At 62.1% G+C, this 57,671-nt stretch carries 47 protein-coding genes (2 of these 47 only partly in view); 17 read left to right on the top strand and 30 right to left on the bottom strand.

What is annotated here, in order from left to right:
* From VES88_16230 to VES88_16220, 3 genes are all read left to right on the top strand, one after another.
* A protein-coding gene (locus VES88_16230) for a hypothetical protein (protein ID HYN83035.1) crosses the window boundary here: on the top strand, positions 1-935 show its 3' portion. It extends 568 nt beyond the left edge of the window; only the last 935 of its 1,503 coding nucleotides appear in the window; its start codon lies off the left edge, out of view; it ends in the stop codon at positions 933-935.
* 197 nt (positions 936-1,132) lie between these two features.
* The gene (locus tag VES88_16225) at positions 1,133-1,531 is read left to right on the top strand and encodes a response regulator (protein ID HYN83034.1); all 399 of its coding nucleotides are present in this window, start codon (positions 1,133-1,135) and stop codon (positions 1,529-1,531) included.
* A gap of 2 nt (positions 1,532-1,533) precedes the next feature.
* A complete protein-coding gene (locus VES88_16220; protein ID HYN83033.1) occupies positions 1,534-2,802 on the top strand; it encodes an EAL domain-containing protein in 1,269 nt (422 codons plus the stop codon).
* Between the two features lie 39 nt (positions 2,803-2,841).
* On the opposite strand, the gene VES88_16215 is transcribed toward VES88_16220, so the two are convergent.
* Positions 2,842-4,128, bottom strand: a complete 1,287-nt coding sequence (locus tag VES88_16215; GenBank protein ID HYN83032.1) for a glycosyltransferase N-terminal domain-containing protein — start codon at positions 4,126-4,128, stop codon at positions 2,842-2,844.
* Positions 4,129-4,161: 33 nt separating this feature from the next.
* A complete protein-coding gene (locus VES88_16210) occupies positions 4,162-4,857 on the bottom strand; it encodes a thioredoxin domain-containing protein (GenBank protein ID HYN83031.1) in 696 nt (231 codons plus the stop codon).
* 112 nt (positions 4,858-4,969) lie between these two features.
* Between VES88_16210 and VES88_16205 the strand changes: the two genes are divergently transcribed.
* The 7 genes from VES88_16205 to VES88_16175 all read left to right on the top strand — a co-directional run bounded on the left by VES88_16205 (position 4,970) and on the right by VES88_16175 (position 15,635).
* Entirely contained in the window at positions 4,970-5,827 is an 858-nt protein-coding gene (locus tag VES88_16205) for a TPM domain-containing protein (GenBank protein ID HYN83030.1), read from the top strand.
* A 60-nt stretch (positions 5,828-5,887) separates the two neighbouring features.
* The gene (locus tag VES88_16200) at positions 5,888-6,598 is read left to right on the top strand and encodes a hypothetical protein (protein HYN83029.1); all 711 of its coding nucleotides are present in this window, start codon (positions 5,888-5,890) and stop codon (positions 6,596-6,598) included.
* Positions 6,599-6,655: 57 nt separating this feature from the next.
* Positions 6,656-7,249 carry a LemA family protein gene (locus VES88_16195; protein HYN83028.1) on the top strand — a complete coding sequence of 198 codons (594 nt, stop codon included), beginning with the start codon at positions 6,656-6,658 and terminating at the stop codon, positions 7,247-7,249.
* Positions 7,250-7,646: 397 nt separating this feature from the next.
* Positions 7,647-11,003, top strand: coding sequence for a SusC/RagA family TonB-linked outer membrane protein (locus VES88_16190; GenBank protein ID HYN83027.1), 3,357 nt, complete (start codon positions 7,647-7,649; stop codon positions 11,001-11,003).
* Between the two features lie 17 nt (positions 11,004-11,020).
* On the top strand, positions 11,021-12,376 hold the full coding sequence (locus VES88_16185; protein HYN83026.1) for a SusD/RagB family nutrient-binding outer membrane lipoprotein: 1,356 nt from the start codon (positions 11,021-11,023) through the stop codon (positions 12,374-12,376).
* A gap of 135 nt (positions 12,377-12,511) precedes the next feature.
* Positions 12,512-12,949 (top strand): hypothetical protein, encoded by a 438-nt coding sequence (locus VES88_16180; protein ID HYN83025.1) that lies wholly within the window; start codon positions 12,512-12,514, stop codon positions 12,947-12,949.
* A gap of 124 nt (positions 12,950-13,073) precedes the next feature.
* Positions 13,074-15,635, top strand: a complete 2,562-nt coding sequence (locus VES88_16175) for a carboxypeptidase regulatory-like domain-containing protein (protein ID HYN83024.1) — start codon at positions 13,074-13,076, stop codon at positions 15,633-15,635.
* 21 nt (positions 15,636-15,656) lie between these two features.
* Here VES88_16175 and metG read toward each other — a convergent pair whose 3' ends face one another.
* From metG to dnaE, 4 genes are read right to left on the bottom strand one after another with little or no spacing between them, the layout of a single operon-like run.
* Positions 15,657-17,180: a methionine--tRNA ligase gene (gene metG / locus VES88_16170; protein HYN83023.1), complete on the bottom strand. Its 1,524-nt coding sequence runs from the start codon at positions 17,178-17,180 to the stop codon at positions 15,657-15,659.
* Positions 17,181-18,317 (bottom strand): regulatory iron-sulfur-containing complex subunit RicT, encoded by a 1,137-nt coding sequence (ricT, locus tag VES88_16165; GenBank protein ID HYN83022.1) that lies wholly within the window; start codon positions 18,315-18,317, stop codon positions 17,181-17,183.
* Between the two features lie 10 nt (positions 18,318-18,327).
* Entirely contained in the window at positions 18,328-19,299 is a 972-nt protein-coding gene (locus tag VES88_16160; protein HYN83021.1) for an acetyl-CoA carboxylase carboxyltransferase subunit alpha, read from the bottom strand.
* Positions 19,299-22,778 carry a DNA polymerase III subunit alpha gene (gene dnaE / locus VES88_16155; GenBank protein HYN83020.1) on the bottom strand — a complete coding sequence of 1,160 codons (3,480 nt, stop codon included), beginning with the start codon at positions 22,776-22,778 and terminating at the stop codon, positions 19,299-19,301. Before dnaE ends, VES88_16160 begins: the two co-directional genes overlap by 1 nt.
* Positions 22,779-22,873: 95 nt before the next feature.
* Here dnaE and VES88_16150 point away from each other — a divergent pair, with 95 nt between their 5' ends.
* Complete coding sequence (locus VES88_16150) at positions 22,874-23,953, top strand: aminopeptidase (GenBank protein ID HYN83019.1); 1,080 nt, start codon at positions 22,874-22,876, stop codon at positions 23,951-23,953.
* Between the two features lie 254 nt (positions 23,954-24,207).
* Here the strand turns inward: VES88_16150 and VES88_16145 are convergent, their stop codons facing one another.
* On the bottom strand, positions 24,208-26,298 hold the full coding sequence (locus tag VES88_16145) for an ATP-dependent helicase (GenBank protein HYN83018.1): 2,091 nt from the start codon (positions 26,296-26,298) through the stop codon (positions 24,208-24,210).
* Positions 26,299-26,428: 130 nt separating this feature from the next.
* On the opposite strand from VES88_16145, the gene VES88_16140 reads away from it, so the two are divergent.
* Both VES88_16140 and VES88_16135 read left to right on the top strand, forming a co-directional pair.
* On the top strand, positions 26,429-28,939 hold the full coding sequence (locus VES88_16140) for a protein kinase (protein HYN83017.1): 2,511 nt from the start codon (positions 26,429-26,431) through the stop codon (positions 28,937-28,939).
* A gap of 59 nt (positions 28,940-28,998) precedes the next feature.
* Positions 28,999-29,856 (top strand): proline iminopeptidase-family hydrolase, encoded by an 858-nt coding sequence (locus VES88_16135; protein HYN83016.1) that lies wholly within the window; start codon positions 28,999-29,001, stop codon positions 29,854-29,856.
* 51 nt (positions 29,857-29,907) lie between these two features.
* Here VES88_16135 and lipB read toward each other — a convergent pair whose 3' ends face one another.
* Genes lipB through VES88_16100 form a run of 7 tightly spaced genes read right to left on the bottom strand, consistent with a single transcriptional unit; the run spans position 29,908 to position 37,477 of the window.
* A complete protein-coding gene (gene lipB / locus VES88_16130) occupies positions 29,908-30,624 on the bottom strand; it encodes a lipoyl(octanoyl) transferase LipB (GenBank protein HYN83015.1) in 717 nt (238 codons plus the stop codon).
* 7 nt (positions 30,625-30,631) lie between these two features.
* On the bottom strand, positions 30,632-32,038 hold the full coding sequence (gene lpdA / locus VES88_16125; protein ID HYN83014.1) for a dihydrolipoyl dehydrogenase: 1,407 nt from the start codon (positions 32,036-32,038) through the stop codon (positions 30,632-30,634).
* Between the two features lie 20 nt (positions 32,039-32,058).
* A complete protein-coding gene (locus tag VES88_16120; GenBank protein HYN83013.1) occupies positions 32,059-33,441 on the bottom strand; it encodes a dihydrolipoamide acetyltransferase family protein in 1,383 nt (460 codons plus the stop codon).
* Positions 33,442-33,443: 2 nt separating this feature from the next.
* Positions 33,444-34,424, bottom strand: a complete 981-nt coding sequence (locus VES88_16115; protein ID HYN83012.1) for a pyruvate dehydrogenase complex E1 component subunit beta — start codon at positions 34,422-34,424, stop codon at positions 33,444-33,446.
* 2 nt (positions 34,425-34,426) lie between these two features.
* Positions 34,427-35,479: a pyruvate dehydrogenase (acetyl-transferring) E1 component subunit alpha gene (pdhA, locus tag VES88_16110; protein HYN83011.1), complete on the bottom strand. Its 1,053-nt coding sequence runs from the start codon at positions 35,477-35,479 to the stop codon at positions 34,427-34,429.
* Positions 35,476-36,360, bottom strand: a complete 885-nt coding sequence (gene lipA, locus VES88_16105; GenBank protein HYN83010.1) for a lipoyl synthase — start codon at positions 36,358-36,360, stop codon at positions 35,476-35,478. Before lipA ends, pdhA begins: the two co-directional genes overlap by 4 nt.
* Positions 36,361-36,403: 43 nt before the next feature.
* Positions 36,404-37,477, bottom strand: a complete 1,074-nt coding sequence (locus VES88_16100) for an FAD-dependent oxidoreductase (protein HYN83009.1) — start codon at positions 37,475-37,477, stop codon at positions 36,404-36,406.
* A 62-nt stretch (positions 37,478-37,539) separates the two neighbouring features.
* On the opposite strand from VES88_16100, the gene VES88_16095 reads away from it, so the two are divergent.
* Complete coding sequence (locus VES88_16095; protein HYN83008.1) at positions 37,540-37,773, top strand: hypothetical protein; 234 nt, start codon at positions 37,540-37,542, stop codon at positions 37,771-37,773.
* A gap of 50 nt (positions 37,774-37,823) precedes the next feature.
* Here the strand turns inward: VES88_16095 and VES88_16090 are convergent, their stop codons facing one another.
* From VES88_16090 to VES88_16070, 5 genes are all read right to left on the bottom strand, one after another.
* A complete protein-coding gene (locus VES88_16090) occupies positions 37,824-38,735 on the bottom strand; it encodes a hypothetical protein (protein ID HYN83007.1) in 912 nt (303 codons plus the stop codon).
* Between the two features lie 98 nt (positions 38,736-38,833).
* A complete protein-coding gene (locus VES88_16085) occupies positions 38,834-39,655 on the bottom strand; it encodes a DUF3108 domain-containing protein (GenBank protein ID HYN83006.1) in 822 nt (273 codons plus the stop codon).
* On the bottom strand, positions 39,652-40,473 hold the full coding sequence (locus VES88_16080) for a glycosyltransferase family 2 protein (GenBank protein HYN83005.1): 822 nt from the start codon (positions 40,471-40,473) through the stop codon (positions 39,652-39,654). Before VES88_16080 ends, VES88_16085 begins: the two co-directional genes overlap by 4 nt.
* A gap of 51 nt (positions 40,474-40,524) precedes the next feature.
* A complete protein-coding gene (locus tag VES88_16075) occupies positions 40,525-41,601 on the bottom strand; it encodes a glycosyltransferase family 4 protein (protein HYN83004.1) in 1,077 nt (358 codons plus the stop codon).
* Complete coding sequence (locus tag VES88_16070; GenBank protein HYN83003.1) at positions 41,598-42,380, bottom strand: gamma-glutamyl-gamma-aminobutyrate hydrolase family protein; 783 nt, start codon at positions 42,378-42,380, stop codon at positions 41,598-41,600. Before VES88_16070 ends, VES88_16075 begins: the two co-directional genes overlap by 4 nt.
* A 1-nt stretch (position 42,381) precedes the next feature.
* Between VES88_16070 and VES88_16065 the strand changes: the two genes are divergently transcribed.
* Entirely contained in the window at positions 42,382-44,112 is a 1,731-nt protein-coding gene (locus VES88_16065; GenBank protein ID HYN83002.1) for a hypothetical protein, read from the top strand.
* A 75-nt stretch (positions 44,113-44,187) separates the two neighbouring features.
* Here VES88_16065 and VES88_16060 read toward each other — a convergent pair whose 3' ends face one another.
* Genes VES88_16060 through VES88_16030 form a run of 7 tightly spaced genes read right to left on the bottom strand, consistent with a single transcriptional unit; the run spans position 44,188 to position 52,357 of the window.
* On the bottom strand, positions 44,188-45,795 hold the full coding sequence (locus tag VES88_16060; GenBank protein ID HYN83001.1) for a peptide MFS transporter: 1,608 nt from the start codon (positions 45,793-45,795) through the stop codon (positions 44,188-44,190).
* Between the two features lie 22 nt (positions 45,796-45,817).
* Positions 45,818-46,963 carry an ABC transporter ATP-binding protein gene (locus VES88_16055; GenBank protein ID HYN83000.1) on the bottom strand — a complete coding sequence of 382 codons (1,146 nt, stop codon included), beginning with the start codon at positions 46,961-46,963 and terminating at the stop codon, positions 45,818-45,820.
* Positions 46,963-48,000 (bottom strand): ABC transporter ATP-binding protein, encoded by a 1,038-nt coding sequence (locus tag VES88_16050; protein ID HYN82999.1) that lies wholly within the window; start codon positions 47,998-48,000, stop codon positions 46,963-46,965. The genes VES88_16055 and VES88_16050 overlap by 1 nt, the downstream gene beginning before the upstream one ends.
* Positions 47,997-48,875, bottom strand: coding sequence for an ABC transporter permease (locus VES88_16045; protein ID HYN82998.1), 879 nt, complete (start codon positions 48,873-48,875; stop codon positions 47,997-47,999). The genes VES88_16050 and VES88_16045 overlap by 4 nt, the downstream gene beginning before the upstream one ends.
* Positions 48,865-49,839, bottom strand: coding sequence for an ABC transporter permease (locus VES88_16040; GenBank protein ID HYN82997.1), 975 nt, complete (start codon positions 49,837-49,839; stop codon positions 48,865-48,867). The genes VES88_16045 and VES88_16040 overlap by 11 nt, the downstream gene beginning before the upstream one ends.
* Before the next feature lie 4 nt (positions 49,840-49,843).
* Positions 49,844-51,517 carry a peptide ABC transporter substrate-binding protein gene (locus VES88_16035; protein ID HYN82996.1) on the bottom strand — a complete coding sequence of 558 codons (1,674 nt, stop codon included), beginning with the start codon at positions 51,515-51,517 and terminating at the stop codon, positions 49,844-49,846.
* A 45-nt stretch (positions 51,518-51,562) separates the two neighbouring features.
* Positions 51,563-52,357 carry a hypothetical protein gene (locus tag VES88_16030; protein ID HYN82995.1) on the bottom strand — a complete coding sequence of 265 codons (795 nt, stop codon included), beginning with the start codon at positions 52,355-52,357 and terminating at the stop codon, positions 51,563-51,565.
* A 22-nt stretch (positions 52,358-52,379) separates the two neighbouring features.
* Here VES88_16030 and gcvP point away from each other — a divergent pair, with 22 nt between their 5' ends.
* Both gcvP and VES88_16020 read left to right on the top strand, forming a co-directional pair.
* On the top strand, positions 52,380-55,277 hold the full coding sequence (gene gcvP / locus VES88_16025; GenBank protein HYN82994.1) for an aminomethyl-transferring glycine dehydrogenase: 2,898 nt from the start codon (positions 52,380-52,382) through the stop codon (positions 55,275-55,277).
* Between the two features lie 113 nt (positions 55,278-55,390).
* Positions 55,391-55,675: an HU family DNA-binding protein gene (locus VES88_16020; GenBank protein ID HYN82993.1), complete on the top strand. Its 285-nt coding sequence runs from the start codon at positions 55,391-55,393 to the stop codon at positions 55,673-55,675.
* A gap of 54 nt (positions 55,676-55,729) precedes the next feature.
* On the opposite strand, the gene gcvH is transcribed toward VES88_16020, so the two are convergent.
* The 4 genes from gcvH to VES88_16000 form a co-directional block, all read right to left on the bottom strand.
* Positions 55,730-56,113, bottom strand: coding sequence for a glycine cleavage system protein GcvH (gene gcvH / locus VES88_16015; GenBank protein HYN82992.1), 384 nt, complete (start codon positions 56,111-56,113; stop codon positions 55,730-55,732).
* Positions 56,114-56,289: 176 nt separating this feature from the next.
* Entirely contained in the window at positions 56,290-56,913 is a 624-nt protein-coding gene (gene coaE / locus VES88_16010; GenBank protein HYN82991.1) for a dephospho-CoA kinase, read from the bottom strand.
* Positions 56,914-57,008: 95 nt separating this feature from the next.
* Positions 57,009-57,620: a thymidine kinase gene (locus VES88_16005; protein ID HYN82990.1), complete on the bottom strand. Its 612-nt coding sequence runs from the start codon at positions 57,618-57,620 to the stop codon at positions 57,009-57,011.
* Positions 57,617-57,671, bottom strand: partial view of a DEAD/DEAH box helicase gene (locus VES88_16000; GenBank protein HYN82989.1) — the 3' portion only. The gene runs 1,319 nt beyond the window's last position; the window shows 55 of its 1,374 coding nt (coding positions 1,320-1,374); its start codon lies beyond the right edge, outside the window; its stop codon occupies positions 57,617-57,619. Before VES88_16000 ends, VES88_16005 begins: the two co-directional genes overlap by 4 nt.

Below are 57,671 nucleotides of genomic sequence, written 5' to 3'. Positions count from 1 at the left end.
TCACTTACGGAGCTCCTGAATCGAACGCCCAGGTGTATGCTCGGGCTCTCGCGAGCTTCGACTCGGCAAGCGCCGGCGCGGCCAGTAACACGCGCGGAGACACCGTGCGTATTTTGGCGCGGATCGGCCGGGCGCGGGTGCTGCTGAATCAGGGAGACTTCGCTCGAGCTGGCGCGGAGATCGCGGCTTCGCCCGCAATCCCGAGCGACTTCCGCTTCAGGATGTTCCATCAGGAAGCAGTATCCGGCACAGCGGTGAATCAGCTCTGGGCGCTCAACAACTCAGGCAGGCGGTACGTCGTTGGCGACAAGGATGGAACCGTCGGGCTCAACTTCGCTTCATCCGGCGATCCAAGAATTCCGGTATGTCGCGGGAACGACACCGTCTGCCGTGGCTTTGGCGTCTTGAATTCGAGCTCATTCGACGGCAACTTCGGCGCTTCGCCGCGCATTGGTGGGCCCTACTACGTTCAGCTGATCTGGCCGACGCGCGACGACGATGTCGCGATCGTGACGGGTGTCGAGGCACGCTTGATCGAGGCCGAGGCAAAGCTGCGGTCGGGTGACGCCGCCGGTTGGCTTCAGACGCTGAACACTCTGCGTGCCAGCTTCCAGTCGCTGAAGGATCCGACGAACGTGACGACTGCGGGGGCAGTGCTCGCGCCTCTCGTTGCTCCCGGCACGCAGATCGCGCAGGAAGATCTGCACTTCCGCGAGCGCGCATTCTGGCTGTTCGGACGCGGTCACCGCCTCGCCGACATGCGGCGTCTCGTTCGTCCCGTGGCAAGCGGCGGGTTCGGTCGGGCTGTCAACACCGTTTATCCAAACGGCCCGTTCTTCAAGGGCGGAACCTACGGGGAGGACGTGAATATCATCGTGCCCCAGTCGGAACGGAACAATCCGAATTTCTCCGGATGCACCGATCGCAATCCATAGGGGTGGGTGAGCGCAGTTGAAAGAGAGGGGCCGAGCGCCCCTCTCTTTTTTTGCCAAAGCTCGAGCGCTCAAACCTGGGAATGGTGCAGGACCTCGCACGCAGGCCAACGGGCGGATTCGATGCAAACCGGTAGCGCATGGCGTGGTCCCTGCTGATTGACCTTGCCACCGCGATGGTCCCTCACAACCTTTGAACAATGTCCGACCCAAAGCTCCCCTCGATTCTGGTCGTCGACGACAACCAGGACAACGCCCACATCATCCGGGATTACCTGGAGGCTCGCGGGTACAGGATCTCGGTCGCATATGATGGAAACGAGGCGATGGAGGTCTTCGAGCGCGAAAAACCTTCCATCATCCTGCTCGATGTGATGATGCCTGGCCGCGACGGCTGGCAGGTATGCCGCGAGATGAAGGACCACCCGACGCTCGGCTCCTCCATCCGCGTCGTCATGGTCACGGCCCTTCAGGACTGGATGAACAAGCGGCAGGCATTGGAGACAGGCGCCGACGATTTCGTGGAGAAGCCGTTCGAGCTGGCGTCGCTCGCGAAAGTGGTGGAGCGGAACGCAGCCAAGCTCGCCCCCACGCCCTGACGTTGCCGAACTACCGGCAGCTGTTCCGAGCGGGACACGACAAGGTCCCAACAGTCTCGGCCACTCTCGACGCGCTGCGTCAGGGCATCCAGGAGCGGGGAGAGCTCGTCATCCTCTACTTCAACTTCGACCGCTACGCCAAGATCGAGGAGATCTACGGGTGGGAGAAGCTGGACGAGATCCTCGAGACGACAATCAAGGCGATGCGGGATTTTTTCCGCGAAGGTCCGTTCGCGTCATCGGAGGTCATGGTCAGCTTCACCAACGACGACGACTTCATACTGTTCCACATTCCCGCTGCCGACGTTCCCGTTCCCACCGACGAGGAGATAACCGACCTCACGATACGGCTGCATCAGTTCATCTCCACGCGTGTGGAGGAGGGTCACGGCGAGGCGGTCGCCGCGCTGTTCGACACGTATGTCGGCCGGGCCCACATTTACTATGATCCGAAAATCCGGCTCGAGCGGCAGATATACCGCGGCATTCGTGAGGCAGCAGCTTCATCGAACAGCGTCGAGCAGAGAGAGCTGGCGCGAAAGAGCGCCGACCTGCGGGAGACCCTCCGCACGGGAGCGCTCTATATCGATTATCACCCGATCGTCATCACCGACACGAAGGAGATCTTCGGGTACGAGGCGCTCGCGCGCGGAACCATGCGAAGCATGCGAAGGCCCGAAGTGATGTTCGAGGTTGCGGCGCAATCGGACATGATCTGGGAGCTGAGCCGCCTCTGCCGAAACACCGCCATCCGCGGAATGAAGGCCAGGCTGGAGAAAAGCCAGCTGCTTTTCATCAACGTCGATCCGCACGATTTCACGGACCCGGCGTTCACCGAGATAGACATGGACGTGCCCGACCCGTCGCGCGTGGTTCTCGAGATAACCGAGCGCACCGCGATCAAGGACTATCCGAAGTTTCGCGGGCGGCTCAAGGATTTCCGCGATCGCGGATATCGCTTCGCCGTTGACGACGCGGGAAGCGGCTACGCGGGGCTGGGCTCGATTGCGAACCTCGAGCCCGATTTCATCAAGCTCGACATCTCTCTCATCAACTGCATCCACGAGAACTTCATCAAGCAGAACCTCGTGGAGACGATGGTTCGCTTCGCGAACGATCAGGGCGCGAAGGTTATTGCCGAGGGAGTGGAGCTCGCCGAGGAGTACGAGACGGTGAAACAGCTGGGCGCGCACCTCGTACAGGGGTTCTACCTGCATCCGCCGGAGCCCGGCCCCGCTGCCCCGCCCGTGGCGACCCTGGTTGAATCGTAGCTGATCGGGCCTCGGCCCGACACTCAGTCTGCAGTTTTTCTATCTCATTAGTGACTCAACAATCTCAACCGATCGATCAGCGGCGCCGAGTCCCGACTGAACTACTTCACGTGCTGCGGTCCGTGCACGAGTAAGCGACTCGGGGTTCTCCAGCCACCGCCGCATTCTACTTGTGATCGCGGCGGAGTCAGAGCACCGAAACGCTCCTCCTGCGGCAACGAGGAGGCTCGCGTCGCGGTTGTCCGCGTGGCCCGGCCCGATGATCACCGGCGCACCGAACGCGGCGGGCTCGAGAAGCGAGTGCAGCCCGGCATCACGGAACCCGCCGCCAACATAAGCCACGTCTGCCAGGGCGTAGAGATCGCCCAGTATCCCGTAGCGATCAACGACGATGACGTCAGCTGACGATGCGGCAGGGTCGCCCGTGCGGGCGTACTCGAGCCCGCTCGACAGCGCCCAGGTTTCGACTGACTCGAGATGCCCCGACGAAAGCTCGTGCGGAGCAATTATCAGTCTCACGCTGGGCAGCGCACGCCGTACCGCCAGCCAGGCCGGGAGCAGGCGCAGCTCGTCGCTGGGCCACGTCGAACCCGCAACGAGTGTGAAGCGCGCCGCACGAAGCGGCCCGATCAGGGCGGCACGCTCGGCTGAATTCGATTCTGCTTTCGACCACGCCTGATCGTAGCGTGCGTCGCCGGTGATTCTCAGGCGGTCCGGCCTCACGCCGGCGCCGATGAGATTGGCACCGTCGGAATCCGACACGGCGCCGACCAGGTCCATCGCGTGGAATGCGTCGCGGAGAAAGAGCTGAGCCGCGCGCGCGCGGCGGCCGGAGGATGCGGGCATTGCAGCGCTCATCAGGCCGAGTCTCGCTCCGCGGCTCGCCGCCTGCTCGACGAGTACGGGCCAGACGTCGAGCTTGCTGAACACAAGAGCAGTCGGCCGGAGCGCGCTCAGTGCGAGCGCCGCATCCCCGACGGTGTCGAAGGGGAGATAGTCGTGAAAGTCGGCTCCAACTGTCGCCGCAAAGCGCTCTGCGCTCGGTGAAAAAAACGTGTACGCGATCTGCGCGCCCGGATGGGCCGCGCGAAAGAGCTGAATTACCGGAAGCGCCTGCAGTCCTTCACCGACGGACGGTGCATGCACCCACAGCAATGGCTTGGACGGGTCCCGGCTTTCAGCTGCCCACTCGGCGTAACGGTGGCGGATGCCGCGGCGGGCTCGAAGTGCGCGCGATGCTTTTGAGTTGCCGGGCGGCGGGATGGCGGCCAGCGCGCGGGCGACCGCTCCCGCGGCGAAGTACGGTATTCGTGCGAGCGGGTTCACCGGGCGCTGCTCAGACCTGCGCGCCGGGCAGCGTCAGCGCGCAGGAGCGGCGCTTTTCGCGATTTCGGCGTCGAGTGCCATCCGCAGTGAGTCAACTGGCAGGGCACCGAGGAGCACGCGATTCCCGATCAGGAATGTGGGCGTGGATTGCACTCCGGCGGCTGCCGACCGGTCCCGGTCAGCGATGATCATTGGCCGGAGCTTCCCCGACTCGATGCACTGCTTCCAGGCCGACTTGTCCACTCCAACGGCGCCGGCGATGGAGTCAAGAACAGCCGTCGATGAGGGTAGCGATGCCCATTGCTTCTGGGTTGCGAACAGGGCTTCGTGGAATTGCCAGAACCTGCCCTGCGCCGACGCGCACATCGCGGCCTCCGCGGTCGGCATCGCGTGCTGATGCTGCGCTAGCGGATAGTTCACATACGCAACTTTGATCTTACCGGTACGTACGTACTCGTCGTCGATCATCTTGTAGCTCTCGTCATGCCACTGCTTGCAGAACGGACACTGAAAATCGCTGGCGATGATGAGCCAGGTTGTGGCATTTGCGTGGCCGGCAATCCGTCCTTTGTCGGCAGCGGCAACGAGTGGGTCGACTGGAGTGGACGCGGCGGGCCGAGCGCCCGAAGGGGACGCGTCGGAAGCCGGAGGAGCAGATCCTGACGGGCTGCAGGCATGAATTGCGACCGCCGCGAGCACCGCGGCACTGAAGTTGACTTTGCTTGACATGGTCTGGTAAATAGGAGCCGGTGATGGTGCTGAAATCAAGGGCGGAAGCACGATAATCCGGTTGTTACGAGCGCCTTCGCGCGCCGCGCTGCGCAGACTTCGCGCATATGCCGTGCTCGCCCCTGTGCTCTCCGTGCTGGTTATCCCTCCGTCGGTGGCTCGCGCGCAGTCCAGGCTCACGATTCCACCGCCTACCGGAGTCGTCAACGACTTCGCCCGCGTACTCGACGCCGGGACGATCGAGCGTATCACGCGGATCGCGGAGGACGTCAGGAACAAGTCGCGGGGCGAGATTGGAGTCGTCACGCTCAGCGACATCGGCCAGAACGTGGCCGCCGACGTCGCACTTCAGATCGGCCGGGAATGGAAAGTAGGCAAGATCGGGAACCCGGGTGATCCGACGCGGAACGCCGGCGCGGTGATTCTCCTCGTGCCGAAGGAGACAAGCTCCGACGGCCGCGGGAAATGCTTCATCGCTACGGGGCAGGGAGCCGAGGGATTCATCACCGACGCGACCGCGGGCGATATCTGCCGCGAGGCCACACCGGCGTTTCAGCAGCGTGATTACGCCACCGGCCTTGAGCTGGTCACGCTTAGAACAGCTCAGCGGTTCGCCAACGAGTTCAAATTCACTCTCGATACAGCGCTCGTGCCGCCCGCGCCGGTGCGCTACCGTGAGCCAGAGCGCCGCGGAATTCCGCCGTTTGTCTTCCTCATCATCTTTTTCGTGGTGATGTCGTTTCTCTCCAGCGCAAGCCGGCGTGCTCAACGGAGAGGACGAAGGGGACGAGAGAGCGGATGCGATGGATGCTTCTGGCCACTTCTGCTGGCGATGCAGTCGGGTGGCGGACACCGCAGCGGATGGAGCGGCGGCGGGTTCGGCGGCGGCGGGTTTGGTGGGGGAGGCGGCTTTGGCGGGTTCGGCGGCGGCGGTGGCTTCAGCGGTGGTGGCGGTGGCTCCAGCTGGTGAGATTCAGGCGCGCGGCGCAGCGGAGATTCCCTCAGTGTCCCGCGGCATGAGGACTACGTAATGGCAATGACATTGGACGAGCTCGTCGGTCAGCTGAACAACGCATTCGGATCTACGCTCGGCTCTGTCGTTCTGTACGGATCGGCGACTGCCGGCGAGCACATCGCCAGGAGATCCGACTACAACGTTCTGGTGGTGCTCGATTCGGTTCCGCTCGACCGGCTTGCCGTCGTCGGGGCGGTGCTCAAAGCGTGGGGCGACGCCGGCAATCCACCTCCGATGATGTTCACGGACGCTGAATGGAGGTCCTCAGCCGACGTGTTTCCAATGGAGTACGCTGATATACTCGAGCGACACAAGGTGCTTTACGGGCCGGATCCGTGTCTTGGAATAACGGTGGCGCGTGACGATCTGCGGCTCGAGGTAGAGCAGCAGGCGCTCGGGAAACTGCTCCACCTGAGGCGCGCGGTGATGGCTGCCGGGGTAGACGACAAGGCGGACATCGAGCTGCTGGAAGCGAGCCTCAGTGCGATCATGGTGGTATTCCGCGGCGTCGCGCGCCTGCTGGGGGATGTTCCGCCTCAGGATTATGCGGAGCTCAGCCGGTCCGTCGCCGCGAAGGCGGGCTTCGATCCTGCCCCGTTCGAGCGTGTGGTGCGACATGTGCGCGGAGAATCGAAGCTCCCGCGCGCCGAGGCACGGCAGGTGCTCGCGGGGTATCTCGCGGGAATGGAATCGCTCGTCGCTTATCTGGATCGCTTCACAGCTTAAACCTTTCCGCGCATATTCCGTACGTTAGGCCGACTCATCCACATCGAGGCACGACCCATGAAACGCCGCTCACTCGTTCTGCTTGTCCCGCTCGCTCTCTCAGGCTGCGGCTACAACCGGATTCAGACGCTTGACGAGCAGGCGCAGCAGGCAAAGCAGCAAATCGAGGTGCAGCTTCAGCGCCGCGCCGATCTCGTTCCCAACCTCGTCAATACGGTGAAAGGCTACGCCGCGCACGAGGAAGGCGTGTTCACTCAGGTCGCCAATGCCCGAACCGGGCTCGCTGGCGCGATCAGAAGCGGCGACCCCGCCCAGCAGGCGGCGGCAGACGCTCAGCTCACCGGCGCCCTCGGCAGACTGCTCGCGATCGCGGAGGCGTACCCGCAGCTGAAAGCGGACCAGACATTCCTGCGGCTGCAGGACGAACTGTCGGGCACGGAGAATCGGATTGCGGTTTCGAGGAGCGACTACAACGCCGCGGTCAATGCGTACAACGCATACATCAGGAGCTTTCCGCAGAAGATCACAGCCGCGGTAACCGGTGCCAAACCGCGAGCGTACTACGATGCGCCCGCCGGATCCGATGTTGCGCCTACGGTGGATTTTTCGAAGCCGGGGGCGCCTGCCGCGCGGGAGGGCGCTCCAAAATGAACATTCGGCCGCCTTTGCCACTGCCCTCTTCCTGGACGCCTTTCCGGGGCGGCCAGATGCGCCTGAACCGACCGCTTTGAATCACTGCGAATCGGGAACTGTCAAGTCACGAGCTGTTGTCGAAACGGTTCCCGGGCGGCTGTCGAACTCGCCACCACGAGATGCGAACGGGAAACCTGGATGGCGTCGATCCCTTGGTCGAAGAAAAGTCTGCTAGCGCAATCCTGCCCCCATCTATTACGTTTTAGCTTAATTGATCGCTCCGCACAGTCTTTCCTACCAGGGACGACTGTGCGGCAGTTCGCGCTCATTGGCAAGCCACCAATGGACGGCGCGGACGTTTCTTCCCAGTGCTTCACACATCACAGTGTGAGCGCGCTCCACAGGAGGACCGGTTATGAAAGGGTTAAGAACGTTCATTTCAGTTGCCCTGGCGCTGGCGTTTCTTCCGGCTTTTGCAGCGGCGCAGCAGGGTGCCACAATCTCGGGCCGAGTCACGAGCGACGCGGGGGACGCACTCCCCGGCGCGAGCGTGTTCCTGGAAGGTCTGAGCCTCGGGTCCACAACGGACAACAACGGACGATACACGTTCAGCGTCCCCGATGCTCGCGTTCGCGGCCAGACGGCAACGATCACGGCCAGACGAATCGGCCACACCGTCCGCTCCGCGCAGATCACGCTCGCTTCCGGAAACATCACGCAGAATTTCACGCTCTCCGCGAATCCGCTTCGTCTCGGTGAAGTCGTCGTCACCGGTGCCGGCACTACGAGAGTGCGCGAGAAGCTCGGCGCGGTCATCAATACCGTTGACTCGACGCTGATCCAGCGTTCGGGCGAGACAAACATTGTGCAGGCACTGGCCGGCAAGGCGCCCAACGTCCAGATCAACCAGCAGTCTGGGGAAGCCGGCGCTTCTTCGTCCATCCGCATCCGCGGCGCGAAGTCGATCACTGGTACCGGCCAGCCGTTGTTCGTTGTTGATGGCGTGCCGATTGACAACACGACCTTCGCGACCGGTCCGGCCACAGCTGGAACCGTTGCGCCGAACCGGGCTTCGGATATCAACCCGGCCGACATCGCCTCGATCGAGATCCTCAAGGGCGCGGCCGGCGCGATCTATGGCGCCCGCGCGGCCGAAGGCGTGGTGCTCATTACGACCAAGAGCGGCGTGTCCGGCCCGACGAAGTGGTCGATCCGCAGCAACGTTGGCTGGAGCGATGTCAACAAGGGCATTCCGCTTCAGCGGACGTTCGGCCACGGTGGCGGCGGCGGGATTACTGCGAGCAACGACGATTGCATTATTCGAGATCTCCGGGACTGCGTCACTACGGGAAACAGCTACGGTCCGCGCCTCACTCGCGACGACTACCTCGTCGCTCTTCGCAGCCGCCTCACCGCGCTTGGACGGGATCCGGCTACCGCGGAATCCGTTTTCGCCGGGCTGTATCCGAACGGTATCACCACTTACGACCACTTCAACGAGCTGTTCGACACGGGGGTCGAGTCGGACATTACGCTCTCGGCTTCGGGCGGTAGCGACCGGACGACGTTCTATATGTCCGTCGGTCGCCTCGATCAGACCGGCATCATTATCGGGCCGAATAACTCGTACGATCGAACCACCACGCGCCTCAAGGCGTCGCATCGCCTGACCGACCGGTTCCTCGTCGGTGGAAACGTGTCCTACATAGACACACGCGGTGCATTCGTCCAGAAAGGCTCGAACACGAGCGGACTCATGCTCGGAGCCATGCGCACTCCGCCTAACTTCAACAGCGATCCGTACATTGATCCCGAGACGGGGCGGCATCGATCATATCGGTTCCCGCGGCCGTCCTTCGGCTCAACATCTTCGAGCCGCATATACGACAACCCGTTCTTCGTAGTCAACGAGGTCGTAAACAAGAGTGAGCTTGGACGCGTTATCGGCGACGTCAACCTCGACTACGATCCTTTCGACTGGCTTTCCGTAGACTACAGCTTCGGTGGTGACTACTACACAGACTGGCGTCTGGAAGGGCTGCCGCTCTCTTCGGGTGACCGAAGCACCGGGCGGGTACGTCGTGCCGACCTGCTCAACTTCCAGCTCAGCCACAACTTAAGCACCACTGCGCGCCGGTTTTTCAGCGAGAAGTTCGCCGCGACGCTGACGCTCGGCCAGGCGCTCAACAGCCGCCGCTACCGTCAGAACTACTCCAATGGCTTCGACCTGATCGCGGCCGAGCCGTTCGCCCTCCAGAACACCACCACCCGCGAGCCGCAGGAGTACCGCTCACTGATTCACGGCGAGTCGTACTTTGCCCTGGGCACCGCCGACATGTTCAATCAGCTATATCTGTCGGCCTCGGCTCGCAACGACGGATTTTCGACCTTCGGCGCTTCGAAGCCCCGGCACTGGTTCCCCTCGGCAAGTGTGTCGTGGGTTCCTTCGAATTGGTTCAGCCCGGATGGACAAGGTTTGCTGAGCTTTGCGAAGCTTCGCTTCGCCTTCGGAGAGACGGGCAAGGAGCCCGGCGTATATCTCACGACGCCGACCACGCTGACTGTTGGAGGTGACTTCGGCAGCGGCTGGGGCGACTATGTCAATGCAACCCAGGCAGGGATCGGCGGCTTGTATACGAGCCGTGCGCTTGGCAATAACTCGCTCACGCCCGAACGGACCCGGGAGCTCGAGGGGGGCATTGATGTCGGGTTGTTCAACCAGCGGGCCGACATCGGCCTGACGCTCTACAACTCAAAGTCAAGCGACGTCATTCTTAATGTCCCGATCGCTCCGTCCACGGGCTTCACTTCGCGGCTCGAAAACGCGGCCGAGATCAGCAACCGCGGCGTCGAGGTGACGTTCAACGCGCGGCCTGTGACCCGACCCCGGTTCGCCTGGGACTTCGGGGTAAATTTCTCGCGTAACCGTAACCACGTGGATGATCTGAAGGGAGCCGAGTTCGTTGATAAGTCAGCCGGCACCTTCAGCGGAGTATACGGCGCAGTAACCAAAGGCTCAGAGGTCGGCGTCATTCGTGGCGAGGACTTCGTCAAGTGCGGTCGCGGTTTGACTGTCGGAACAATCGACATTGACAACACGGCCGGACACTGCCAGGGCGCTCCTGGCGGCGCGCTGTACATATCGGCCTCCGGGTATCCGCTTCAGGACCCGACCGATCGGATAATCGCGAACCCGAATCCGAAATGGCTCGGCAGCTTCCGTACGTCGCTCAACGTCCGCGGTCTGACCTTCTCCGCGCTCCTTGACCACAAGCATGGTGGACATGTGTGGAACGGTACGAGTGGCGCGCTCATCTTCTTCGGTACGCATCTGGATACCGAGGAGATTCGGAACACGACGCGCACATTCGGGAAGGACTTTTTGATGGGTGACGGACACGCCGGCGCAGCATACCCCGTCGTCGCCGGACCGGGCGCCGGGAAGCCGGTGCTCATCGGCCAGTCTACCTGGTATCAGTCCCTTGGCAGCAGCTTTACCGGCCCCGACGCGCAGTCCATGGAAGACGGCACGTACACCAAGCTGCGCGAACTCGCCGTCAGTTTCACGATCAGTCCGATATTTGTCCAGCGCTTCGGCGTGGGAGCGGTTGATCTAAGGCTGGCCGGCCGGAACCTCAAGACATGGACCGACTACACCGGCATCGATCCCGAAACAAACCTTGGCGGTGCCGAGGTGTTCGTTCAGGGTGTCGACTACTTCAATAACCCGCAGACCAGGACGTTCATTCTGTCCGTGGGTCTCACGCGATAACGGGATAAATATCACTCATGAACAGAATCCTTAAAAAGCTCGCGGTGGCCGCGCTGCCAATGTCTCTGGCAGCAGGCTGCTCGGACTTTCTCACCGGCGGGGAGCTTGATACCGATCCGAATCGGCCTCTCGAGCCCGGCTCGCCCAATCAGCTCTTCGTAGCTACGCAGTCGGCCTACTGGTTCAACAGCACCAGCGAGGCGGTGCGCGCGATCTCGATGTGGATGCAACAGATGGCCGGTACGGACCGCCAGTACCAGTCGCTGGCGCTGTACGATTATGTCGAGAGCGAGTTCGATACTCCGTGGATATACGTCTATGGTGGTGGCGGTCTGGTTGACGCGCGCAAGCTGCAGACTCTTGTCGCGGCCGACAAGCTCTACCTCGGCGTCGCGCAGTTGCTTGAAGCGATGCATCTGGGGCATGCCGCCGACTGGTGGGGAGACGTGCCGTACGCCGAGGCGTTCACCGATCAGATCACGCCGAAGCTTGACCCTCAACTCGAGGTTTACGCGGCGCTGCAGGCTCAGATAGACAAGGCAATCGTGAACATCTCCGGTGGTGGCCAGGGTCCAGGAGCAGCCGATCTGTCTTACGGCGGCAACAGCGCTCGCTGGCTCGCGCTGGCTCACACGTTGAAGGCACGATACTATCTCCATGTCGCGGAACGGGACGCATCGGCATACGCCAAAGCGAAGGCCGAAGCGGCCCTGGGAATCTCCAGCGCGGCGGGTACGTACTCCGCGGTATTCAGTGGGTCAGCCGGAGAGGAGAATCCGTGGCACCAGTTCGTGGTTCGCGAGCGGACCGGCTATATCAAGACCGGCTCGACTCTCGTGGACACGATGAAGGCTCGGAACGATCCTCGTCTGTCTAGCTACTTTGCCCTTAACGACAGAGGGGTCTATCAGGGCGCTCCCCAAGGCGCGGCATTCGGGCCGCAATTTTCTGATCTGAGCGTTGGGCGTCGCGCGTCAGGGTTCGACCAACCGCTGGTGTCCTTCGAGGAGAATCTCCTCATCTGGGCAGAGGCGGCTTACCGGACTGGCGACGAGGCCACTGCCCTTCAGAAGCTCAACCAGGAGCGTGCGCTTTACGGCATCGCACCGGTCGTGGCAGCGGGACCGGAGCTGCTCCGCCAGATAATGACGGAGAAGTACATCGCGCTCTTTCAGAACGCCGAGGTGTGGAGCGACTGGAAGCGGACGTGCCTCCCGGCTCTGACGCCGGCGGCCGGCTTCTCGATAATCCCGGCTCGCTTCTACTATCCCACTAGCGAGCGTCAAACCAACCCGAACGTGCCCGTGCTTTCGGGTCAGCCGCTGCGGAATCCGAACGATCCCGCGAATCCCGGGTGCGACAGCCAGAACTAAAGGAGAAGCATACGGGTTTAGGAATTGCTGATGGTGAACAGCCCGAGCCTAACGGCTCGGGCTGTTCGATTCTGGTACCACGTCATTCGCATTATTCGCCGTTAAATTCTTAGCTCCATGATCCCGGAGGTTGCCATGAAGCTGCCATTGTTCGCGATGCTGGTTGTTCTCACCGGCTGCTACACGTACGTCCGAACGCCCGAATCGCCGGTTGCCGGCCGGGAGTTCTCGTTACATCTCACCGATGCCGGATCCGCCCAGTTGGCCGGGGAGTTGGGCGCGGGCGTTCTCGCTGTCCAGGGTCGCGTGACGACTGTTGACAATCAGGGCCTCGGGCTCGCTGCGACCGGCGTTGTCAGGCGAGGCGGCCACGAGAAGTGGAGCGGAGAATATCTCACGATTCCCCGCGCGCTGATCGCCACCTCCGAAGAAAGAAAAATCTCCGTATGGCGCTCGACTGCATTTGCGGGGTTGATTGCGCTCGGTGGTTTCGTAATCAGTCGGACGATCACAGAGGTTTTGGGAGACCCGGAGCGAGGCGGATCGTCGCCGAAGCCCCCACCGGAGACCTGACACTTCCGGGTCTGATGGACCCGACCGCGCAGTGGCGCCGGCCTTGCGCACGAACCTATATTGACTGGTGTATTAACGGTGGAGCGTAACGCTGGAGCGTTACGCGCGAGTTGAAGGAGTCCCCATGGCGGGCATGTTTTACGGAACGCGGCTGAGCGGGGCGCGGCCATCTGGTGACCGCAGAGCCATAGTGCGTTGCCTCGCCGGCTTTTGTTTGAGCGCGGGTATGGGACTGGCCGTCAACCCGTTCCCTGCGCTCGCTCAGTCGTTACAAGGAACCATCAAGGACAGGGCTTCGGGCCTGCCCGTCCCGGGGATGGTAATTTTTCTTCTGGATTCCTCGGGCGCAGCCGTCGCATCGACGCTGTCCGATGAGAAGGGTACCTTCGTCATGCAGGCGCGGTCCGCCGGAACTTATCGGTTGCGCGCGGAAGCCGTTGGAGTTTTCAGTGAGACTACGGCGAGCTTCCGCCTCATGGACGGAGAGTCCGTGACTCACGCGTTCGTCTTCGGCCGACGCACGCGGGATCTGCCTCCAGTTCGGATCGTGGAAAAACAGCGGTGCGTAGCCGCGCCCGAAGCCGGCATCGCGGTGGCCGCACTATGGGATGAGGTTCGGAAGGCGCTGACCGCGACCGAGCTGACCACGGCGGCGGCCCGTTACCGTTTCAATCTCCGGCAGTATGAGCGCGAGCTGGATCTGAAAATGTTATCCGTCAAGCGCTCGCGAAGCTGGGAGCGCGTCGGCTTGAACGCCGAACCGTACGGAAGCATAACGGCGGATTCGCTGGCCGCCCATGGATATGTCCAGGTAACCACCGAAGGAACCTGGTATTACGCCCCGGATGCCCGGACCTTCCTGTCTGACGCCTTCATGCGGACCCACTGCCTCAGGCTCGCTGAGCCCAACTCGGAGCGACCAGGGCTGATTGGACTCGCGTTCGAGCCGGTCGCGAAGCGGGAACGCCCCGACGTTCGCGGAGTGCTCTGGCTCGATGCCCGTACGTCGGAGCTGCAGTATCTCGAATTCGGTTACACAGGGCTTCCCAAAAACATCAGCGATCATAACTTCGGGGGACGAGTGGAATTCGCCCGGCTACCAGCCGGCGCCTGGGTCGTCCAGCGGTGGCATATTCGGATGCCCAAGCTCGTCCGGGAGCTGCGGTACAAGACGAGCCCTGTCCTCGAAATGGGGATCCCTCCGCGGATGACGCCAGTCAGCCAGGAGGTAGTCACCGGGATCATCGAGCGTGGCGGGGAAGTCAAAGATCGTGTCCTTGCTCACCAGGATCTGGAGCCAATAGCGCTTGCCTCGCTTGGCGGCTCGGTGTTCGACAGCACCACCGGTGTTCCGCTCGCACAAGCCAATATCTGGCTTGATGTGCCCGGCCAGGCGGTCCCGGCGGGGAGGGCAACCACTGATTCCGTCGGCCGGTTTCGGGTAGACAGCATTGCACCCGGCGCTTACATCATCAGCATTACCCACCCCCGCCTGGACACTCTTGGCGCATCACTGGAACCGGTTTCGCTGAGCCTTGAACGCGGTGAGTCGGTGGATGTCGCGTTCAGCACTCCGTCGGCGGCGACGATCGGCCGAACCATGTGTCCGGCACCTCTCTCGACGGAAGCGGCTCTGGTCCGCGGCTCGGTGCGTCGCGAGCCGGGCGGACCGCCGGTGGCCAGCGCTCGCGTGGTCGCGCGATGGAACAGCGACGGGTCGCCCATCGCCAGCGGACTCCCTGCCACCTTCACAGAGGTTTCCGCGACCTCTGACCCGAGCGGCCACTTTACTCTCTGCGGGCTCCCACGCGACCGCGCGATGGAAATCAGGGCAGCAGACTCGGAGAGCCCGGGCGAGCCGCTGTCGCTTCTTCTGGACTCAGCGCAAGTGACGGTAGTCGAACTTTTCGCGCCCGAGGGAGGTTCGGCAAGGCGTGGTACAGCCGTCATCACCGGGATGATCGCGGGGGTCGACGCAAAGCCGATCGCGAGTGCGGAAGTCCGCGTTTTTCCCGCCGACGTCGTCGTTCGGACCAATTCCAGGGGAGAATACCGTGTCTCGGGTCTTGCTGCCGGGAGACATCTCCTGGAGGCGCGGGCGCTGGGTTATGGGGCGGTACGTCGCATTGTCATGCTGGGCTCCACCGCTGATACGGTCAACGTGTCGCTTCCGCAGGTGAGAACCCTGAGGACGGTTACCACTACGGCGCGGAGAGATCCGTATAGGACGGGCTTCTACGATAGAATGAAGCGCAACTCCGGCGGACACTTTCTGCCTCCCGCACGAATCAACGCCAGCGGGACGAGACGGGTAACAGAGCTTCTGTCGACCGTGCCCGGAGTGAAGATTCGCAAGATCGGACAAATGTCTGTCGTAGAGCTCACGGGCCGCGGTGTCCGCAGCCTGACCGGGTGCCCGGTGGTGTACTTTCTGGATGGTCTTCGATACCTGCCGGGTTCTCAGGGACTGGATGGGGAAATCGGACTGGATCACATCGAGGCCATCGAGGTGTACACCCCCGCCACCGTGCCTGCTCGGTTTTCAGGGATGGCGGCGGGTTGCGGGGTGGTGTTGCTGTGGACCCGAGAGAAGGCTGTTTACGCGAAGGACGGCAAGGAGGCGGAGGTAAAACCAGTCAAAGACGCTTTGGAGACAGCGCCCAAGGATGCAAGAAAGACTCGTTGACAAAGCCGAGCGCGTGTCCGCTCATCGTTCTTTCGGGAAGAGGTGCCCTTTTTCTACACGCCATCCGGCGGGATCCAGCGCCTCGAGCTCGCTGAACCGCTGATCGTGCACCGAGCCCGGCCCACCGAGCTGACCCCACAGATCCTCGGATTTTCCCGGCATGAAGGGAGAGATGTAAACCGCCTGCCTGACGAGCTGCCTCGCCAGTGAAGAGAGCGTGAGATCCAGCTTCGCGGCAGCGGCTGGATTCTTCGCGAGCTTCCACGGCGCCTGGCGGTCGACGTACTCGTTCGCCCGCATGATCGTCTGCCACGCTGACTTCAGCGCCTCGCTCAACAGATATCCGCGCGCGCCGTCCATGTTGGAATGGTACGTCGCATAATCAGCAGCGTCGGCTGCATCGATCTCATTGCGCGCACCGTGAGGTATCACACCCTCACGGTATCGCTCGATCATCGAGACGGTACGGCTCGCGAGATTGCCCCACGCATTCGCGAGGTCCGAGTTGTACCGCTCCTCGAAACGTGACCAGGAGAAATTTCCGTCGCCGTCGAACGGAACCTCGCGCAGCAGGAAATACCGGAACGCATCGGCGCCAAACCGGTCGATCGCTTCATTCATGTCGAGCCTGACCCCGGACGACTTGCTGAACCTCTCCCCCGCGAGGAAAACGAAGCCGTGCGCCCATACCTGGCGCGGAATCTCGATGCGGGCAGCCATCAGCATCGCCGGCCAGATGATCGAATGGAATCGCGTGATGTCCTTTCCGATGACATGGAGGTCGGCCGGCCAACGGCTGCGGTAGCCGTCCTTCGGGTACCCGGTCGCGGTGAGGTAGTTCGGGAGAGCGTCGAACCAGACATAGGTAGTCTGTGTCTCGCCGCTGCCGGACGGCCGCGGAAAGGGCACCCCCCACGTGAACCGCGAACGGCTCGCCGAGATGTCATCGAGTCCCTGATCGAGCAAAGCCAGCATCTCGTTACGGCGGCTTCGGGGACCGAGGAAATCCGTCTCTCCGATCAGAGACCGCAGCCTGTCGGAGTATGCCGAAAGCCGGAAGAACCAGTTCTTCTCGGCAACCCATTGCAGCGTGCGTGTCGGATGCAGGACGCACTTTCCCTGGATGATCTCATTGTCCTGTTTGAACGACTCGCAGCCGATGCAGTACCAGCCCTCATATTCCTTTTCGTAGAAGTCGTCCGGTGAGTTCTCGAAGATCGCTTCGATGAGAGCGCGAACTCCCTCGTGGTGATCTTTCGCGGTAGTTCTGATGAACTGATCGTTCGAAATCGAGAGGCGTTGCCACATCTCCTGGAATCGCAGGGCAACCTCGTTTACGAGCTGCTGCGGCTCGATTCCCCGCTTTGCCGCCTCTGAAGCCACCTTCTGCCCGTGCTCGTCCATCCCCATCAGGAAGTGGACATCGTCGCCGCACAGCCTCCGGTAACGCGCGATTGCGTCAGCACCGATCTTCTCGAATGCGTGGCCGTGGTGGGGGTCGCCGTCGGCGTAGTCGATGGCGGTCGTCACATAGAACTTTCCCAACTACTGTGGCCCGGAATCGCTTCCGCGACCGCGTCGCCCCCCGCGACGCCCGCGGCGGCGACGACTCGCTTTGTCGTCGGTCGCTCCAGGTTGTGCGTCAGTACCCTCCGCGGCCCCCATCGCTGATGTCTCGGCGGCCCGCGGGGCATCTTCCACGATGAGCTCGACAGTCGGCATCGCTTCCTGCTCGGAAGCGAACAGGAGTTCGAGAGATATATCCTCGCCGTTCTCGCTCGGCTCGGGATCATCGTGCTCGAGCGCCGCGACGGCGTCTCCGGCATTCGTTCCGGCGCCGATCTCCCCGCGCAGCGCGGCCCTCTCACGGTTGAAATCCGCGAGAGGCACCACGCGAACATCGCCCTCCGCATTTCTCAGCGTCAGCCGCTCATGAAAGATGTCGATGGACATGAGCTTCTCCTCACCGCGGGCGGTTGTGAGCAGCTTTCCTTCCTTGGGGAATCGTTTCCGGCTCTGGACGTAAAACTCGTGCTCATAACGAAGGCAGCACATGAGCCGCCCGCAGGCGCCGGAAATCTGCGCGGGGTTGAGGGACAGGCGCTGATCCTTCGCCACGCCGAGGTTCACAGGCCGAAGCTCAGGCAGCCATGACGCTGAACAGTATTGCCGGCCGCAGCGGCCGACGCCGTCCAGCCGGCGGGCCTCGTCGCGCACGCCGATCTGCTTGAGCTCTATCCGTGTGCGAAAGAGAGACGCGAGGTCACGCACGAGGTTGCGGAAGTCCACGCGCTTCTCGGCGGTGAAGTAGAAGGTCAGCTTCTTCTTGTCCCACTGCCATTCGGCGTCGGAGACCTTCATCGCGAGCCCATTGGCGCGCACACGCTCCATCGCTTTCTGCCGCGCTTCCTCGTTCAGGCGGTCGAGGTCTGCTGCGCCCGTGCGGTCGCGCTGGCTGGCCAATCGCAGAGCTTTTCTATCGGGGGCGGCCGTGCCGCACCCGTGAGCGCATCCGCCGCTGCGCTTCTGCGCGAGCTCACCCAGGGCATGCACATACCCCAGATCCTCACCGCGGTCGGCATCGACGATCACTGCCGCCTTGAGCGGAGGCGGATCGGGATAATCCCAGAGGAAGAACTCCTTTCGGTTACCCTTGAACGCAACTTCTACGAGATGCGCCAAGACACTCTGCTCACTCGGTCCACTGCCCGAGTCGGAGGTATTTCTGCCGTCGTCGTCGAACGAGCTTCTCCGGACGGTACTTCCGCAGCTCCTCGAGGTGACGGTTCAGCGCATCTTGCAGAGTCTTCGCCGCGGCCGGATGATCGGAATGTGCGCCTCCTGGTGGCTCGGGGACTATCTCGTCTATCACTCGCAGCTCGAAGAGGTCGGGGGCAGTGACGCGCAAAGCTGCAGCAGCTCGCTCCCGCATCTCCGGGCTCTTGCCGTCCTTCCACAGTATCGCCGCGCAGCCTTCGACCGTGATCACGGAGTAGACGGCGTTCTCCAACATCAGCACGCGGTCGGCGACGCCGAGCGCCAGGGCGCCGCCGGAGCCGCCTTCGCCGATCACCGTTGCGATTATCGGGACCGTGAGCTGTGACATCTCCAGCAGATTCCGCGCAATCGCCTCCGACTGTCCGCGCTCCTCGGCGCCGATTCCCGCCCAGGCTCCCATCGTGTCGATGAACGTCAGCACCGGCACGTGGAATTTTTCCGCGAGCTTCATCAGGCGCAGCGCCTTTCGGTATCCCTCGGGGTGGGGCATGCCGAAGTTCCGCTTCAGAATCTCCTTGGTATCGCGCCCGCGCTGCTGCCCCATCACCATCACTGTCTCGCCATCGAGGCGGGCCCAGCCGCCAATGATCGCCGGGTCGTCGCGATAGGCGCGGTCCCCGTGCAGCTCGATGAAGTCGGTGAAGATGAGCTGAATCAGCTCAGAGGTGAACGGTCGCCTGACGTTCCGCGCGACCTGCACGCGCTGCCAGGGGGTGAGATTGTGGTAGATCTGGTCGCGAAGCTCGACGAGCTTCTGCTCGAGCGGCGCGAGCTCGTCGACGACGCTCAGCTGCTGGTCGCCCGCAAGACGCTTGAGCTCGTCGATCTGTCTCTCCAGCTCGGCAATCGGCTTTTCGAAATCAAGAGTCTGACCGGATGTCGCCACTACTTGCTCCCGCGTATCAGACGAACCGACTCGGTACCCAGCAGCGACCGCAGATCGTTGAGGACGGTGTTGTTGACCGCCAGCGTCAAAGTGCGGGAGCGCAGTCTCGCACGCAACCCGTTGCCGTCGCTGTAGTTAATCTCGAGAGACGCCGATCCCGGAAACGACTCCACTACGGCGCGCACGTCATGCACGACTTGCGGGTTCAGCGTCGCGTCGCGCGTCAGATCGATCGCGATCATCACCTGCCCATTCGCCCTGAACTCAGCAAGCCGGGTGACGGACTCGACGACGAACGAAGGATTGTCCGCCGTCTGATCACGGCGCGGGTATCCGCCCTTGATGAGAACCGGTACGTCGGTCTTCACCTGCTCCGACAGCACCGACCACTTCTCGGGGAAGATCATGACCTCAGACGATCCCGAAAAATCCTCGATCGTCACCCGCGCGAACTCCGATCCGGTGCGCTTGCTGAGCTGGCGCTTGATGTTGGTGACCACAACGGCAAGCGTCATCGGCTCGGCGTTCCACCCCGTCAGATCAGCGACCTTGTGGGTCGCGAACAGCTCCGATTCAGTTCGGAACGGATCGAGCGGATGTCCCGACGTATAGAAGCCGAGAATCTCCTTCTCTTTCGCGAGCCGCTCCGATTCGCTCCATGGAGGGACATTTGGCAGCGAGAGGGGAGCGTGCGTTCGTGGGTCGCCGACGTCGGGACCGCCAAACATCGACACCTGCCCGGTCGCCTCCTCCTCCTGCTGCAGAGATGCTTCGCGGAGCGCCTGATCGAGGATCGTCGTGAGCTGCGCTCGGTGTCCGTCGAATGCATCGAGCGCCCCGGCGTAGATCAGCGCCTCGAAGACACGCTTGTTGCAGACGCGGAGGTCAACGCGATCAGCGAGGTCGAACAGCGATTTGAACGGACCTTTCTCGCGGGTGGCGATGATGGAGTCGATTGCGCTCCGCCCCACATTGCGGATCGCGCCGAGTCCGAACCTGATGCGCTTCTCGCTTATGACAGTGAACTTGTATCCGGATTCATTGACATCGGGTGGCAGCAGCTCGAGACCCATGTCACGAGCCTCGTTGATGTACTTGACGACGCTGTCGGTGTCGCCGATCTGCGACGAGAGGAGCGCCGCCATGAAGTCGGCCGGATAGTTGATCTTGAGCCATGCGGTGTTGAACGCGATGATCGAGTAAGCGACGGCATGGGCCTTGGTGAATCCATACCGGCCAAACGTCTCGAGCTGGCCTGCGATCTCCGCAATGATCTCGGGGTCGTAACCGCGCTCGACCGATTTCTCGATGAACTTCCCGAGCTCCTGGCGAATCAGGACCGGATCCTTCTTGCCTACAGCCTTCCTGAGCACGTCGGCTTCAGCCAGAGAGATTCCGGCAATTTTCTGCGCCACTCGCATCACCTGCTCCTGGTAGGTGATGACCCCATAGGTGGTATCGAGAATCTCCCGCAGCTCCGGCAGGAGATAGGTCACGGGCTCTTCGCCCTTCTTGCGCCTGCAGTAGACCTTGTGCATGCCGGCATCGAGAGGGCCGGGGCGCACAAGCGCGTTGGACGCAACGAGATCGTCGAAGCGGTCGCACCGCATGCTGCGAACCATGTCCGTCGCGAGTGGCGACTCGAACTGGAATACTCCGGCAGTCTTGCCGGCGCGAAGCATCCGGTAGACCGCCGGGTCGTCGAGCGACAGGGCGTCGAGGTCCGGCGTGGTTCCGATGCGGGTGCGGATGGATGCCAGCGTGTCGTCTATCACCGTGAGCGTCGTCAGGCCGAGGAAGTCGATTTTCAGCATCCCAACAGACTCGAGCGCGTTCATGTCGTATTGCGTGACCACGATGCCCTCTTCGCCATTGGCGCCCGATCCTCGCGTACCCGCCTGAGTGAAGACAGGCACGTACTCGTCGAGCGGGCCGGGGGCAATCACCACTCCCGCGGCATGAACGCTCGTATTGCGTGAGAGTCCTTCGAGCGCGATCGCGAAGTCGAGGAGCTCGTGGTATCGCTCGTCGTCGTGATAGAGCCGCTTCACTTCCGTCACGCGCTCGATTGCCTCACCAACCGTGAGCGAATAGTTCGGCAGATTGGGAATGAGCTTCGCCAGCGTGTCGGTCTCGGCCGGAGTAAATCCGAGGGTTCGTCCGACGTCCTTCACTGCCGCGCGCGACTTGAGCGTGCCGAAGCTGACGATCTGTCCCACCGAGCTGCGACCGTATTTCTCGCGGACGTACTCGATCACTTCGCCGCGGCACTCCATGCAGAAGTCGATGTCGATGTCGGGCATCGACACTCGCTCGGGATTGAGAAAGCGCTCGAAGAGGAGGTCGAAGCGGAGCGGGTCGACGTTGGTGATGCGGAGCGAGTACGCGACAATGGATCCGGCCGATGATCCGCGGCCGGGTCCAACCGGAATGCCTTTCTCCCGCGCGGCGCGGATGAAGTCCTCTACAATAAGGAAGTAGCCGGCGTATCGCGCATTGGTGATTACGCCGAGCTCGTAGTCGAGGCGCCGGCGGACTTCATCCGGGAGCGGATCGCCGTAGCGCTTGCGTGCCCCGGCGTTCGCGAGCTCGATGAGAAGTGAGTCCTCGCTTTCCGCGCCGGCGGGCAGGGGAAACGCCGGGACCTGAATCTTTTTCCTGAGCTCGATGCCTGCCTCTTCACCGATTCGCATCGTGTTTTCGAGAACGTCCGGACGATCGGGGAAGGCCGCGGCAATTTCGGTCGAGCTCTTGAAGTACAGGCCTTCGTTGTAGCGCATCCGGTCGTTGGACGTGTAATCCTTGCCGAGTCCGATGCAGAGGAGAATGTCGTGGGCTTCGTGGTCCTGCGCGCGGAGGAAGTGCGAGTCGTTGGTTGCAACGACTGGGATTCCCATCTCTTCAGCCAGACGAAACACACGCGCGTTGAGCTCCGCCTGGTTTTCAGTGTCGTGTGCCTGCACCTCGAGGTAGTAGTCGTCGAAGGTGTTGGCGTACCATGATGCTGCTTCGCGCGCTCCGTCCCAGTTGTCGGCAAGGAGGTGCTGAGCGAGTTCGCCTGCCATGCACGCCGAAGAGACGACGATGCCTTCGTGATAGCGGGCAAGAAGTTCACGATCGACGCGGGGCCGAGAGTAAAACCCTTCGGTATACCCCAGCGAGCTGAGCTTTACGAGGTTCCGGTAGCCCGTGTTGTTCTTGGCGAGTAGAACGAGGTGATAGTAGGGCTTCCGCTTGCCGTCGCGCTCCCTGCTGCGGCGATCGCCGAGAGCGACATAGGCCTCCATGCCGATGATCGGTTTTATCCCGGCTTTCCTGGCTTTTTCCTGGAACTCCCACGCGCCGTGGAGATTGCCGTGGTCCGTGATGGCGAGGGCGGGCTGCTCGAATTCCCTCGCCCTCGCGATCAGGTCGTCAATGCGATTTGCGCCGTCGAGGAGAGAGTACTCCGAGTGGCAGTGGAGGTGGACGAAGGACACACTTTAACAATATGCGCGTCGTTGTCGCGACGATAGCCGTGTGCGGCGGTCCTCCCGCATGCGCGGCAGGACACGCCTAACCGTATCTTTCGCCCATGCAGCCCCGAAAGCGTGCGGCGGTATTCATCCTCGCCGCGGCCCTCTTTGCCATGACCCTCTCTCCCACGGGGTGCTATCTCAGCCGTGGCGCGTGGGAGGAGGGGAAGATCCTGGCGCGCAGGCGGCCCATTGCGGAGCTCGTTGCAGACCCCAGCCTCGATTTCGCGGTGCGCCAGAAGCTCAGACTTGTGCTCGCTGCTCGCTCATACGCCAGGGATTCAGTCGGGCTTCGTACGAAAGAAAGCTTTACGACCTACTCGCGTCTGGACAAGGACACACTCGTCCTGGTTCTGTCCGCCGCGTACCGCGACAGGCTGGAGCCTTACACGTGGTGGTTTCCGATTGTCGGACGAGTTCCCTACAAAGGGTACTTCGACTTCAATGCGGCGCGCCGGGCGGCGCGCAAGTTCTACGAGGACGGGTATGACGTTTCATTGCGACCAGCTGATGCTTTCAGCACACTCGGCTGGTTCAACGACCCGCTGCTCAGCACGAGTCTCAAGCGCGATTCGGTCGACCTCGCCAATACCGTCATTCACGAGCTGACTCACAACACTTTTTATGCTCCGGGCAGCGCTCCGTTCAACGAGTCGTTCGCGAGCTTCGTCGGAGCGCGCGGTGCTGCCGCGTTCTTCCGCTCTCGTGGACAAACGGGGGCCGCCGCCCGGGCGGACGCTGCGTGGGAGGATGAGAAGATTCTCGGCGAATTCTGGAGCTCGCTCGCGCGCACACTGGACTCGGCCTACTCGGCGCATCCTGAAAGCCGTGACGCACGCATCGGGGTGCGCGACACGGTTTATTCGCGGGCGCGGGCGACGCTGGTCACGGAGATTGCGCCGCGGCTGCGAACGGTGAGCCCGTGGTATGCTCAGCGCGTCCCGCTCGACAACGCCTCACTTCTCGCGCGGCGCGTATACGCGAGGAATCTCGACCTGTTCGATGCCGTGTACGCTAGAGAGGGAGGCAACCTGCGACGCGCGATCGGACGCATCATCGGGCTCGCGAAAGCGTCACCGAAGGACCCGTACGATGGGTTGAGGCGCTGGCTGGCGGCCTTCTCAGTCCCGGCGGGCTAGTACAGACTGCCGCTTCAGAATACACGTTCACGCCTCGAAACCCCGCTTTCGCCCATGCTCGAGGTCTTCGGCTATTGAGGGAGAACTCTATTCGTAGGAATAGTGCAGTGCCGCGCCACGCGCCACATATCGAACCGATGCCCGCAACCGGTTAGCCGGTGCCCGTTCCCGTACCCGTTGGCCGCTACGCGCTAGCCGATGCCCGCGGTCCGTTGCCCGTTGCCCGATGCCAGTTGTCTGTTGCCTGATTTGTTCTACCCGCCGAACCGTCCCCGGAGGAGCGCTCTCAGGTCCAGCAGCGGCCCGCGGGGAGCCGCGTCTCCTTCCTGTGCGGTCGGCGGTATCCCCACGGTCACGCGTTCCATTCTGTCGCGCACTCCTCTGTCGATGAAGCGCGAGAGCTGGTCGAGGGAGTAGTCCGAGCCGCGCCGAGTGGAATAAGCGTTTAACGGATACACGATGCTGAGGTGATTCCGCGCTCGCGTCATCGCAACGTACATCAGCCGGCGCTCTTCGTCCGTCTCCTCCGGAGTCTTGAGACACCGGGCCGACGGGAACCACCCATCCACCGCCCAGATCACGAAGACGGCGTCCCATTCCTTCCCCTTCGCCGAGTGCGCCGTGCTGAGCACGAGGTAGTCGTCCTCCTCGTCTTCACTTGCGCCCGCCAGATCCTGCGTCGCTTGAGGCGGTTCCAGCGCGAGGGCCGAGAGAAACGTGGCCCGGTCGGGGTAGCCGGCTGCGATGTGCTGGAGCTGATCGAGGTCCGCAAGGCGTGGCTCCACTTTGTCATAGCGCTCGCGTAAGACATTGTCATACAACAGGCGGACGCGTGAGATCTCAGCGGCGACGATCGCTTCGTCAGTCGAGCAACCCGAGCGAAGCTCATCGAGAAGAGCGACCAGCGACGCATGCGCCACGCGCGCGCGCGGCGGCGGCTGGTACCTGCCGAATGCCGCAGATTCCCATGCGGCGCTCGCCATAGAATCGATGGCCGAGCGGGCGGTGGATTCGCCGATGCCGGGGAGAAGCAGCAGGATCCGATACCAGCTCACCTCGTCGCGCGGGTTCTCGAGGATGCGCAGAAATGCGAGCACGTCCTTGACGTGAGCTGCCTCGAGAAATTTCAACCCGCCCCACTTCTCGAAAGGAATCTTGCGATTGGTGAGCTCGATCTCGAGGTTGGCCGACATGTAACCCGCGCGGAAAAGAACCGCCATCTGCCTGAGCGGTGTGCCTTCCTCGTGCAGCTCGAGAATCCGGTCCACCACAAAACGAGTCTGTGCCTCCTCGTCCTGCGCCGCCACGAGCCACGGAAGCTCGCCTCCCTTGCGCTCAGTCCACAGGTTCTTGGTGAAACGCTCGGCAGCGCGAGAAATGAGCGTGTTCGTCACGTCGAGGATCGGCGCCGTGGAGCGGTAGTTCTGCTCCAGCGTCACGACGGTGGTGCCCTCGAACTGTTTCGGAAATCCAAGAATGTTTCTGAAGTTCGCGCCGCGAAAGGAGTAGATGCTCTGCGCGTCGTCTCCAACCACGGTGATGTTGCGATGTGTGCTGCACATGCCCTTGAGGATGCGCGCCTGGAGGACGTTCGTGTCCTGGTATTCGTCGACCAGAATGTGATCGTACAGTGAGGCGATTCTTCCTCCAATCTCCGGCGACCCCTCGAGCAGCATTGCCCAGAAGAGAAGCAGGTCGTCGTAATCCACGAGATTCCGCTGCTGCTTTCTCGCGGTGTAGTCGCCATAGATCTTTCCGAAATCCTCGAGGTAATCGACGAACTGCGGGTAGTCGTCGCGGAGGATGTCTTCGATCGATATGCTGGTGTTCAGGTGCCGCGAGTAGACGTACTGGAGCGTCTCCTTTTTCGGAAATCGCTTGCCTTTAGCTGCGTAGCCGAGCTGCGAGCGCGACAGCTGCATCAGGTCGGCGGAATCGCCCTGATCCATTATGGTGAAGTCACGTGGCAGGCCGGCGGCCGCTCCGAATCGTCTCAGGAGGCGATGGCCGGTGGCATGGAATGTCCCGCCGTGCACCTTGCGGCTGCTGCCTCCGACGAGCTTCTCCGCCCGGGAAAGCATCTCCTGAGCCGCGCGACGGGTGAAAGTGAGCAGAAGTATTCGCTCGGCCTTGACGCCGGTGTCGATAAGATGGGCTACGCGATAGATCAGGGTTCGCGTTTTCCCGGTTCCGGCGCCGGCGATGATGAGGAGCGGCCCGCTCCCATGTGTCGCCGCAGCAGCCTGTTGTGGATTCAAATCGGCGGACAGGTCGCGCTGTGAGGAAACGACGATTCTCTCGCGCGTGGCGTAGATCCGAACAGGGCGGGGAGTCACGTCGGTCATCGGTCTCTAATATAGGAGCGGGGCACGGGATCGCCCCATGGTGAAACGGATCCAGCGGATTGAACAAGTTCGACGATACGGAGGACTGGATCCGGGGCGTCCAAGAAGGTAGCATCGAGCCGCACGCGCCTTGGCCACGTTGCTCGACGCGCCGCGCAACGACTACTACATTCGATATTCGGGTCGGTCCTTTCTCGCGGGCAGGCTGGTGTCGGACCTTCGTGCTCAGCTCCAGGCCACACTCGGCGACATTTACACCATCGAGGACGAGCTCGGAGGCGGCGGAATGTCCCGTGTGTTCGTGGCTCTCGAGCGTTCCCTCGATCGCCGGGTGGTCATCAAGGTGCTTTCCGCCGATCTTGCGGCTGCAGTATCCGCCCAGCGTTTCGCGCGTGAGATCCGGCTCGCAGCTTCGCTTCAGCAGGCGAACATCGTTCCTGTATTGTCGAGCGGCGAGATTGCGGGAACCCCTTACTATACAATGCCCTTTGTCGAAGGGCAGTCTCTGCGTGAACGGCTCCGTCGTGAGCTGGCTGTAAGCATACCGGAGGCAGTGAGCGTTCTTCGCGATGTGGCGCGAGCGCTGTCGTACGCGCATGAGCACGGCGTCGTACATCGCGATATCAAACCCGACAACGTGCTGCTCTCGGGGCACGCAGCAGTCGTCACGGATTTTGGAATCGCCAAGGCTCTTACAGCAGCACGCCAGGCGGACCAAGGTGGAAATTCGCCCGTCACCACGTTTACCCAGGCAGGAATGGCGATCGGCACGCCCGCATACATGGCGCCCGAGCAAATCGCCGGTGATTCGGACATCGATCATCGCGCGGATTTCTACTCGTTCGGATGCCTTGCGTACGAGCTGTTGACCGGGAGCCCGCCGTTCGAGGGTCGATCAGCCGGTCGGCTGCTCGGAGCGCATCTCAGCGAGCGGCCCACCGGCGTCGCTGAGCGGCGCTCCGATTGTCCGGTGTCTCTCGCGCGGCTTGTGATGCAGTGTCTGGAAAAGGATCCCGCGCGACGCCCGCAATCAGCGGCCGAGATTCTCGCTGCGCTCGACGCCGACGCGTCGGGTGGCCGCTTCAGGCTCCCGTATCTGCGTACGCGTCGCGATGTGATGGCCGCCGCCGCGATCCTCTTTGTTGTCGCCGTGTCGATTGCATTCGCAGCGGTGCGGACGCAGCTCGGCCGTTCCGGAGGACCGGTGACGAAATCCATTGCCATCCTTCCCTTCACCAACGAGGGTGGCGACTCGACTCAGGAATATCTCTCGTCCGGAATGGCAGACGGTCTCGCGACAGCGTTGGGAAAAGTTCAGGGAATCCGTGTAGTCTCACGTACGCTCACGTATCGCTATCGCGGAATTCGGGAGATCAACGCACAGAATGTAGGAAAGGCGCTCGACGCCGGTTACGTGGTGCATGCGACTGTGCGCCGTCTCGGCGACCGACTTCGCGTGTCGGCGCAAGTGCTGAATGCGTCCGACAACAGTGAGTTCTGGTCGGAGGATTATGAGCGCGATGCCCGGCAGGCATACTCGATTCAGGACGACCTTGCAGGGGACGTTGCCATCGCGCTGCAGGGGACGGCGGTAACTGGTGGCAGCGCGGCCATGCTTCGTACCGTCACGAGCAGTGGAACCTCCGACGCAGAAGCGTACGATCTCTATCTGCGGGGGCGGTATCTGCTCGAGCGAAGAGGGGCCGGCGTAGCGCAGGCGATCGAGAATTTTGAGCAGGCCATCGCCAGGGACAGCACCTTCGCGCGAGCATACGCGGCTCTCAGTGTCGCACTCGAGCTACTTCCGTATTTCAGTGCCGTTGACCCTCGGGCAGTCGGCATCCGTGCCATACCTGCCGCGAAACGCGCGCTGGCGCTCGATACGACGCTCGCGGAGGCCCACACAGCCCTGGGTATGGCCTACTCGGATTCGTACCAGTGGGATCGGTCGTTCGCCGAGCACCGGCGGGCCGTTGCGCTCGATCCCCAGGACGCGTCTGCTCGCGTGCAGTATGGACGCATCCTTCACTATACAGGTCATGTGTCGGAGGCGAAGGCACAATTCGAACGCGCCCGAATGCTCGATCCGTATTCCGCAGTGGCGTCCGGCTGGTTGGGACACTTGTTGTCGCTCACGGGGCACAACGATGAGGCGGTCATCGAATTGAACCGGGCAATGCAACTGGATTCTGTCAATCCGCCGGCACTGTTCATGGCCGCGCAGGTCAACCAGCTCACCGGCGATACCGCTAAAGCGCGGATTCTGACCGAACGATTGTGGAATCGAGTACCGCAGTGGCGGAACTCCGCGGCCGGAATTCTGGCTCGACTCGGGTATAAGGAACGTGCCGTGACAATGCTCGAGGCGAATCGCACGCTCGACGAGCAAGGCCGCGTCCGACACGACTTCGCCCGTCAGGGCTTCGGAGCGATGCTTTATCTCGCCCTCGGCGACACCGCATCGGCCTTGAGCGCTCTCGAGCGTTCGGCCGCCCTCCGCTACAATTTTCCCACCAACTACTCGCTCAGCGAAAGGGAATTCGATCCACTGCGCAGGAGCCCGCGGTTTGCCGCGGTCGTTCGCAGCGTCGGACTCGACGAGAGAATCTTTACGTCTCCAACGGGAGGGCGTCCCCAATGACGAGAACACGGTGTTTCTTGAGTGCGGCCGCATTCCTTTCTCTGAGTGCCTGTGCGTCAATGCCTGTTCCGCAGCGTGAGGGCTTCATCGCAGTCGAAGGTGGACGCGTGTGGTACCGCGTCGTGGGCAGTGGACCTGACACCCCTCTCCTCCTTTTGCACGGTGGTGCGGGCGTCAATCATTTCTATCTCAAGCCGATGGCCGGAATTGCGGCTGACCGCCGGGTGATTTTTTACGATCAGCTCGGCGGCGGCAAATCCGATCGACCGACTGACACGACACTGTGGCGGATGGAGCGATTCGTCGATGAGATCGGGCGGGTGCGCGAAGCCCTGGGTCTCAGCGAGGTTCATCTCTACGGACATTCCTTTGGAGCGAGGCTCGCTGTTGCTTACATGGCGACAAAGCCGAAGGGAGTGCGCAGTCTCATTCTCGCAGGACCGGCGCTCACTCTGAGTCGATTTCAGCGGGACCGTGACAGTCTGATGCGCACGCTGCCGGATTCTGTGTACAGTGTGATGGTCCGGCACGAAAGGGACCAGACGACCGATGCGCCGGAATATGTGAAAGCACGTCAGATTTTCCTGAATCACTTTCACGCTCGCCGCCTGCCGTGGTCAGTCGACCTCGATAGTGCCGTGGCGCTGAATAATCCAGCCATCGCCGGATACATGCGGCGTGGCCGTCCTCCCGGAGACTGGACAAGTCACCTCGCTGACATCGCCGTGCCGACATTGTTTACGGTGGGGCGCTACGATTCGTCGACGCCCGCTGCCGGGCGCTATTACCAGAGCCTGGTACCCGGTGCCGAGCTCGTCGTCTTCGAGCAGAGTGCTCACCTTACGATGCACGACGAACCCGAACACTACAACGCAGTCCTCCGGGCGTTCCTACGAAAGGTGGATCGCGCACGGTAGCCAGCAGGCGCTAGTTGCGCCGATACAACGAGTCTCGAGCGACGGCGCGAACTAGGAGAGAGTTGCCGATAGCGCAGCTGCATCCACGACGACGGGCGCGAGATCGAATAGATCACCAAACGATCCAGCGATAATTTCACCCGCGGCGTCGAGCGTCAGCGCGGGAAGGCCAGACGACGCTTCTATCTCCCGCTCGATGGAAGTCATTGTCACACCCTCGATGCCGCAAGGAATTATCAGATCAAAGTAGGACAACTCGGTCGTGACGTTCAGCGCGAAGCCGTGCCATGTCACCCAATCGCGCGTGTGAACTCCGATGGACGCGATCTTTCTACCCCTCGTCCACACTCCTGTGAAGCCGGGGTTTCGCTCTGCAGGGATGGAATAGGGAGCGAGCGTGCGAATCAACGCTTCTTCCACCTGGCGGAGATACCAGTGCAGGTCGACCTTGTGTCGCTTGAGATCGATGATCGGATACCCAACCAGCTGGCCGGGCCCGTGAAATGTCACGTCGCCGCCACGCTCCACCTCGAAAAGCTCCACGCCTCTAGAGGCGAGATACTCCGGACTCGAAACGAGATTCCGCGACTTGGCAGATCTTCCGAGGGTTACGACAGGAGGGTGCTCGACCAGCAGCAGGATGTCTTCCGGAATCGCTCCGCTGATACGCTCTGCGGCAAGGGTGCGCTGAAGTTCGAGGGCCTCCTCGTACGGCGTCAGTCCGAGCGATACAATCCAGAGCTCACGGGCGTCAGTTTTTTCCGTCACGGCGGCGTCAGGCGTGAATCAATTTGCCGACCGAATCGAGGCAGGCCTCGGCCACCGCCTCAGACAGAGTCGGGTGGGCGTGAATCGCCAGATCGACTTCATCAACGGTGAACTCATTCGCCCGCGCGACGACGAGCTCGTGCAGTATCTCGGTCGCGTGCGATCCAATGATGTGCGCACCGAGTATCTCGCCGTACTTCGAGTCGCGGATGATCTTGACGAAGCCCTCAGTCTCGCCCGAGGTACGCGCCCGCCCGTTAGCGGAGAAAGGAAACTTCCCGACCTTGAACTCGAGCTTCTTCTCCTTGCACTGCTGCTCGGTGAGGCCGACCGACGCGACTTCAGGGTGGCAGTAGGTCGCGTTGGGAATGTTGCCGTAATTCATCATCTGCACGTGCGGATCTCCGGCGAGGAGCTCGGCCAGCACCACGCCTTCGCGTGATCCCTTGTGCGCCAGCATTGGAGGTCCGGCAACGTCGCCGATTGCGAAGATGCCTTTTGCCGTGGTCTCCATCCGATCATTGATCTTGACGAAGCCCTTGTCGGTGAGCTGAACGCCTGCCTCCTTGAGGCCGACGTCCTCCACGTTCGGAGCCCGCCCGGCCGCGACCAGAACCTGCTCGACCTCCAGACTCTGGGTTTTTCCGCCGACATCGAGCGACATGGTCACCGAATTCCTGGCCGCCTTGACGTTGCCGATCTTGGCTCCCGTAATCACGTCGATTCCGCGCTTCTTGAAGCTCTTAGCCAGCTCAACCGAGCAGTCGCCATCCTCCAGCGGAAGAATCGCCGGCATCACGTCAATCAGCGTGACCTTCGTGCCGAATGCGTTGAAGACGTCGGCAAACTCGCATCCCACGGCGCCCGCGCCTACGATCGCCATCGTTTTCGGCGCGCGCTCCAGAACGAGAGCTTCATCGGAGGAAATGATCGTTGTCTTGTTGAGCTCGAGGCCGGACTGGGGGAGTCCTTTCACGCGCGAGCCGGTAGAGATGACGATTCCCTTTTTGGCTTCGTGTTTTTCCTCCTTCCCGTCCGCGGTCTTCACGGATACTGCGTTCTTTCCAGCGAGCTTTCCCGTCCCCTTGATGTTCGTGATCTTGTTTTTCTTGAACAGGAATTCAACGCCTTTCGAGTTCTGCGTGCTCACGGCACGCGAGCGCTTCATCGCAACGCCGTAGTCGAACTTTGGCTCGCTGACTGTTATCCCGAAGTCGGCGGCCCTTCGCACCTTGTTGGCGAGAGAGGCGGACTCGAGAAGCGCCTTGGCGGGAATGCATCCCCAAAGAACACAGGTGCCGCCCAATCCCTCTTTCTCCACTACGGCGACGGACATTCCAAGCTGCGCGGCCCGAATGGCGCCGACGTACCCAGCCGGCCCGCCACCGATAAAGATCAGATCGTATGAAGCCATTTAGTCATTACCGAGAGGGTTCAAAGAACCAGCAGGAGCGGATTCTCAATGAGGCGCCGCAGCGCCTGCAGGAAACGCGCTCCCGTTGCGCCATCGATCACACGGTGGTCGCAGCTCATTGTCACGCGCATGCGCTGGCGCACGGAGATGGTGCCGTCGACGACAACCGGCTTGTCCTCAACAGCACCCACGGCGAGGATCGCGGACTCGGGTGGATTGATGATGGCGGTGAAGTGCTCGATATCGAGCATTCCAAGGTTCGAGACGGAGAACGTCGACCCTGTATACTGCTCGGGAGTGAGCTTGCGATTGCGCGCGAGCTCCGCGAGATGTCGCGCCTCCCGTGAGATGTCGGGTAGACTCTTGCGGTCAGCGTCGAAGATGACCGGCGTGATCAACCCTTCCTCGACGGCGACGGCCATCGCGACATGCACGCGGTTGAAGTGCCGAATACGATCTCCCATCCAGTGCGCATTGACTTCCGGGTGATCGGCGAGGGCATTCGCGACGGCTTTGAGGACAATGTCGTTGAACGACACCTTGAATTCTTCGCCGAGCTCCTTGAACGCCGCCCGCATCTCGGACGCGCGGACCATGTCGAACTCCGCGGTGAGATAGAAAGTCGGGATCGGCCCGAGGGATTCCGACAGACGTCGCGCGATCGTCTTCCTGATCTGCGTGAGCGGCACGTCCTGGAAATCGCCTTCGCGACTGATGATTCGTTTTGCGGGAGCGGCAGCTGCAGCAGCAGGCTTGGGACGAGCCGCGGCGCTCGCCACGGCGCTCTCGATGTCGCGCTTGATGATTCGTCCACCCGGGCCCGAGCCGCGAACGAGTGACAGCTCGATTCCGCGGTCGGAGGCGAGACGACGTGCGAGCGGTGAAGTGCGCTGGCGTCCGTTCCCTCCGCTCCGAGGCTGCGCGGGAGCAGGCGATGGCGGTGAGGGCGCCGGCGGTGTTTGCGCGGCGCCGGCTTGGTCCCCGCCGGACGCCGACGGCGGCGGCTTCGGGGGAGCTGCAACCGCAGCCCCTCCGCCCTCGCTCGGTTGTGACGCCTCCTGTTGAGGTGTTGAAGCTTCACCCTGCGACTCGGCCGGAGCCGCGGGCGCGGCGGCTGCGGGCGCCGCGGCTCCCGCCTCCGCGATCAAAGCATCGATGTTCTCCTCTGCCGGCGCGATCACCGCGAGGATTGTCCCAACCGGCGAGGCATCGCCTTCGTTGGCGAGTCGCTTGCGCAGCACGCCGTCCCCGCGGGCGACAAGCTCCATTATCGCCTTGTCGGTCTCGACCTCGGCGAGAACCTCACCTGACTTGATGGCATCGCCTTCGTTCTTCAGCCATTTGACGAGGCGCCCCTCCTCCATTGTCGGCGAGAGCGCTTCCATTACGACTTTTGTCGCCATCGTCAGGCCAGGTACATGACTTTCTTCACGGCAGCTATCGCCTTCGGCGCATCCGGCTTTGCTGCGCGCTCGAGATTCTTTGCGTAGGGCATCGGAACATCTTCCTGATGGACCCGCAGGACAGGGGAGTCGAGGTCGTCGAAGCATTCCCGCTGGATGAAGTCGACGACCTGCGCACCAACACCGCAGATCTCCCATCCTTCCTCCAGAACCACCGCGCGATTCGTTTTTCGCACAGAGGTCGCGATCGCCTCGATGTCGATCGGCCTCACGGTGCGCAGGTCCACCACGTCGACCGCGATTCCTTCCTTGGCGAGAGCGTCCGCAACCTGCAGCGCGACCAGCACCATTTTTCCATGCGCCACGATGGTGCAAGCGTCACCTTCGCGCTTGAGATCCGCTTTCCCAAGCGGGATGGTGTAATCACCCTGGGGCACTTCGCCCTTGGTGTTGTAAAGCATCTCGCCCTCGAGAAACACCACGGGATTGTCATCGCGAATCGCCGACTTGAGAAGTCCCTTCGCGTCGGCAGGGGTCCCGGGTGTGACGACCTTCAGTCCCGGGATGTGTGCGAGCCAGCTCTCCCAGGCCTGGGAGTGCTGCGCTGAGAGCTGAAGGGCCGAGCCGTTGGGACCGCGAAAGACCATGGGCATCGGAAACTGTCCGCCGGACATGTAAAGCATCTTCGCTGCTGCGTTCACGACCTGATCGATCGCGAGAAGAGCGAAGTTCCAGGTCATGAACTCGATGATGGGCCGCAGGCCGACCATCGCCGAGCCAATACCAACTCCCGCAAATCCGAGCTCGGTGATCGGCGTGTCGACAATCCGCATCGGCCCGAATTCGTCCAGCAGTCCCTTGGAGACCTTGTACGCGCCATTGTACTGAGCGACTTCCTCGCCCATCAGGAAGACGCGATCATCCCTGATTAGCTCTTCACGCAAGGCTTCCCTCAGAGCGTCTCGATACGTGAGGACTGGCATTGTCAGCTCGTGGTGTCGACGAGTACGTCTTCCCACAGCTCGCTCAGCGGCGGCTCGGGACTCTTGTCGGCGAAATCCCATGCATCCTGGGCGATCGCCTTCGCCTCGTCGTCCATTTTCTTGAGTTCTCCATCAGGAAGCTCGCCGCCTGCGTGCATCTTCTCGCGAAGCACGAGGATCGGATCCCGCTTCATGTTTTCCTCGAGCTCTTCCTTAGTGCGATAGGTGCCGCTGGCGGCGTCGGACATCGAGTGACCCATGAAGCGATAGGTGCGCATCTCGAGTAACGTCGGCTGCCTCTGCGTTCTTGCGAGGTGGAGCGCTCTGCCGACCGCGTCGCGCACGGCGAACACATCCTGCGCATCCACTGACTCGCCGGGCATTCGGTATGCCGCGCCGCGAGCCGTGACATCTTCGTTAGCGGTCGCGCGCGAAATCTCAGTACCCATCCCGTAACGGTTGTTCTCGATGATGAAAACACAGGGCAGCTTCCACAGGGACGCCATGTTGAGCGCCTCGTGGAACGCGCCGATGTTGACGGCTGCCTCGCCGAAGAAGCAGACGCAGACCTGATCGCCGCCGCGGTACTTGATCGCCCAGCCCACGCCGGCCGCCAGAGGTACGTGACCGCCGACAATTCCATGTCCACCGAGGAAATTGAGGCTCTTGTCGAAGAGATGCATCGAGCCCCCTTTTCCTCCGGAGCAGCCGTCCTGTCGCCCAAACAGCTCGGCCATCACGGACCGTGGACTCATTCCGCGCGCGATAGCCTGGCCATGGTCCCGATAGGAAGTGACTACGTAGTCGTCGGGGCGAAGCATGGACATCGTCCCCGCGGAGATTGCCTCCTGTCCGATGTAGAGGTGGCAAAAACCGCCGATCTTCCCGAGAGCATAGGCTTCGGCGCAGCGCTCCTCGAATCGTCGCTGGATCAGCATCGACCTGAGGAGATCCTTTCTGAGGCTCGCCTGATCGTCCGCGGGCTGTCCGTTGTTGCCGGCTGAGGCTGTCGACGGAGCCTGAGTCTGAGTGTCGGGCGGAACCTGCGTAGTCATACGCCGGCCGCCTGGACCTGCTCCCACGCGTGGTAGCTCGAGCGCACGAGCGGGCCGGATTCGACATGACGGAAGCCCATCTCCATGCCCGTTTCGTACAGCTCTCTGAACTCGGCGGGCGTGTAGTAGCGGTCGAGGGCGATGTGCTTGTCGGACGGGCGGAGATACTGACCAAGCGTGAGGATATCCACGTCTACCTCACGCAGATCGCGCATTACGGCGACAACTTCCTCGAATGTCTCTCCCATGCCGAGAATCATCCCTGTCTTCGTCGGTATTTCCGGAGCGACGCGCTTCGCGAAACGGAAAATCTCCAGCACTCTCGGGTAGCGTCCGCCCGGTCGCGCTTTCTTGTAGAGGCGGGGGACTGTCTCCGTGTTGTGATTGTAGATCTCCGGACCGGCATCGAGCACCGCGCGGATACTCGCTTCATTTCCCTGAAAATCAGGAACGAGAACCTCGACGGAGCAGCCCGGCACGAGCTCGTGAATCTTCCTGATCGTTTCCGCAAAAATCCAGGCGCCGAAATCGGGGAGGTCATCGCGATCGACAGACGTGATGACGGCGTGCTGAAGCTCCATCTCGGCGATTGCCTGCGCCACTCGTGCGGGTTCTTCGATGTCGTATTTGGGTGGACGCCCGTGAGCAACAGCACAGTACGCGCAATTGCGTGTGCAGATGTCGCCCAGAATCATGAATGTGGCGGTGCCATGCTCCCAACATTCGCCGACATTGGGGCAATGGGCCTCCTCGCAGACCGAATGGAGGTCGAGCTCACGCATTAAATGCTTGAGCCGTATGTAGTTGGGACCGCCCGGTGCCTTGACCTTGAGCCACGAAGGTTTGCGCTCCGGCAAGGGCTCCACCCGATGGCGGCCCATTATCTGGTATAGCGCTTCGCTCATTGGTTCAGGGGAATCTACGCTAAAAGCGGTCGGGGCGAAATTGAGTGATGTCGTGGGGGACCGGGTCGCCCGCGATGATGGTGGCAACCACTTCCGCGGTCAGCGGAGCGAGAAGTATTCCGTTCCGCGAGTGGCCGCAGGCGTAGATGATATTGGGGTGGTTCGGATCTGGTCCCAGGAGCGGCAGAAGGTCCGGCGTCACGGGGCGCAGTCCCGCCCACGCACTCTGAACAGGAGTGATGCTGAGCGCCGGCGCGATTTCCTCCGACGAAGATCGGACTCGCTCCAATCCTTCATTCGTTGTGCTCGGGTCGAACCCAACGCTTTCCATTGTCGTACCGGCAATGGTCTGGAGATTCACGCGCGGGACGAGATAGCCGCGCGGACCATAGACAGCGTGACGCAATCCAATCGCGTCATAAGCAATGAGCTGTCCCCGCGATGGCTGCACCGATGCGAGCAGCGGAAGTCCGCCGATCATCGTTGACCACGCTCCTCCGGCGATCACGACCCACGCAGATTCGAACGATTCGCCTCCTGCTACCTCGACGCGTGGTCGCCCGCCGTCGGGCTTTACCTGCAGCACCGTGCCCTCGAGCCGGGTAACAAGCGGTGAAGCGTCGACGAGCGCGGCAAGCGCGCGCAGTAGTGTCACATTGTCGACGGCTCCATCCTCCGGATTCAGAACCGCACCAATCGCGTGTCCGAGCGTCGGCTCGAGCTCAGCGAGAGGACCGCGCTCGATCCACTCGCTTCCGGGCAGTGCCACCCGGCGAAGACCTCGGACGCCTGCTTCCGTCAGGGCGACCTGGAGAATCCCAAGCCGATTCAGAGGGACTCTGATGCCAGTGAGCTCCGCCAGCTCCTCGACGTAGGCCGGATAACGGTCCCGCGCGGCAATGGCGAAGTCGTGCGCCGGTGCGACCGCGCGCTCAATCGACGGTGCGAGCATACCCGCGGCAGCCGATGAAGCCTCGCCGGCGCGCTGATCACCGATGAGCAACACCGTCAGGCCGCGCTGCGCCGCCGCAGCGGCAGTGGCGAGCCCGATGATTCCGGCTCCCGCAATCGTCACGTCGCGTGCGGTGCTCATGGCTGAAACCGGGGCACGAGCATTATCGTAGTGTACACATTCCCGCAATGGAGAAGATCTCGATGCTCAAGACAATACTGATGACTGGCCTGATGGTGATGCTCGGCATTTTCGCTTTGGGCCTGGTGTTCAGCATTTTCGGCACCCTGATCGGCGTGACTTTCTGGCTGCTCGGCTTCGCAATCAAGGCGCTGATAATCGGCGGAATCGCTTACCTCGCGATTCGCATATTCTCTCCGGACACTGCGCGCCGTCTGCGAGAGCGGTGGTCGGGAACGAGCATCGATAGGTATTGATATTCCGGCAGCGCGGGCGATGACAAGTCGCCGGCAAGAATGATTCGCGGCTAGGCGGGGTTGGGGCGGTCGAGCTCGTCCGCCACCGCCCAGGCAAGCAGGGGCACCATGATCTCATGGTGCCCTGTTATTTCGTACCCCGATCCACCGGCGCTGGTTGGCCGTATTACGACGTTCACGCGTGGGCGATAGTGTCGGATCATATCGAGGTCGCACGTCGTGAAATCAACAGGCTTCGACGCATTCAGATTCCGCGCAATTGTCAGCGCCTTCAGAAAAACCTCCGGCATGATGACCGCACTGCCGAGGTTGAGCACAACGCCGCCATCGTGAAGGGCGGGTAGAGAGGCGGCGAGCCGTCTGAAATCGCGATGGCTCGTGTCCCCGATTGCGGCGCCATTCGCCGCGGGGTGCTGGTGTATGATCTCAGCGCCGAGTGCGGCGTGGACGGTGCAGGGAATACCGAGTCGCTCCGCCGCCAGAAGAAGTGACATCTCGGGATGAGCCAGTTGTACCTGCTGGAGAGCCCTTGCAACGGATTCACCCATTCCCCAGCCGTTCTCCATTCCAGCCACGAACGCTTCGTTCATCCCGCGACCTGTCTCTTCCGCCATTCCGAAAGTCCCATCGACCAGGCCTCGCGCGACATCCTCTGACGTAGCGCCGAACCGTGCGATCTCGTAATCGTGGATAGCGCCGGATCCGTTCATCGCCAGGTGCGTGATGACGCGCCGCTCCATGAGGTCGATGAGCAGAGGAGCTACTCCGGTCTTTACGATGTGCCCGCCAAGCATTACGACTACCGCGCGCCGCTTGCGAGCAGCCGAGGCTATCGCGGCAACGACCGCGCGAAAGTCGCCCGCCACCAGTACCTCGGGAAGACTCGCCACGAATGCCGAGAAGGACCGATCATTTCCGGGGGGCCGCGCGAACTCTTCGGTCCTGACCTTGTTCGGTCGCATCTCGACCGGAACCGTGCGAACGGCGGACAGGTCGGCTTCGGGAACGGACGAGCGCGATACCGCCGGCAGCTCGTCAGGAGCTGTCGAGCGCTCGGTGTCTAGGGCGCTTGAGCCGTCGCCAGGGAGTATGATCTTAGGTAAAGATTGAGTGATCCGAACGCGAGCTTCGACTTGATCTGCACAATCATTCGCGCAGAGTCGTCAGTTATCCATACCTCTGCGTGTCCTTCCTCGGAAAAGATACCCTTCGTCTTGATCACCGGCTGCAGGACGAGCGCGTTGAAGCTTCCTGCCGGCACTGTTATCCGCTCACGTCGCAGGACGCGAATCCTCACCGGATTTCTATCGGGAATGAAATAACGACTGAAATCGTAAGTCTGGCCAACGGTCAGTGGGATCGTTCTGACGAAATAGAGAAACGACCCGTCATCGAGCGGCTGCTTGACCGTAGGGAGCGTGCGGGTCGGCTTGTCGTTCCGCTCGTGGACGTAAAGTCCGCGGTCCGGATAGATCTCGTACTTCTGGTCGCGCTCGGTAGTACCCTCCTCGAGCATCTTCACGAAACGCAAAGAGTGGAAGCTCTCCGTGTCGATCCAGCTCTCGTAGATGTCGTTCACGCGATAGAAGAACGTGCCTCCCTTGACCCAGAATACGGTATGCCAGGTGTCGCGGCCACGGACTGACTCAATGCCGCGTACTTCCATCGCGCTGCTTCCGACCTTGAGCGTTCCGAGGCGGACGTCGAAGTTGAGGCGCTCGCCGGGCCCAAAGGGGACCCGCATTGCGCGCTGGTCCGAGCTCGCAGGCCGAGCCTGAGCGGACTGAGGTGCGGGAACCTGCGACGGCTGCGTGGCGACAGTCGGCGATGCGACCGACAAACCGGCCACGACACCGAGGATTCTTACGCTCGACTGATTCATGGGCTTGTCCTGCGCGCCCCGGCAGGCTCCGCCTTCGTTCCTGTTTCGCCGCCGGTCTTGATTGCCGCAGGCGCGGGCGTGGACGCGACGATCTTCCGCCCACGTGAAGCCCAGCCGAATCGGTAAAGTGCCATGCCTGCGGAGACTGGTCGGATCCTGCTTTCGCGCACACGAATGTCGTAGCGTGGAGCGAGTGTGACACGCTCAACCCGACGGGCAAGTGGAGCAGTGTTCATCAGCAGCTCGACGTTTGCCGCCCATCCCTCGCTCGTAACGAGGGGTTTCTCACCGAACGATTTGATGAGCTCCCGCAGCAATGAGATCCGGTACAGGCGGTATCCATTGAAGGGATCGGCCACACCCTGAATGTCGACGAAGAACTTCAAGGTCCACGGAGCCAGCGTGAGCAGGCGACGAACGCTCGCCGGCGCCTTCGCGGCTTCGCGCTCTGAGATGACGATGTCTGCGCCGCCCTCGAATCTCTTTATCAGCTCAGGGAGATGCTCCGGCTGATCCGTAAAGTCTCCCTGCATCAGGATCATCGCGTCCCGGCGCGGGTAGCGTGTGCGCCTGGAGACCTCGCGACACAGCCGGTCGATCGCGTGAGCGTAACCCTCGCGTGTCTCGCCGTGGAGAACGGTCAGTGGCGCAATTTCGGCGTATGGTAGCAGCCGGTCAGGCGTCTCGTCGGTGCTTCCGTCGTCGTAGACGACAATCTCATACTCGCGCGAGTATGCCTGGAAGACCTTGCGAATACGCCACAGCAGAACACCGATTGTAGGCCCTTCGTTGTAAGCAGGAATGCAGATGTAGAGCAATGTGCCTCAATGACTTGGCTAATTCGCGGGAGCCCGCAAGATAGACGAGCACTAAAGGTTCTCGCCACCGAAAACTAGCTGGTAGTACACCGTTTCAGTCTCCCGGGTCATCGTCTCGGCGCTGAACATTCCTGCGCGAAGGCGAGCTGCCGCAGCCAGCTGCGCCCGAGCCGCCTCGTCGTCGATCAGCAGCTGCGCGGCACGCGTAAAGCCTGCAAGGTCGCCGGGAGGGACGAGCAGGCCGCTCACCTCGTGTTCGATGACCTCGGCAATTCCACCGACCGCGAACGCGACGGGCGGTACGCCCACCGCCATCGAGTCGATCACGGCGGTTCCGAGTCCTTCTGCGCGCGAGGGATGCCAGAGCACGTCCATCCCCGCAACGGCAGGTATGATGTCCTCGATAAATCCCGCGGAAAAGCCGGCCACGCCGCCAATTTCGACGCGACCGTCCCGATTTCCTCCCAGAAGAAGGATTCGCGTGCGCTCGCGCGCAGCGGGTTCGAGGTGAGCGGCAATCGCCGCGAGACTCGTCACCCCTTTCTCGGCTGTCATCGCACCGACAACTCCGCAGATGACGGTGTTGCCGGGCCAGCCTAGCTCTTCCCGCCAGCGTCGCGGGACCAGTGCCGCTGGAGGATTCTCGACTCCGGAATGCACAACGATGATGCGATGCGGCTCGATTCCACCTTCGATCATCGCGTTTTTGACGGCGTTGGAGACGGCGACGAAACGCGTTACACGATTCCCGTATTTGAGCCTCGCGGCTTTTGGAACGAATGGGACGCGCCGCGTGACCACGAGTGGTGGCGCCTTGCGTCCGATCAACGACACGCGAGCTATCGCATGCGAGCGCGCGTCGTGCGCGTGAACGATGTCAGCGTCGAATTCGCGAACGCGTTTTCGAACGCTTCGCGCTGCACGGAGATCCAGGTCCGCCTGCATCGGGGTCGGCTCTGCCTCGAGCCCCGCGAGCGCCGCGCGCCTCAGCAGTGGAGAGTCCGGCGGCGCGATGATCAGCGGCTCGTGGCCTCGCCGCATCAACCCCGAGGCGAGCAGCAAGACTTGTCGCTGACCACCGCGCCACTTGCGACCGGAGTCAATGTGAAGAACTCGAAGCCGCTTCAACCCTCTTCCAATCGGTTCGCGAACGCCCGGAAAATTCCGCGGTCCCACGGCTCGGGAGAGTCGTTCATCTCTTCCGGATGCCATTGTACGGCAATCGCCCACCAGCCGTCGTCCTCACTTTCGACGCCCTCGATGATTCCATCCGGCGCCCGGGCGGTTACCCGCAAGCCCACAGCGGGCTCGAGGATACTCTGGTGATGCAGCGAGTTCACGCGTATCTGCGTCGCGCCGACGGCCGCGGCGATCCGTGAGCCTGGCTCGATCGTCACCTCGTGCGCACGCGCGTCGCGAGTCTCCCCGGAATTGTGGGGCAGGGCCTCGGGCACGCAGGACGCAATATCCTGTATGAGCGTTCCTCCGAGGGCGACGTTGAGAAGCTGCGGTCCCCGGCAGATTGCAAGTACGGGCTTTCGCATCTCGCGCGCCGCGTGCACAAGCGCTATTTCAGTCTCATCGCGAACGCGGTTTACCGTGCCGAGGTGCTCGTGCGGAGCGTGGCCGTAAAGCGCGGGGTCGACGTCCTCACCTCCAGTCAGGACGAGGCCGTCGACCGCAGCGATTATTGTGCGCGCCGCAGCTGGTGATGAAAGAGGTGGAACTACGAGTGGTATGAGCCCTGCTATCTCGAGCGCGGTTACGTACGCGGAATTGAGTCGAACACGATGAGCACCACCGAGTCGGGTGTCGCTCGTCGCAGTGACGGCTACAGTATGGGCCGCTCTCAGCGTGGCATCATCGGGCCGGGAGTCGGAAATCCTGTGCGTGAGAGTGGATGACACGTTGAGAACTCCGATTGTTCTGGTTGCGTTTTCGCTGGCGCTTGCGCGTCCGTACCCGGTCAACGGTCAAAGTCTGGAACCGGTGCCGGTCGCCTGCAAGGGCCAGACGATAAGCCGTATCGAGATTCACACGCGCCCTCCGTTCGAGATCACGGGCTCCCAGCTTCAGCAGCGACTCGCGCGACAGGTGACTGCGCTTCACGCCACGACGTCGTCCGAAATCATTCGACGATTCCTTGCCCTCGAGCCCGGCGAACCGTGCACCGAGCTCCGGCGCTCGGAGTCCGAGCGCATCCTTCGCGCACAGCCATACCTGGCCGCCGCTTCCGTGCTGGCCTTTCCGGAGGAGAACGGCACTGTCGCCATCTCTGTCGTTACCGTCGACGAAGTCTCACTTATTTTCGGCGGTGGAGGATCCGGGAAGTCGCCGTACTTCCGTAAAATCAGGCTCGGAGAAGCAAATCTGATGGGACAGGCCATCAGTCTCGACGCCGACTGGCGGTACAACTCCGATTTTCCAGACGCGTTGGTCGTTCATTTCGTCGACTATCAGGTGCTGGGCAAGCCGTACCAGCTTCACGCCGACTTCGGACGCCGCGAGCGCGGCGGAGACTGGGGAGTGGAATTGAGTCATCCATTTCTGACGGATCTGCAGCGGGTGTCCTGGCGCACCAACGTGGGGTCACGCGACTCCTATTCGCGCTTCCGGCGATTGGACGGGCAGTATTTCTATCTCCCGTTCAAGCGGACTTACGGAGACATAGGCGGTGTGGTGCGAATCGGACCTCCCGGCCGCCTCGCCCTTGTTGGAGCCTCGGCGTCCTACGAGGAGGAGCTGCCCGGAAGCACGCCAATAATGCTCGATGTCGCGACTCGCGAGTTGGTGCCTGTGGAGGGCACCCCACTGTCGAACAGGTACTCTTCGTATCGGACGACGCGGATCAACGCTCTCTTCGGTCTGCGCGACGTCCGGTTCATACAGGTCGCCGGGTTCGAGTCACTCGATGGACTTCAGGACATTCGGAAAGGTGCCGAGATCGGGACGCTCGTCGGGCGCGGGGTCGAAGCATTGGGCGGCGGCGGGCATGACATGTTCGTGTCCACCGATGTCTACATGGGCTTCGGCTCGCCGCGCGCGTTTGCCGGAATGGAAGTGCTGGCCGAGGGAAGGAAGCCGGAATCGGAGGACGAATGGGACGGTATTCTTGCGAGCGGCAGAGCGGTCGGTTTTGTCAAGCCTGGTGCGGCACGTCATACTCTTGTTGCCGCCGTCGAATGGAGCGCCGGCTGGCGCCAGCGAATTCCGTTTCAGCTCTCGCTCGCCGATCGCGACGGCGGTCTGGCAGGGTACAGACGTTCCACACTGGCGGGCGCTCGCCGGCTCGTCACCCGGGTCGAGGACCGCATTGTCCTGGGTCGGCTGAAGCAGTTCGCTTCGGTCGGAATTGCGCCGTTCGTGCACACTGCGAAGTTGTGGGCGGGTGACGCGCCGTTCGGCACGAATGCCGCCGTGAGGTGGTCGGCAGGTGTTGGGTTGCTTGCGTCAGTTCCACCGGGATCGCAACGGTTATGGCGATTCGACATCGCCTTCCCGATTCCCAAGGATCACGGCGCCAAATGGCAGGCGCGTCTCACCGCCTACAACTTCACGCGCATGTTCTGGAAAGAGCCAAGCGACGTTGCGCGGAACCGGGAGCGGGCGATTCCTACCAGTATTTTCAACTGGCCTTAGCTGTACTGCGAGACTGAAGAGGCAGCGACCACGAAGCAGTGGTCGCGTCCTCCTCAGCTACGTACTACGCCCGTACTAGCGCAACGGGTTTGTATCGTCGCGCATCATTCGACGAATCGGCACAATGAGCGCAACGAGGATTCCCGCCGCGATCATCAGGGACAACGTCGTCGTCGTGAAGAGTCTCGGCATCTGGTCGAGCTTCTCCGGATCGACGTGACCGCCAACCCTGCCGCCGATGAGGTTTCCGAGAGCCGAAGCGAGGAACCAGATTCCCATCATCTGTCCGACGTACTTTCGCGGCGAGAGCTTCGTCATGGACGACAGTCCAACCGGACTCAGGCAGAGCTCACCGATAGACTGGAAGAAATAACTTCCGACGAGCCACCACGGTGAAACGAGCACGGTCCCGCCGCTCTCGACGATCGCATTCGCCGCGAAGATCATGATCACGAAACCGAGGCCGGCGAGAAAGAGTCCCAGCGAAAACTTTGCGGGGGCGGAAAGATCTCCGCCGCGCTTCGACAGTCCCACCCACAGCGCCGCGAACATCGGCGCGAACAGGATGATCATGAGCGGGTTGACGGACTGGAACCAGGTTGCCGGAATCTCGAATCCGCCCACGGTGCGGTCGGTGAAATCGCGCGCGAAAAGGTTGAGTGCCGTTGGAGCCTGCTCGAAGGCCGACCAGAATATCGCCGCAAAGATGAACAACACGACGATCACCGCGACACGTTTCTTCTCTTCGCCGGACAACTTTCCAAGGACGAAAACGAAGGCAAAGAACGCGACGGCCATCGTCACCATCGCATACGTCATGTACTCGGCTATGCCGGCCGGGTTCAGCTCGACTGCACCTGTCGCGGCGAGTATGAACACAAGGACGACCGCCGCCACGAAGCTGATCACGAAGGTCTTGACGGTGCGCTCCTGCTTCGCCTGCACGGCGGGATCCGGATGGCGCGTCGGGACGGTCCCGATTGGGCCGAGTGTTTTCTTCGCGCGCAAGCTGTAGATCGTCAAACCGATCAGCATTGCGACTCCGGCGGCACCCATGCCGACGTGCCAGTCGACCTGCTCGCCGAGGTAACCCGTCACTAGCTGGCCGAGAAGCGCACCTACGTTGATTCCCATGTAGAAGATCGAGAATCCGGCATCCCGCCGGGCGCCTCCTTCCGGATACAGGTCACCGACGATGGCAGAGATGTTCGGCTTCAGAAGGCCGGTGCCGAGAACGATGAGAATCAGGCCGAGGAAGAACGGAATCTTGCCCGCGCTCTGACCGAGGAGGCCGGAGAGGCCGATGCAGATATGTCCCGACGAGATGAGCGCGGCGCCAATGAAAATCGCGCGACGAAGTCCGAGCAGACGGTCTGCAACCCAACCGCCGGGCAGAGACATCAGGTAGACGAACGCGGCGTAAATACCGACGATGGCCGAGGCCTGCGTTCTGTCGAACCCGTAACCACCGTTCATTACGGTGGCCGACATGAACAGCACGAGCAGCGGGCGCAGTCCGTAGTAGGAGAACCGCTCCCACATCTCCGTGAAGAAGAGCGTCGACAACCCGCGTGGATGTCCGAAGAACCTGCGGTCGCCGGTCCACTCCTCCAGTCCGGACGGGGCTGAATCTGTTGCGACACTGGCACTCTGCGGCTGCTCGAACACTGACTTGTCGGTCATGGTTGCCTGCCGATTGAGGGATCTAGTTGTCTGAACGCGAGAGCTGCTCCACGACGGGAAGATACCGAACCGGCGGATTCACGCCGCCGGCTTCCTGCTGTTGTTCCCACGTAACCTGAGTGGGTGGCTGCTTGATGCACGCGACGAAGTGTCCGGGTGCCTTCTCCTCCAGCGGGGGGACGATTTTCGCGCACGCGGCATCCTTCGCCGGATGGTGGCAGCGGGGATGAAATACGCATCCGGACGGTGGCGACGCCGGTGAAGGCACGTCTCCCTGCAGCAAAATCCGCTCCTTCCTGATTCTGGGATCAGGCACCGGAACCGCGGAGAGAAGAGCCTGCGTGTAGGGCATCATCGGCTCATGGTACAAATCGTCAGCCGGTGCGAGCTCGACGATCTTTCCGAGGTACATCACTGCAACCCGGTCCGACATGTGCTTCACGACCGAGAGATCGTGCGCTATGAACAGGTAGGTGAGCTGCCGGTCGCGCTGCAGATCACGTAGAAGGTTTATGACCTGTGCCTGGACCGAGACGTCGAGCGCCGACACCGGCTCGTCGCAGACGATGAAACGCGGCTCGACGGCGAGAGCACGCGCGATACCGATGCGCTGGCGTTGGCCGCCAGAGAATTCGTGGGGATAACGCGCAGCATATTCTCCACGAAGGCCGACCTCTTCGAGCAGCCGCTTCACGATCGCGGTCGCGGCAGCTCCCTCCGCGAGACGGTGGATTCGAATTCCTTCGCGGATGGCTGCGCCTATGGTCATTCGCGGGTTGAGCGAGGAAACGGGATCCTGAAAGATGATCTGCATCTCCCGGCGAACCGCGCGCATCGCCGAGGCACCAAGCCGCCGAATGTCGCGTCCGTCGAAGTCGATCCGGCCTTCGGTTGGCTCGATCAGGCGGAGGATCGACCGGCCCGTTGTTGTCTTGCCGCAACCCGACTCGCCGACGAGACTCAGCGTTTCGCCGCGCGCGATGTCGAACGAGACGTCGTTTACGGCGCGCACTGCACCTGCGGTGCGGCCGAGCAGCCCTCGCTTGATCGGAAAGTGCTTGCTGAGGTTTCGTATCGAGAGAAGCGGACCGGATTTTTCGCTGGTCCTTCCCGACTCGACGGCGCGAATGCGCTCGCGCGTGTCCGTCATCCAGCTTGGCTCGGTCATCAGGCGGGTACCCCGAGCTGCTCGACGAGCGGCGGGTGCGGGTGCGCTCTGCGCTCAGGCTCCAGCGCCAGATGACATCGCGACGTATGCGCTGCGGAAATCTGATACAGCGGCGGATGCTGCTCCTCGCAGAGCTCCCATGAATACTGGCAGCGATCGCGAAAGCGGCAGCCGGACGGCCAGTCGGTCGGAGGCGGCACCGAGCCGGGAATGACATTGAGCCTGGCGCGCGGCTCGCCGAGCTGGGGCATCGCCTGCATCAGGCCCTCAGTGTACGGGTGGTGAGCCGCCGCGAACAATGTCTCGACGTCGGCTTCTTCGACCACCTCGCCGCAGTACATCACAACGACTCGTGACGCCGTCTCTGCAACCACGCCGAGATCGTGCGTGATCAGCAGGATGGAGGTGCCGAACCGCTTCTGAAGATCTACGAGGAGCTCGAGGATCTGCGCTTGAATTGTCACGTCGAGCGCCGTCGTCGGCTCGTCGGCGATCACGAGAGCGGGATTCATCACCAGTGCCATCGCAATCAGCACACGCTGTCGCATTCCGCCCGACAGCTGATGAGGATACTGGCGGGCGCGGTCCTCGGGGTCGGGAATTCCAGTCAGAGAGAGCATCTCGACTGCTCGCTTCCAGGCATCCTTGCGTGACCCCTCGCCGTGGATGCGGACGACTTCGGCCACCTGATCGCCAACTGTGAAGACGGGGTTGAGCGCCGACATCGGCTCCTGGAAGATCATCGAGATGCGATTGCCGCGAATGTGGCGCATTGCGGAATCGTCGAGTGTCACGAGATCGTTTCCCTCGAACATGATCCGGCTGCCCGGCTCGATGCGGCCGGGTTGCTGAATGAGGCGCAGTATCGATAGAGCCGTGACGGACTTTCCGCAGCCGGATTCTCCGACGATGCCCAGCATCTCCCCTGGAGCTACCGAGAAGGAGACACCGTCCACCGACTTTGCTATCGCACCCGGCGTGTGGAACCAGGTGCAGAGGTTCTCGACGGAAAGGAGTGGTGCTACGGGCTCGTTCATTCTGTTCCCATATGGCGGGGTTGCAGTGCTTCCCGCAATGCCTCGCCGAGCACGTTGAACGCCATCACCGTGAGCACGATGGCCATGCCCGGGAAAAAAGAAATCCACCAGAGGCCGGCGATCTGGTCCGAGCCGTCCTGGATGATGTTGCCCCAGCTTGGCTCAGGCTGTTGGACGCCGATTCCGAGATACGAAAGGCCCGCCTCGAGTAAAATGACGTGTCCCACCCCCAGAGCCGCCGCGACAATCACCGGCGTCAGGATGTTTGGAAGAATGTGCTTCAGCAGGATGCGTGCGCGCCCGGCGCCCAGTGCGCGCGCCGATACAACGAATTCTTCGCCCTTTATCGCAAGAACCTGACCCCGTACGATGCGGCTCAAGCCGTACCAGCCGGTGAGCCCGACGATTCCCACGAAGCCCGCCAGCGGAAGCTGCCGCCACGCCGCGAAGATCGCGATGAGCAGCAGCAGCCGGGGAATGGAAAGCAAAGCGTCGAGAATCCGCATCATCACGGATTCGACGGCGCCTCCCGCGAATCCCGCGATTGCCCCGTACGCAGTGCCCAGCGTGATGCTCACGAGTGTCGCCACAAGCGCGACGGCGAGAGAAACCCGGCCTCCGTAAAGCACCCTGCTGAGGACGTCGCGGCTGAATGGATCAGTCCCGAAAGGATGAGAGGCCGATGGCGACTGGCTTCTGAGCCCGATGATGTCTGGCTGTACGGACGGATCGTATGGCGCAAACAAGGGTGCGGCAACACAGGGAATGATGATCGCGAGCAGGAGCGCGATTGCAGCAAGCGCCGAGCGGTTCGATAAGAGACGCCGGGCGACGGTCCGCTTCGCGAGGAACGGGAGTGGCAGCTCAGCGATCATCGCGAATGCGCGGGTCCGCGACTCGGTAGAGCAGATCGGCGAGGAGACTTCCGGCGGCTACGAGAACGCTGCCGATGATCACCGACGCCATCAGCAGTGGATAGTCGCGGCTTTCGATCGAGTTCACGATGACGAGGCCCATGCCCGGCCAGGCGAACACTTTCTCAACGAATACCGCGCCTGTGAGCAGTGCGGGAAATGCGAGTCCGAAAAGAGTGATCACCGGAAGAAGGGCGTTGCGCAACGCATGCCGGCGAACGATGCTGCGCTCCGGGACTCCCTTTGCCCGCGCAGTTCTAACGTACTCTGCCGGAAGCACGTCGAGCAGCGCCGCCCGCTGATAGCGCGCCACAACAGCGGAAAAGAGCAACGTCAGAGTCGCTGCCGGGAGAACAGTGTGACGCGCGACGTCGATGAATTTCCCCCACGACGTCAGGCTCGAGTGCATCACCGAGTCGACCATTCCGCCGATTGGAAAAATCGGAAACCGGTAGGCGAGGAGCACGACGATCATCAGCGCCAGCCAGAACTCGGGCACCGAAAAGAAAAAGAGAGAAATGCCACCGAGCACACGGTCGGTGACGGAGCCGGCGCGGCTTGCCTGTGCGATTGCCAGCGCGATTCCGAGAGAGAAGCTTGCGGCGAGAGCGATGCTCATGAGGAGCAGCGTGTTTGGCAGCGCATCTCGAAGTACGTCGATAACCGGACGCTGCAGAGAGAACGACCACCCAAGGTCGCCTCTCGCGACGCTGCCGAGGTAACTGGCGAACTGCTGGGGCAGCGGACGGTCGAGGCCGTAAGCAGCGCGCCACTGGGCGCGCACGGCATCGGTGACGTTCGGGTTGTCCATCGCGGCGCCGAACGGATCGCCAGGAGCGAGGTGAATCAGAATGAAGGCAATCGTCGCGACGAGTGCGACGACGACAGCTACCTGTGCGAGACGACGAAGAAGGTAGCGGGCCAACCGGCTATCGCGGGGGGCCGACCCTGTCGCGGGCGATGCGCTCTGTCGAAGGAATCCACCACTCCCCGATGCTCGACCACCATGCATCAGGCCGGAGCGCTGGAGTTCGTATCCGACGGTTGATCGCCATCATCGTCTTCGGCTCCGCCATCCAGATTGCGGGCGCGTCATCGATGATCATCTGGTACGCGCGCTTGAAGTGCGCCCGCCGCGTGGGCAGGTCCATCGCCGAGAGTGCGCTGTCAGCCGCAGCGTCGAATTCGGGATTGGAGTACGACCCGTGGTTCGATCCCCCGGACTTCGTTCCGCTCGCGCCCCATGTCTGCCGTATCCCGCCAGGACTCGCTTCGACGTGCCAGCCATGAAACACGGCGTCGAAGGCGCGCCGGTTCTCCAGGTCGACGAACGAAGCAATCTCCAGCCGATCGATGTTCACCTTTGCGCCAGCGCGCTTCAGCTGATCCTGAAGGATGACAGCCATGTTCATCCTGCTTCTGCTGACGCCGGGAACGCTGAGGGTGAACTCGAGACGGCGGCCGTTGCGCTGCCTTATGCTGTCGGCTCCGGAAACGCGCCACCCGAGGGAATCGAGCAATCGGAGCGCATCGTCGAGCGAATACGGGATCTGCTTGAGCGTCGTGTCGGTGGTTGGATAAGCACGCACTGTCGGCCCCAGTGCCACCGCTGCGAGGGTATCGTAAACGCTCTGCACCGTGCGTCCGCGATCCACGGCCATCGTGAGCGCGCGCCGGAGAGCTCGATCGCCGAACAACGGATGCGGACGCGCGCGATTTCGCGGATCGCGAAGGTTGAACGCCACGAAATTGTAATCCAGGCCCTGAAGAAGAACCGGCCTGAGCTCGGGATGTGCGGCCAGCTGAGGCAAGTCCCCCATCGGCACCTGCTCCAGCACATCCGCTTCGCCACCGATCAAACGCGTGAAGACTGTCTTCGGATCGGGCGCGATGGTCCAGATCACACGATCGATGCGTGGGCGCCCGTGATAGTTCGCGCTGTCGGCCGCCACTTCGATGCTCGAGCCAGGGGTCCAGCTGACGAACCTGAATCTGCCGCTGCCCATCGGCTTGCGCGCGATGTCGGAAGTCCTTAGTGCCTGACCGCGAATGCCTTTCAGCGCGTGCTCGGGGATTATCACCATCGGGATTGTCGCTTCGAAGAACTGTATCGGGGAGCGCTTTCCGAACCAGAACACGACAGTGAGCGAGTCTGGAGCGGTGACGGAATCGATGCTCGCAATAAGCGGTGCCGTTGGAGACGCTGTAGTGGGATCCTTGTAGAGAGCGTAGGTGAAGACGACGTCGGAAGCGCGCACCGGACGGCCATCGTGCCACCGCGCGCGCGGGTCGAGCTGGAATTCAATCGAGAGCGAATCGGAGGACCAGCGCCAGCTCTTCGCGAGTCGCGGCGTAAAGCCGCCGTCACCAACAGTGTTCAGATCCGATCCAAGATCAGCGAGATGATCGTACGTCTGGTCGGATACCGCTTTGCCCGTGGTCGTCGAGAGGATGGGCGGAAAAAGCCCGTCCGGATCACCGCCGACCGAAATGACGACAGTTCCTCCCCTGGCTGAATCCGCAGTCGATGAGGAAGACCGATCCTCCCCGGTACAGCCCAGCGCGATCAGGAGCAGTGCTGCTAACGGTGGAGTCTGGCGCATGTCTCCTTGACGATTGGAAGTCCTATCGGCGACAAAGTTGGGTTGTCAGCGTCTCCACGTCCACAGTTCGTTTTCGAAGCGCGGAAGCTCGGCGAGCGTATGATCGCGAACCTCCGACTCGTTGAGCTCACGCGCGTGAGGATCTTCGATCTCACGGACTGCATCGATCAACGCGTCCGCAATTTCTCGGGTGGCAGGTGTGCGGCCGATCGCGCGCGTCAGTGTTGCCGGCGGCGGGATCGCCGACGCCGCGTTCTGCGCGAGTGTGACGGTGGGGATCAACAACTGATCGTCATCGATCAGAATGGAGCCATGCTGCAGGAGAGCGCCGGCTTCTCTCCACTGCGCGCTGCCGACCAGCTTGCGGCCGTCCATGATCAGCTCGCCGCGGGACGGCGTAGCGAAGCAAGGTGAGTAGTTCAGCGCCGGTACGGGACTCTGACGGTCCGCAACCGAAGCACCGACGCCGAGTCGCGCGAGCGCAGCGAGCAGAAGTGAATTGATTCGCTCGTAGGATTCGCGGAGGGCAATTCCCGCGACGACTGGTGCGGTGACGCTGTAGGTCACTTCCCGGTGGTGGAGAAGGGCGCGCCCGCCAGTTGGACGACGAACGACGTCGATAGACAGCGACCGCATCCGCTCGAGATCGTAGCATCCGACTGCCGTCTGATTGCGCCCAAACGAGAGAGTTGGCTGCGCCCAGCCGTAAACGGAGAACACGGATTCTCCCGTTTCGCGCGCACGACGCATCAGTCCAACGTCCCGGGCCATGTTTTCGGCGCCGTTTCGCGGCGGTGCGACGAGGAAGCGCCACCTGCGATTCCTTCGCGGCTCTGTCATGCGATGTTAAATTGACTTCATCATGGCAACGACAATCAAGCACGCCGAGCGGGCCCTCGCACCGGCGGAATCGTTCGTTCCCCGGCACATCGGGCCGACGGACGCTGATATGGCGGAAATGCTCGCCACCCTTGGCTTTGCATCGCTGGACGAGCTGATCAACGCGACGATTCCCTCCAAAATCAGGTATCGTGGCAGTCTCGATCTTCCGCCGGGCAGAAGCGAAGCCCAGGTTCTCGCCGATTTCAGGGCGTTTGCCGCGAAGAATCGGGTGTTCCGCTCATTCATCGGCATGGGATACTCAGACTGCATCACGCCACCGGTGATCCAGCGAAACGTGCTCGAGAATCCCGCGTGGTACACCGCGTACACTCCGTACCAGGCGGAAATCGCGCAGGGCCGACTCGAAGCGCTGCTCACCTTCCAGACGATAGTGATAGATCTGACGGGGCTCAGCATCGCCAACGCATCGCTGCTGGACGAAGCGACTGCGGCCGCGGAAGCGATGACCATGAGCTATGCCGTGAAGGGCCGCGAGGGCAAGGAAGTCTTTCTCGTGTCCGACCTGTGTCATCCGCAGACGATCGATGTCGTGCGTACGCGAGCCGGCGCCCGCGGCATTGACGTCAGGGTAGCGGATGTCGCGGCCGCCGGCATTGGCGAGGATGTGTTCGGCGTGCTTCTCCAGTATCCGGCGACTGACGGAGCGGTTCGCGATTACCGGGAGATCTGCGAGCGTGCTCACACGCAGGGAGCGCTTGTCACAGTCGCGGCGGATCTGCTCAGCCTGACCTTGCTCACTCCGCCGGGCGAATGGGGCGCGGATGTGGTCGTCGGCAACACTCAGCGATTCGGCGTTCCATTGGGATATGGAGGTCCTCACGCGGCGTTTTTCGCCACTCGCGATGAGTTCAAGCGACTGATTCCCGGCCGAATCATCGGAGTCTCACGCGACGCTGACGGCAAGCCGGCTCTCAGGATGGCCCTGCAGACGCGTGAGCAGCACATCAGGCGCGAAAAGGCGACAAGCAACGTCTGCACTGCGCAGGTTCTTCTTGCCGTAGTGGCAAGCATGTACGCCGTGTGGCATGGACCGCACGGACTGCGTCGGATCGCGCTCCGCGTGCATCAGTACGCTGCGATTCTCGCGGAGGGAATGAAGCGGCTCGGACATGGTATCGCGCACGAGGATTTTTTCGACACGATTCGCGTCGAGCTGAACGGGGCCAGCGCCGATGACATCATCGAGAGCGCCGTGGCCCGCGGAATCAACCTTCGCTACATGGACGAGAGCTCGGTCTGCATCGCGCTCGACGAAACCGTCCGGGAAGAGGACCTGACAGCGCTGCTCGAAGTGTTCGGGGTGAAGGCGGCTGCTCCACTCTCCGTTGACGAGCTGGTCGATTCGGCCGATACACGCTACGACGAGAGATTCCATCGCACCACGCCCTTTCTGACGCACCCGGTCTTCAATACGCATCGCTCGGAGACCGAGCTGCTCCGCTACATGCGCAAGCTCGAGTCGCGGGATCTTTCGCTCGTGCATTCGATGATTCCGCTGGGCTCGTGCACGATGAAGCTCAACGCGACGGCGGAGATGATGCCCATAACCTGGCCGGGCTTCTCGAAGCTTCATCCGTTCGCTCCGGTAGAGCAGGCGGAGGGGTATCGAGAGCTGTTCGAGGAGCTCGAAGCGGCACTCGCCGAGATCACCGGGTTTTCAGCGGTATCGCTCCAGCCAAATGCCGGCTCGCAGGGCGAGTTTGCCGGACTGCTTGCAATCCATGGCTATCACGCGTCACGGAATGAAGGCCATCGCGACGTGTGCCTCACTCCACAATCGGCTCACGGGACCAATCCCGCGAGCGCCGTGATGGCAGGCATGAAGGTGGTAGTCGTGCGGACCGATCAGAGGGGCAATATCGATATCGCCGATCTCCGGGCAAAAGCCGAGCAGCATAGAGCGAATCTCGCGGCGGTGATGGTCACTTATCCGTCGACTCACGGCGTCTTCGAAGAAGGAATCACCGAAGTCTGCGCGATGGTGCACGAGCATGGCGGGCAGGTGTACATGGACGGCGCAAACATGAACGCGATGGTTGGGCTGTGCCGGCCGGCTGACATCGGTGCCGATGTCTGTCACCTGAATCTCCATAAGACTTTCTGCATTCCGCACGGCGGAGGCGGACCCGGAATGGGGCCCATCGGCGTCGCCGCGCACCTCGTGCCATTTCTTCCGGGACATGCGGTAATCCAGCTTCCGGGGAAGCATGCTGTTGGCGCGGTGTCAGCGGCGCCGTGGGGCAGCTCGAGCATCCTGCCAATCTCGCTCGCCTATATCCGGCTGATGGGCGGGCAGGGCCTGACACTCGCGACGAAGGTCTCGATACTCAACGCGAATTACATCGCGCGGCGGCTCAACGAACATTTCCCACTTCTCTACAAGGGCGAGCACGGGACTGTAGCGCACGAGTGTATCATCGACACGCGTGTCGTGAAGAGCGCGAGCGGTGTTGAGGTGGAGGATATCGCGAAGCGGCTGATCGATTACGGATTTCATGCGCCGACAGTCTCGTTCCCAGTCCCGGGGACTCTCATGATCGAGCCGACGGAAAGCGAGTCGAAGGCCGAGCTCGACCGCTTCTGCGATGCGATGATCGCGATCCGGGAGGAGATCAGGGAGATCGAGTCGGGCGCCGCGGACCGAAAGGACAACCTTCTGAAGAATGCCCCGCACACCCTCGAGAGGGTGACTGCCGACGAATGGAATCATCCCTACTCTCGCGAGCAGGCGGCGTTTCCAGCTCCGTGGACGCGCCACTCGAAGTTCTGGCCGGCGGTCGCGCGCGTCGAGAGCGCTTACGGCGACAGGAATCTCATTTGCTCCTGTCTTCCAGCTAATGCGTACGCCGACGCCTGATACCTCGTTCTGTTGGCTTTTCTGCCGTTGCCGCTTGCTGGCAGCGCACGACTTTGACGAGTAGCTTAAACGACGAACGACGTCATATCGCCTACTGCTGCACAGGAGCTTCCATGAACAAGGCGGAACTGCTCAATGCATTGCAGCGCCAAACAAAGCTTCGACCGACACATGTGAAACGCGTAGTCGACGCGATCTTCGACCCCGTCGAGGGAGTGATCTCGCGCCAGATCAAACGCGGAGGAAAAGTGACGATTGCCGGGTTCGGCACGTTCGACCGGCGGTCGCACAAGGCGCGCGAAGTGAACAGCGTGTTCACCGGACGCACGGTGAAAGTGAAGGCGCGCAAGATTCCCGGCTTTCGGGCGGGGGTCAGCTTCAAGGACGCCCTCAGGTGATTCACGGGGGCGGCGCCAACCGCCGCCCTGTCTCACCTCTAAAACAAGAGACCGCTAGCTGACCTGCTTCGTGTAGGCGTCAGCGTCCAGCAGCGTATCCATCTCCGCGCTGTTGCTCGTGCGCATCTTTATCATCCACCCCGCGCCGTAGGGGTCGGTGTTCACGAGCGCCGGCTCCTTGTCGAGTCTATCGTTGATCGCCGTCACTTCGCCGCTCACAGGCGAGAAGAGCTCGGACACCGCCTTTACCGCCTCGATCGTTCCGAACACGTCGTGCTTCGCGAACGTTGCGCCGACTGCGGGCAGCTCCACGTAGACAACATCCCCGAGCTCACCCTGCGCGTAATCCGTGATGCCTATCTCGACTGTGCCTTCGGCTGAAGCGCGGACGTACTCGTGCTCTTCCGTGTACTTGAGATCGGTGGGGATGTTAGCCAAAGCGCACTCCGCGAACTGGTGAGGAGCGGAAGTCTACCGGCTTCGCGCGAGGAGTGTCAAGGAAGGTGAGACGTCGCGCGTCGAGCCACTCTATCTGTGCAGCGGTTACCAAAACAAAAGACCGGTCTCACCGGTCTTCTGTTCCCCCTGAGCTTGGACGGCTGCGTAGCCCGCTATCAGTTACGATTCGATGCGCTGACGGGTGAAGCCTGAGAAATCTCGTCCCACAACTTTTCGACTTCCCGCTCGAGATCCTTCTTCGACCCCGAGTTCTCGATCACCCAGTCGGCGCGCGCGCGCTTGAGCTCGGCCGGCATCTGAGCAGCGATCATGTCCATGGCCTCTGCTTCCTCGATGCCACGGTCGCGGACGATCCGGTCGAGGCGCATCTCGCGAGGAGCATCGACGAGAACGATGAAGTCGAAGTCATCGGCAAGATGCCGCTCGAAGAGAAGCGGCACGACGTTCACGACGACACGCTCGCCCTTCTCGCGGGCCGATTCGATTTCCTCGGTGCGACGCCGCAGAACTTCCGGATGCACGATCTCATTCAGCACGTCGAGCTCGGAGCGATCGTGGAAAACAATCTTCCTGAGCGCCGCACGATCGAGCGTTCCATCCGCATTGAGCACCGACGGACCCCATTCCTTCACGATGTCAGCAAGCGCAGGACTGCCAGGTGTAACAACCTCGCGCGACAAAACGTCCGCATCGACTATGTTCGCGCCGCGTCGCGCAAGAAGGTCGGCGACGGTTGATTTCCCGCTCGCGATATTTCCAGTAAGTCCAATGACTCGCATGAGGTGTCCGGAGAGGGGTCCCCCAACCTACGACAATTCCGGGTAAGGTAAACACTGAGAATGTGGGATTGTACGCGAACGTACGTTTACAGAACCTACAGAAACGACCCCTGTCCGGCATCCCTGCGCGGTGGTGAAAAACACATCCGGCATCTGGCTTCGTATGATTCCGCGCTTCCGACCATGATCGTCGGAGAGTCGTATGGCGCGGGCTGGCCCCCGATCAGGCGCTGGTTCCTGCTGGCCGGCCCGCCGCACAACACACAGATCGCATGCAGCTTGTCCACGACCTCGGCAATCGCCATCAGCTGCGGCATCGACCCGAACGGCTCGCCACGAAAATCAGTATCCGTCCCGGCGATGATGACTCTCCGGCCACGGCCGGCAAGCGAGGTCACCAGCGGAACCACGCCGGGATCCAGAAACTGCGCCTCGTCAATGGCGATGACGTGTGCCATTGGATCGAGCTGTTGCGCTATCTGTGCGGAAGAATCAGCGGGAATCGCCTCGACGGTCCGCCCGTCGTGGCTCGATACGGTGTAAATCCCGGAGTAGCGCTCATCGAGCCGGGATTTGAACACCTGGATGCGCTTGCGGGCGATGATGGAGCGCCGAACGCGACGGATGAGCTCCTCGCTCTTTCCGCTGAACATCACACCGGCGATGACCTCGACCCATCCGCCGGTTTGATGGAAGGACTGGCTCACGAGCGACCGCGGGGCGGACGCCCGCTTCCCGGCGGACCTCTCCCTGGATCG

The organism is Gemmatimonadaceae bacterium (assembly GCA_035633115.1).
Lineage (GTDB): Bacteria > Gemmatimonadota > Gemmatimonadetes > Gemmatimonadales > Gemmatimonadaceae > UBA4720.
The sequence above is the reverse complement of the archived record's forward strand: the minus strand, read 5'-3'. Positions and strand labels throughout refer to the sequence as shown.

Excerpts from the sequence above, each read along its gene's own strand:
- lpdA (HYN83014.1), bottom strand. The coding sequence starts at position 32,038 with ATGGCTTCATACGATCTGATCTTTATCGGTGGCGGGCCGGCTGGGTAC.
- VES88_16190 (HYN83027.1), top strand. The coding sequence starts at position 7,647 with ATGAAAGGGTTAAGAACGTTCATTTCAGTTGCCCTGGCGCTGGCGTTT.
- VES88_16200 (HYN83029.1), top strand. The coding sequence starts at position 5,888 with ATGGCAATGACATTGGACGAGCTCGTCGGTCAGCTGAACAACGCATTC.
- VES88_16095 (HYN83008.1), top strand. The coding sequence starts at position 37,540 with ATGCTCAAGACAATACTGATGACTGGCCTGATGGTGATGCTCGGCATT.
- VES88_16055 (HYN83000.1), bottom strand. The coding sequence starts at position 46,963 with ATGACCGAGCCAAGCTGGATGACGGACACGCGCGAGCGCATTCGCGCC.
- VES88_16115 (HYN83012.1), bottom strand. The coding sequence starts at position 34,424 with ATGCCAGTCCTCACGTATCGAGACGCTCTGAGGGAAGCCTTGCGTGAA.
- VES88_16145 (HYN83018.1), bottom strand. The coding sequence starts at position 26,298 with ATGACCGACGTGACTCCCCGCCCTGTTCGGATCTACGCCACGCGCGAG.
- gcvP (HYN82994.1), top strand. The coding sequence starts at position 52,380 with ATGGCAACGACAATCAAGCACGCCGAGCGGGCCCTCGCACCGGCGGAA.
- VES88_16100 (HYN83009.1), bottom strand. The coding sequence starts at position 37,477 with ATGAGCACCGCACGCGACGTGACGATTGCGGGAGCCGGAATCATCGGG.
- VES88_16035 (HYN82996.1), bottom strand. The coding sequence starts at position 51,517 with ATGCGCCAGACTCCACCGTTAGCAGCACTGCTCCTGATCGCGCTGGGC.
- VES88_16090 (HYN83007.1), bottom strand. The coding sequence starts at position 38,735 with ATGCGACCGAACAAGGTCAGGACCGAAGAGTTCGCGCGGCCCCCCGGA.
- VES88_16120 (HYN83013.1), bottom strand. The coding sequence starts at position 33,441 with ATGGCGACAAAAGTCGTAATGGAAGCGCTCTCGCCGACAATGGAGGAG.
- lipA (HYN83010.1), bottom strand. The coding sequence starts at position 36,360 with ATGGGCCGCCATCGGGTGGAGCCCTTGCCGGAGCGCAAACCTTCGTGG.
- VES88_16150 (HYN83019.1), top strand. The coding sequence starts at position 22,874 with ATGCAGCCCCGAAAGCGTGCGGCGGTATTCATCCTCGCCGCGGCCCTC.
- VES88_16060 (HYN83001.1), bottom strand. The coding sequence starts at position 45,795 with ATGACCGACAAGTCAGTGTTCGAGCAGCCGCAGAGTGCCAGTGTCGCA.
- VES88_16085 (HYN83006.1), bottom strand. The coding sequence starts at position 39,655 with ATGAATCAGTCGAGCGTAAGAATCCTCGGTGTCGTGGCCGGTTTGTCG.
- pdhA (HYN83011.1), bottom strand. The coding sequence starts at position 35,479 with ATGACTACGCAGGTTCCGCCCGACACTCAGACTCAGGCTCCGTCGACA.
- VES88_16185 (HYN83026.1), top strand. The coding sequence starts at position 11,021 with ATGAACAGAATCCTTAAAAAGCTCGCGGTGGCCGCGCTGCCAATGTCT.
- coaE (HYN82991.1), bottom strand. The coding sequence starts at position 56,913 with ATGCGAGTCATTGGACTTACTGGAAATATCGCGAGCGGGAAATCAACC.
- VES88_16050 (HYN82999.1), bottom strand. The coding sequence starts at position 48,000 with ATGAACGAGCCCGTAGCACCACTCCTTTCCGTCGAGAACCTCTGCACC.
- VES88_16135 (HYN83016.1), top strand. The coding sequence starts at position 28,999 with ATGCCTGTTCCGCAGCGTGAGGGCTTCATCGCAGTCGAAGGTGGACGC.
- VES88_16175 (HYN83024.1), top strand. The coding sequence starts at position 13,074 with ATGGCGGGCATGTTTTACGGAACGCGGCTGAGCGGGGCGCGGCCATCT.
- VES88_16210 (HYN83031.1), bottom strand. The coding sequence starts at position 4,857 with ATGTCAAGCAAAGTCAACTTCAGTGCCGCGGTGCTCGCGGCGGTCGCA.
- VES88_16195 (HYN83028.1), top strand. The coding sequence starts at position 6,656 with ATGAAACGCCGCTCACTCGTTCTGCTTGTCCCGCTCGCTCTCTCAGGC.
- VES88_16045 (HYN82998.1), bottom strand. The coding sequence starts at position 48,875 with ATGATCGCTGAGCTGCCACTCCCGTTCCTCGCGAAGCGGACCGTCGCC.
- VES88_16180 (HYN83025.1), top strand. The coding sequence starts at position 12,512 with ATGAAGCTGCCATTGTTCGCGATGCTGGTTGTTCTCACCGGCTGCTAC.
- VES88_16020 (HYN82993.1), top strand. The coding sequence starts at position 55,391 with ATGAACAAGGCGGAACTGCTCAATGCATTGCAGCGCCAAACAAAGCTT.
- VES88_16030 (HYN82995.1), bottom strand. The coding sequence starts at position 52,357 with ATGACAGAGCCGCGAAGGAATCGCAGGTGGCGCTTCCTCGTCGCACCG.
- VES88_16225 (HYN83034.1), top strand. The coding sequence starts at position 1,133 with ATGTCCGACCCAAAGCTCCCCTCGATTCTGGTCGTCGACGACAACCAG.